General features: G+C 57.7%; 58 protein-coding genes and 1 pseudogene (2 of these 59 cut by a window edge). 22 read left to right on the top strand and 37 right to left on the bottom strand.

The features are described from left to right. From pabB to U5K31_12975, 32 genes are all read right to left on the bottom strand, one after another. Window positions 1-559 carry the beginning of an aminodeoxychorismate synthase component I gene (pabB, locus tag U5K31_13130; GenBank protein ID MDZ7773664.1) on the bottom strand. The gene continues 677 nt to the left of window position 1, outside the view, so the window shows 559 of its 1,236 coding nt (coding positions 1-559); the start codon lies at window positions 557-559; its stop codon lies beyond the left edge, outside the window. Further along, on the bottom strand, window positions 556-1,443 hold the full coding sequence (locus tag U5K31_13125; GenBank protein ID MDZ7773663.1) for an aminotransferase class IV: 888 nt from the start codon (window positions 1,441-1,443) through the stop codon (window positions 556-558). Before U5K31_13125 ends, pabB begins: the two co-directional genes overlap by 4 nt. Then, entirely contained in the window at window positions 1,421-1,963 is a 543-nt protein-coding gene (locus tag U5K31_13120; protein MDZ7773662.1) for a TlpA disulfide reductase family protein, read from the bottom strand. Before U5K31_13120 ends, U5K31_13125 begins: the two co-directional genes overlap by 23 nt. A 95-nt stretch (window positions 1,964-2,058) precedes the next feature. Continuing rightward, a complete protein-coding gene (locus U5K31_13115; GenBank protein MDZ7773661.1) occupies window positions 2,059-2,814 on the bottom strand; it encodes a hypothetical protein in 756 nt (251 codons plus the stop codon). 156 nt (window positions 2,815-2,970) lie between these two features. After that, window positions 2,971-3,507, bottom strand: a complete 537-nt coding sequence (locus U5K31_13110; GenBank protein MDZ7773660.1) for a hypothetical protein — start codon at window positions 3,505-3,507, stop codon at window positions 2,971-2,973. Between the two features lie 278 nt (window positions 3,508-3,785). Next, entirely contained in the window at window positions 3,786-6,971 is a 3,186-nt protein-coding gene (locus U5K31_13105; GenBank protein MDZ7773659.1) for an efflux RND transporter permease subunit, read from the bottom strand. Window positions 6,972-7,061: 90 nt separating this feature from the next. After that, window positions 7,062-8,063 (bottom strand): hypothetical protein, encoded by a 1,002-nt coding sequence (locus U5K31_13100; protein MDZ7773658.1) that lies wholly within the window; start codon window positions 8,061-8,063, stop codon window positions 7,062-7,064. A 286-nt stretch (window positions 8,064-8,349) separates the two neighbouring features. Continuing rightward, window positions 8,350-8,733, bottom strand: a complete 384-nt coding sequence (locus tag U5K31_13095; GenBank protein ID MDZ7773657.1) for a hypothetical protein — start codon at window positions 8,731-8,733, stop codon at window positions 8,350-8,352. A gap of 121 nt (window positions 8,734-8,854) precedes the next feature. Further along, window positions 8,855-9,301, bottom strand: coding sequence for an IS30 family transposase (locus U5K31_13090; GenBank protein ID MDZ7773656.1), 447 nt, complete (start codon window positions 9,299-9,301; stop codon window positions 8,855-8,857). Next, entirely contained in the window at window positions 9,219-9,857 is a 639-nt protein-coding gene (locus U5K31_13085; GenBank protein MDZ7773655.1) for an IS30 family transposase, read from the bottom strand. The genes U5K31_13090 and U5K31_13085 overlap by 83 nt, the downstream gene beginning before the upstream one ends. A 1,555-nt stretch (window positions 9,858-11,412) precedes the next feature. Then, window positions 11,413-12,366 (bottom strand): hypothetical protein, encoded by a 954-nt coding sequence (locus U5K31_13080; GenBank protein ID MDZ7773654.1) that lies wholly within the window; start codon window positions 12,364-12,366, stop codon window positions 11,413-11,415. Between the two features lie 404 nt (window positions 12,367-12,770). After that, the gene (locus U5K31_13075; protein MDZ7773653.1) at window positions 12,771-13,196 is read right to left on the bottom strand and encodes a helix-turn-helix domain-containing protein; all 426 of its coding nucleotides are present in this window, start codon (window positions 13,194-13,196) and stop codon (window positions 12,771-12,773) included. 93 nt (window positions 13,197-13,289) lie between these two features. Next, entirely contained in the window at window positions 13,290-14,414 is a 1,125-nt protein-coding gene (locus U5K31_13070) for an efflux RND transporter periplasmic adaptor subunit (protein MDZ7773652.1), read from the bottom strand. 44 nt (window positions 14,415-14,458) lie between these two features. Next, window positions 14,459-15,103: an efflux RND transporter permease subunit gene (locus U5K31_13065; protein MDZ7773651.1), complete on the bottom strand. Its 645-nt coding sequence runs from the start codon at window positions 15,101-15,103 to the stop codon at window positions 14,459-14,461. Further along, window positions 15,079-17,529, bottom strand: coding sequence for an efflux RND transporter permease subunit (locus U5K31_13060; GenBank protein MDZ7773650.1), 2,451 nt, complete (start codon window positions 17,527-17,529; stop codon window positions 15,079-15,081). The genes U5K31_13065 and U5K31_13060 overlap by 25 nt, the downstream gene beginning before the upstream one ends. Before the next feature lie 77 nt (window positions 17,530-17,606). Continuing rightward, window positions 17,607-18,275, bottom strand: coding sequence for a hypothetical protein (locus tag U5K31_13055; GenBank protein MDZ7773649.1), 669 nt, complete (start codon window positions 18,273-18,275; stop codon window positions 17,607-17,609). Beyond that, window positions 18,217-18,678 (bottom strand): hypothetical protein, encoded by a 462-nt coding sequence (locus tag U5K31_13050; GenBank protein ID MDZ7773648.1) that lies wholly within the window; start codon window positions 18,676-18,678, stop codon window positions 18,217-18,219. Before U5K31_13050 ends, U5K31_13055 begins: the two co-directional genes overlap by 59 nt. 172 nt (window positions 18,679-18,850) lie before the next feature. Beyond that, window positions 18,851-19,132 (bottom strand): flavodoxin-dependent (E)-4-hydroxy-3-methylbut-2-enyl-diphosphate synthase, encoded by a 282-nt coding sequence (locus U5K31_13045; protein MDZ7773647.1) that lies wholly within the window; start codon window positions 19,130-19,132, stop codon window positions 18,851-18,853. After that, window positions 19,129-20,097, bottom strand: a complete 969-nt coding sequence (ispG, locus tag U5K31_13040) for a flavodoxin-dependent (E)-4-hydroxy-3-methylbut-2-enyl-diphosphate synthase (GenBank protein MDZ7773646.1) — start codon at window positions 20,095-20,097, stop codon at window positions 19,129-19,131. The genes U5K31_13045 and ispG overlap by 4 nt, the downstream gene beginning before the upstream one ends. Before the next feature lie 58 nt (window positions 20,098-20,155). Beyond that, a complete protein-coding gene (locus U5K31_13035) occupies window positions 20,156-20,824 on the bottom strand; it encodes a rhomboid family intramembrane serine protease (protein ID MDZ7773645.1) in 669 nt (222 codons plus the stop codon). Then, window positions 20,821-21,021 carry a hypothetical protein gene (locus tag U5K31_13030; protein MDZ7773644.1) on the bottom strand — a complete coding sequence of 67 codons (201 nt, stop codon included), beginning with the start codon at window positions 21,019-21,021 and terminating at the stop codon, window positions 20,821-20,823. Before U5K31_13030 ends, U5K31_13035 begins: the two co-directional genes overlap by 4 nt. A 116-nt stretch (window positions 21,022-21,137) precedes the next feature. Continuing rightward, complete coding sequence (locus tag U5K31_13025) at window positions 21,138-21,245, bottom strand: hypothetical protein (protein MDZ7773643.1); 108 nt, start codon at window positions 21,243-21,245, stop codon at window positions 21,138-21,140. Window positions 21,246-21,280: 35 nt separating this feature from the next. Then, complete coding sequence (locus tag U5K31_13020; protein ID MDZ7773642.1) at window positions 21,281-21,766, bottom strand: rhomboid family intramembrane serine protease; 486 nt, start codon at window positions 21,764-21,766, stop codon at window positions 21,281-21,283. Window positions 21,767-22,001: 235 nt separating this feature from the next. Next, complete coding sequence (locus U5K31_13015; protein MDZ7773641.1) at window positions 22,002-22,748, bottom strand: ABC transporter ATP-binding protein; 747 nt, start codon at window positions 22,746-22,748, stop codon at window positions 22,002-22,004. A gap of 56 nt (window positions 22,749-22,804) precedes the next feature. Next, a complete protein-coding gene (locus U5K31_13010; protein MDZ7773640.1) occupies window positions 22,805-23,770 on the bottom strand; it encodes an efflux RND transporter periplasmic adaptor subunit in 966 nt (321 codons plus the stop codon). 52 nt (window positions 23,771-23,822) lie between these two features. Beyond that, complete coding sequence (locus U5K31_13005) at window positions 23,823-23,897, bottom strand: hypothetical protein (GenBank protein MDZ7773639.1); 75 nt, start codon at window positions 23,895-23,897, stop codon at window positions 23,823-23,825. 275 nt (window positions 23,898-24,172) lie between these two features. Next, the gene (locus tag U5K31_13000) at window positions 24,173-25,135 is read right to left on the bottom strand and encodes a TolC family protein (protein MDZ7773638.1); all 963 of its coding nucleotides are present in this window, start codon (window positions 25,133-25,135) and stop codon (window positions 24,173-24,175) included. After that, window positions 25,044-25,454 carry a TolC family protein gene (locus U5K31_12995; protein ID MDZ7773637.1) on the bottom strand — a complete coding sequence of 137 codons (411 nt, stop codon included), beginning with the start codon at window positions 25,452-25,454 and terminating at the stop codon, window positions 25,044-25,046. Before U5K31_12995 ends, U5K31_13000 begins: the two co-directional genes overlap by 92 nt. A 271-nt stretch (window positions 25,455-25,725) precedes the next feature. Continuing rightward, window positions 25,726-26,118 (bottom strand): hypothetical protein, encoded by a 393-nt coding sequence (locus U5K31_12990; protein ID MDZ7773636.1) that lies wholly within the window; start codon window positions 26,116-26,118, stop codon window positions 25,726-25,728. A gap of 502 nt (window positions 26,119-26,620) precedes the next feature. After that, entirely contained in the window at window positions 26,621-26,854 is a 234-nt protein-coding gene (locus tag U5K31_12985) for a hypothetical protein (GenBank protein ID MDZ7773635.1), read from the bottom strand. Between the two features lie 90 nt (window positions 26,855-26,944). After that, window positions 26,945-28,171, bottom strand: a complete 1,227-nt coding sequence (locus tag U5K31_12980; protein ID MDZ7773634.1) for an ABC transporter permease — start codon at window positions 28,169-28,171, stop codon at window positions 26,945-26,947. A 6-nt stretch (window positions 28,172-28,177) separates the two neighbouring features. Then, window positions 28,178-29,419, bottom strand: a complete 1,242-nt coding sequence (locus U5K31_12975) for an ABC transporter permease (protein ID MDZ7773633.1) — start codon at window positions 29,417-29,419, stop codon at window positions 28,178-28,180. A 117-nt stretch (window positions 29,420-29,536) separates the two neighbouring features. Between U5K31_12975 and bshB1 the strand changes: the two genes are divergently transcribed. Further along, window positions 29,537-30,283 (top strand): bacillithiol biosynthesis deacetylase BshB1, encoded by a 747-nt coding sequence (gene bshB1 / locus U5K31_12970; protein MDZ7773632.1) that lies wholly within the window; start codon window positions 29,537-29,539, stop codon window positions 30,281-30,283. Between the two features lie 236 nt (window positions 30,284-30,519). Here bshB1 and U5K31_12965 read toward each other — a convergent pair whose 3' ends face one another. Both U5K31_12965 and dnaG read right to left on the bottom strand, forming a co-directional pair. Continuing rightward, complete coding sequence (locus U5K31_12965) at window positions 30,520-31,332, bottom strand: inositol monophosphatase family protein (protein MDZ7773631.1); 813 nt, start codon at window positions 31,330-31,332, stop codon at window positions 30,520-30,522. After that, window positions 31,329-33,353: a DNA primase gene (dnaG, locus tag U5K31_12960; protein ID MDZ7773630.1), complete on the bottom strand. Its 2,025-nt coding sequence runs from the start codon at window positions 33,351-33,353 to the stop codon at window positions 31,329-31,331. The genes U5K31_12965 and dnaG overlap by 4 nt, the downstream gene beginning before the upstream one ends. A gap of 225 nt (window positions 33,354-33,578) precedes the next feature. Here dnaG and sucD point away from each other — a divergent pair, with 225 nt between their 5' ends. Both sucD and U5K31_12950 read left to right on the top strand, forming a co-directional pair. Beyond that, complete coding sequence (gene sucD, locus U5K31_12955; protein MDZ7773629.1) at window positions 33,579-34,448, top strand: succinate--CoA ligase subunit alpha; 870 nt, start codon at window positions 33,579-33,581, stop codon at window positions 34,446-34,448. A 1-nt stretch (window position 34,449) separates the two neighbouring features. Then, the gene (locus U5K31_12950) at window positions 34,450-34,608 is read left to right on the top strand and encodes a hypothetical protein (GenBank protein MDZ7773628.1); all 159 of its coding nucleotides are present in this window, start codon (window positions 34,450-34,452) and stop codon (window positions 34,606-34,608) included. A 447-nt stretch (window positions 34,609-35,055) separates the two neighbouring features. On the opposite strand, the gene U5K31_12945 is transcribed toward U5K31_12950, so the two are convergent. Then, a complete protein-coding gene (locus tag U5K31_12945) occupies window positions 35,056-36,540 on the bottom strand; it encodes an NAD(P)/FAD-dependent oxidoreductase (GenBank protein MDZ7773627.1) in 1,485 nt (494 codons plus the stop codon). 73 nt (window positions 36,541-36,613) lie between these two features. On the opposite strand from U5K31_12945, the gene U5K31_12940 reads away from it, so the two are divergent. The 14 genes and pseudogenes from U5K31_12940 (at window position 36,614) to U5K31_12875 (ending at window position 51,133) form a co-directional block, all read left to right on the top strand. Next, window positions 36,614-36,850: a hypothetical protein gene (locus tag U5K31_12940; GenBank protein MDZ7773626.1), complete on the top strand. Its 237-nt coding sequence runs from the start codon at window positions 36,614-36,616 to the stop codon at window positions 36,848-36,850. Between the two features lie 68 nt (window positions 36,851-36,918). Continuing rightward, window positions 36,919-37,245, top strand: a complete 327-nt coding sequence (locus tag U5K31_12935) for a hypothetical protein (protein ID MDZ7773625.1) — start codon at window positions 36,919-36,921, stop codon at window positions 37,243-37,245. Window positions 37,246-37,348: 103 nt separating this feature from the next. After that, window positions 37,349-37,804, top strand: a complete 456-nt coding sequence (locus U5K31_12930; protein MDZ7773624.1) for a hypothetical protein — start codon at window positions 37,349-37,351, stop codon at window positions 37,802-37,804. Between the two features lie 80 nt (window positions 37,805-37,884). After that, window positions 37,885-40,149, top strand: coding sequence for a TonB-dependent receptor (locus tag U5K31_12925; GenBank protein MDZ7773623.1), 2,265 nt, complete (start codon window positions 37,885-37,887; stop codon window positions 40,147-40,149). A gap of 478 nt (window positions 40,150-40,627) precedes the next feature. After that, the gene (locus U5K31_12920; GenBank protein ID MDZ7773622.1) at window positions 40,628-41,812 is read left to right on the top strand and encodes a hypothetical protein; all 1,185 of its coding nucleotides are present in this window, start codon (window positions 40,628-40,630) and stop codon (window positions 41,810-41,812) included. Between the two features lie 78 nt (window positions 41,813-41,890). Further along, window positions 41,891-42,823, top strand: a complete 933-nt coding sequence (locus tag U5K31_12915; protein MDZ7773621.1) for a metal ABC transporter substrate-binding protein — start codon at window positions 41,891-41,893, stop codon at window positions 42,821-42,823. A 48-nt stretch (window positions 42,824-42,871) separates the two neighbouring features. After that, complete coding sequence (locus U5K31_12910) at window positions 42,872-43,720, top strand: metal ABC transporter permease (protein MDZ7773620.1); 849 nt, start codon at window positions 42,872-42,874, stop codon at window positions 43,718-43,720. Further along, a complete protein-coding gene (locus tag U5K31_12905) occupies window positions 43,650-44,888 on the top strand; it encodes an MFS transporter (GenBank protein MDZ7773619.1) in 1,239 nt (412 codons plus the stop codon). The genes U5K31_12910 and U5K31_12905 overlap by 71 nt, the downstream gene beginning before the upstream one ends. Window positions 44,889-45,136: 248 nt before the next feature. Further along, window positions 45,137-45,646, top strand: coding sequence for a methylated-DNA--[protein]-cysteine S-methyltransferase (locus U5K31_12900; protein MDZ7773618.1), 510 nt, complete (start codon window positions 45,137-45,139; stop codon window positions 45,644-45,646). A 120-nt stretch (window positions 45,647-45,766) separates the two neighbouring features. Next, on the top strand, window positions 45,767-47,359 hold the full coding sequence (locus tag U5K31_12895) for an amidohydrolase family protein (protein ID MDZ7773617.1): 1,593 nt from the start codon (window positions 45,767-45,769) through the stop codon (window positions 47,357-47,359). An 83-nt stretch (window positions 47,360-47,442) separates the two neighbouring features. Next, window positions 47,443-48,885: a hypothetical protein gene (locus tag U5K31_12890; GenBank protein ID MDZ7773616.1), complete on the top strand. Its 1,443-nt coding sequence runs from the start codon at window positions 47,443-47,445 to the stop codon at window positions 48,883-48,885. Between the two features lie 14 nt (window positions 48,886-48,899). Further along, window positions 48,900-49,253, top strand: a pseudogene (locus U5K31_12885) (pyridoxal-phosphate dependent enzyme). A gap of 67 nt (window positions 49,254-49,320) precedes the next feature. Then, window positions 49,321-49,860, top strand: a complete 540-nt coding sequence (locus U5K31_12880; protein MDZ7773615.1) for a pyridoxal-phosphate dependent enzyme — start codon at window positions 49,321-49,323, stop codon at window positions 49,858-49,860. Between the two features lie 46 nt (window positions 49,861-49,906). Then, on the top strand, window positions 49,907-51,133 hold the full coding sequence (locus tag U5K31_12875; protein MDZ7773614.1) for an FAD-dependent oxidoreductase: 1,227 nt from the start codon (window positions 49,907-49,909) through the stop codon (window positions 51,131-51,133). Window positions 51,134-51,151: 18 nt separating this feature from the next. On the opposite strand, the gene U5K31_12870 is transcribed toward U5K31_12875, so the two are convergent. Then, a complete protein-coding gene (locus U5K31_12870) occupies window positions 51,152-51,529 on the bottom strand; it encodes a MerC domain-containing protein (protein MDZ7773613.1) in 378 nt (125 codons plus the stop codon). A gap of 93 nt (window positions 51,530-51,622) precedes the next feature. After that, window positions 51,623-53,587 (bottom strand): aconitate hydratase, encoded by a 1,965-nt coding sequence (locus U5K31_12865; GenBank protein MDZ7773612.1) that lies wholly within the window; start codon window positions 53,585-53,587, stop codon window positions 51,623-51,625. 208 nt (window positions 53,588-53,795) lie between these two features. On the opposite strand from U5K31_12865, the gene U5K31_12860 reads away from it, so the two are divergent. The 5 genes from U5K31_12860 to U5K31_12840 form a co-directional block, all read left to right on the top strand. Then, a complete protein-coding gene (locus U5K31_12860; protein ID MDZ7773611.1) occupies window positions 53,796-54,086 on the top strand; it encodes an HU family DNA-binding protein in 291 nt (96 codons plus the stop codon). Beyond that, window positions 54,083-55,261 carry an HU family DNA-binding protein gene (locus U5K31_12855; GenBank protein MDZ7773610.1) on the top strand — a complete coding sequence of 393 codons (1,179 nt, stop codon included), beginning with the start codon at window positions 54,083-54,085 and terminating at the stop codon, window positions 55,259-55,261. The genes U5K31_12860 and U5K31_12855 overlap by 4 nt, the downstream gene beginning before the upstream one ends. A gap of 112 nt (window positions 55,262-55,373) precedes the next feature. Next, the gene (locus U5K31_12850; protein MDZ7773609.1) at window positions 55,374-55,700 is read left to right on the top strand and encodes a Dabb family protein; all 327 of its coding nucleotides are present in this window, start codon (window positions 55,374-55,376) and stop codon (window positions 55,698-55,700) included. Between the two features lie 78 nt (window positions 55,701-55,778). Beyond that, entirely contained in the window at window positions 55,779-57,074 is a 1,296-nt protein-coding gene (locus U5K31_12845) for an amidohydrolase family protein (protein ID MDZ7773608.1), read from the top strand. Window positions 57,075-57,113: 39 nt separating this feature from the next. Further along, window positions 57,114-57,671 carry the start of an amidohydrolase family protein gene (locus U5K31_12840; protein MDZ7773607.1) on the top strand. It continues 669 nt past the right edge of the window, so the window shows 558 of its 1,227 coding nt (coding positions 1-558); it begins with the start codon at window positions 57,114-57,116; the stop codon falls past the right edge of the window.

Below are 57,671 nucleotides of genomic sequence, written 5' to 3'. Positions count from 1 at the left end.
AAGGATCGCCCGTAAATTGACCGCTCATCTGGTGCGATAGGTTGATTTCGTAAAAGTCGCCCTCGCGTATACGCTCCTGGGCCTCCCGAATGCGGTTCAGGTAATCAAAACGACTGGTCGAGGAGGTAAAATCGCTGACTTCGAGAACGGCGCTCCCCTCCTTCGGGTCCTGCGATACCTCCTCGGCCGGCACTTCCCCCTTCAGCGCACGAACGTCGCCGTCCCCGTGACGGTATTCCAGCAGCACGCCCGGCTGCATAAACCAGAGGTCCGGGGCCCCCACGGGATCGGGATTGGCCGATTGGAGATCCTCCAGGTGATTTTTCAAATCATAGCCCAGGAAGCCGAACAGCCAGTCCTGTCGTTGCGCGTAGCATTCACGCAGTATGTCCCACGGGTTGTCCTTTCCCCCGCCGGGCGGCATGTGCAGGACGTATTCAGGCTCGCCCGCCAGGTAGGAAACCCTGCCCTCCGGGTGGTCGGGAGACTGCGACTCAAGCAGGACCACCGGTCCCCGGTTGCGCAGCGCCTGTAAATAGGTATCCAACTTGCCGCTCATCGCTGCAGGGGCTCAAGATTTCGTTCTACATAAGCATCGAAGGCTTCGTCCAGCCTGCGATGAATGGGATGAGCCATATCGTAGCTCACGTCGTCCAGTCGGGAAACGGGCTGAATTTCGCGCAGAGAATTGCACACCCAGGCCGCATCCGCCTCTTGCAGCTCCTCCAGCCCGAATGCGCCCTCTTTCACCTGCAGATCGCCCATACGGCGTAGCAATTTCAGTACGATACCCCTTGTGATGCCCGGCAACAGGTCACAATGCTCCGAAGGGGTGCTTACAGAGTTTCCCTTCAGCCAGAAAACATTGGCAATGGTCGTCTCCGACACCATGCCGTCTGTCGTCAGCATCAGGGCGTCATCCGCCCCCATATCCGCTGCCTCCGTGGCTGCCCTGATATAATTGGTGCCCCCGCTCAACTTAAAACGCGAAGCCAGCGAAGCTTCGGGAATACGTCGTGTGGATACCGTGGCCAGCGTAAGGTCGGACGTTTTTTGGGGCAGCTGACCACAAGTCAGCACATAGCCGGTCCGGGCGTCTTCCTCCGGTCTGTATCCCCTGCCCCCTTCCCGCCACACCTGCAGGCGGACCATCGCCTCCCTATCCGCTCGTCCATTCTCATTCAATAATTTATGAACAAAAGATTGAAATTTACTGTCTTGCAATACTTTAGGAATATTAATATCAAGATACTCCAACCCATGAATCATGCGCTCTAGATGGTCCGCGAAATGCAGCATTGATCCGCTGTAGGATCGGAAGGTTTCGAAGCAGCCGTCCCCGTATAAAACCGGGCGCGCGCCGGCGGGAAACAAGGTTTCATCCGCCAACCGAAGTTCGCCGTTATATACTATCCAGCGATCAGGATCCATGGGAAATAACACGGTTCAGGCTGTCTATTTGGGCCTCCCCTTCAAAGCCCACAAACACCGTTCTTATCCTGCCATCCGGTCCATAGAGAATCATGGTGGGAATACCCGGCACCCGGTACTTGGTGAAGATGCGCGTGCCGTCCACATAGGTGAAGGGAAAGCCGTGCTGCTCGCGGTATTCCCGCACCTCTTCCAGCGGATTCCGAACCGATGCCGCCAGTACTGTCAGGATTTCGGGATGTTCTTCGAGAAGCCGATGAAGGTGCCGGTGACGCTCATCACCGTATACCGACCAGGTAGCCCAGAAATCTACCAGTACAAATCGACTATCAAGTTCCTCAATGCTGAGGGTGTCGTTTGAAAAAGCCTCGTTCCAGTACTCGAGGCCCAGAGAATCCGATGAGGTGATAAATTCCCTGAACTTACGCTGGTTGCTTCGGTCAGTGGACACCGAGTAAAACACAATAAGGGCGGCCGCAACTATGGCCAGAATAAAAATAAAGACGTTGAAGTATTTCGGGTCGATGCGCATGGCTACGTAGGATGGTCCACGGTTCCGGACCGGGAAAGGTAAGCTAAATTCGGGCTACGCAAAAGCGTACGGGGCTTTCTACGGCGAAGGCAGGGCTACTGCAGGTCCTCGATAAGCTCCCGGCATTTCCGCTTGTTCTCGTCGTCATCCGGCAACCGGGATGGCATTTTCAGGGCCGTCTGACAGGTCTCAATAGCCTGCTCATCCATTCCCATCTCCCGGTAGACCGTAGCCAGGTCGAAGTAGTAGAGCAGGACATCGCCATCGATGCTGATAGCTTTTTCGGTAAGTTCGACCGCCCGTTCATTGCTGGCTGGACCCGGGACGCCCCCGAATAGTGTATTGGCTGCCAGGCGTTCTACGAAGCTGAGGTTGGCAATCCTGAAATTCCAGCGACCCATTACGTGCAGGGCACCGGCATGATCGGGATCTATCTCCAGGGCTTTCTGAGCATATCTCTTGATGTCACGGGAAGCCGCAACCCGGTCACGAGCGCCCGATATCAGCGCCATGCGTCCCATGGCCACCGCCATCACAAAATTTGATTCGGCATCTGTGGAGTCCACCTGAAGTGCTCTATCAGCCAGATCACGAGCCCGGCTGAAATACTCCCGCTGCTCGGCACTCCCCTCCTGCCGGTTGCCCACGCGCGCATTTAGGAGGCTGCTGCGCCAGAGTGCCCGGTAGTGATCGGGGGCTTGCTCCAGTACACGGTCATAAGCCTCAAGCGCCTTCTGTTCTTCGTGCAGGTCATAAAGCGAATCCGCCTGCTGCACCAGAGCGTCAACCTGGGCGAAAGCCAGCATGGGAAAAAGCGTAAGCAGGAGGACAGGAAGTATGCGTCGTGTCATGGCAGGTGCGAAAGACAGTTTCCAATAGTTCAGGTGTAGATTACTCAACCTGTGAGGCTAATGCAATACCATATAGGGGCAGGGGGTGAAAGAGTTTTCATCCTGCATTCTACAACACATGGGAACGAGAAGTAATTCATGGCTTGCTCCGAGCCGCTAATCCTCAAAGGGGGGTTCTATGATGCGTCCGTCTGCGCGCACATGAAAATCACGGTATTCCACAGAAGCGCTTGCAACTACGTCGTTCCCCGTATCGTGTATGCGGCTTACGATGCGCAAGTCCTTACTGACCTCGACCTCGCTGTTAATCCTTTTGCCAGTAACAGCACGCTGAAAAGGCGCCACAGATCTTGCGGATCGGACACCTCCGTCACGTCCCACAGTCGCCACCATCAGGTCCACTTCGATATCCGGTGTGCTGTTTTTTCGAAGTAGAAAAAACAGAACGGTGATGTCCCCTTTCCGGGTCTTTCCCACTGAATAGTAGCTGTAGCGGCCGAATTCGGACCCGCTCAGCTCGCTGGTTTTCAGGAGGATGCGGTCGCTGCTGTCGGTGTAGGCCGCGAGGGAACTCGTCGTGTAGTACACCGGCAGGCTCAGGGTCGTATGGGTACGCGAAAGCACCTCGGCTATGACATTGTTGATCAGCTCTCTCTCACTCGTGCTGCGTGACTGTTCCCTCTTGAGGCTCATCTGAAAACGCTGGAAGGCATCGGAGTCCAGGTAGGCCGCGCCCAGTTTAAGGGGAGGCGGCTCCTGATTCTTATCATTGCACCCATTGAACCACAGGAGACCTGTAATTATGATAACACTACATACAAAAGAAGCTCGTGTCATCAGCTCATCTCATGCTTGGATTTTACCTGTTCAAACTGGGTGGCGAGACAGCTCGGGGCGAGGACAAGGAACAGGCAAGTGAACGTTATTTGTCCCGCTGTAGGATGGTAACGGTTCATGAGAAGCGGGTAGTGCTAATCGTTTGCGCTTCTCAGGTTTGTCTTCTCCCAGAGGCCCATCAATAACAGGATGAGCACCGTACTGATGCCCAGTCCCCAAGTTACGATGGTGGCGAGCGGCTGCCAAATATCGTGGTCGCTCAGAATAAGGATGGGGAGAAGTCCTCCGATGGTCGTAAGTGTCGTCACCATCACCGCCCGCATCTTGTTGCGGTATACATACAGCCAGCTTCGTATGCCGTGAATGCCCTTACCGCGCAGATACTGCTTTTCGTGCATAAGGAGGATGGAGTTATTGACCACTACACCAACACAGAGCAGGGTGCCTGCAATAGCTCCCTGGTCGAAGGCCAGATCGTGATACAGGGAGCCGATCATCACGCCAATAAGACTGAGGGGCACGGCGGAAATCACGATCAGCGGATCCACCCACGATTCCAGCAAGGCCGAGACGATCATCCATACGCTCAGGACGGTCATAGCCAGGATGAACAGCAAGTTTCGGGTCTGCTCGGAACTTCCAAAATTCCATGTGCCGCTTCGGCTGGTGCTGATGGTCACGCCAACCGGTGTGGGCGTCTCCTCCACCACGCCATCGATGTAATCGGTGGCCAGGCGATGTGGACCAAGGAAATCCACACCTACCGTGCGTGAGTATGACTGGTTTTCCCGATTGATGGTTGACTGGGTTTTCTCCCGGCTCACCTCCGCCACCTGCTCCAGGGTAAACATGGTGCTATCGGGTCCGCTGATGCGCTTTTTGTTCAGCAGCTGTTCGGGGCGGTCGGCAGGCGTAATGTTTCTGGTGATAACCTGCATGCTCTGCCCATTCATCTCAATACTGCCGGCCGTATTGCTGGTGTTGACGTCCATGGATATGGCCTGACTGAGTTCCTGCCAATCTATACCACGCATGGCCATTTCTTCCTTCCTTGGATCCAAGAAATAGTGAAAGGTTTCTTCGTTGCCATATCCCCCCGATCCATGAATATCGACGTTATTCACCCTCCGGCTGCGTGTTAGCCTGCGTTCCAGGTCCCGGGCAACATCCAGCAGACCATCATAGGAGTAGCCCGTCAGATAGATGCTCCTGTTGATGGACATGCTTCCCAGCCCCGTGGAGATGCCGTCACCCAGCCCACCTACCGAAATACCCGAATTGCCCGTGCGTGCGGCCAGATACTGAGCTTCTGCGTAGAATATGTAGGGCTCAGGACGGGTAAGATATTCGTCTTTGATATAGAAGCGGAGGTTGGCCGTTTCATTGCGGCTGTTTACCTGTGCCTGGTAGTATGTAAAGGCGTCCGCATAAGGTTGCACAATGCGCTCGAAATTAAGCGCCATCTTGTTGATTTCTTCGTAGGGCGTTCCCTGCGGGGTTCTAATACTGACATAGATACTCTGCTGGGTTGAGTAGCCTCCCCAGGGACTTCCAAAATAAATATCATTGAAGAACCGGTACGACAACCCTCCTACCCAGGGATCGATATCGGAGCGGTTATCAAAGTAGACCCGGGTAAATTCAGGCCACCAGGTTTGTGTTTCCTCGTCATCGAAGGCCGGCGTCTCAATAGCCCAGATGGGAATTCCGAATACGGCTATAAGAGCCACGTAAAAAAACCAACGGGCACGATGGCGAAAGGCAAAAAGCCAAAGAAGTCCCCTGCGAAACTTCTTGAAGAATCCACGCGCTTCTCTGGCAATCTCCTTGCTGTCCGATTTGGGAGGAACAAGCCAGATCAGTGAATAGGGAATCCAGGATAAGGCGATAAACACTGAGGAAACCAAAGTGGATGAGAGAGCTACAGCGAGGGGCACCAGGAACAGCTGGAGCTCTTCCATCGCAAAAAACAGAGGTATGAAAATGCCCACCGTGGTTAGGGTTGCACCCAATACAGGTACCACCGACCGTGGAAGCTGCTCAACTACATGCTGGATACGGCTCTCTCGATCGTCCGGCAGTCCTGGATTCACCTGCTCAAAAACTACTACGGCGTTGTCAATAATCATGCCCAGGGCCACGGTAAGGCCGGCGAGGGTCAGTACATTCAGCGTATAGCCAATGAAGTAGAGAATGGCCAAACTAAGCAGCAGTGAAAAGATGATGCTACCAAGAATCACAAATGGGGCCCGGAAACGCCGTATGAAGGCCAGGAGTATTAGAAATACGACCGCCAGACTGGCCAGTGCCTGATTCTGCAAACTGTCGAATTGCTCCCTTAGATCCTCCGTATAATCATTCACCAGCCGCAATGTAAATTCTTCCGGCATCTCACTGCGAATTTCGTCCATTCTGCCGCGGAGCAATTCCGCCAGCCGGATGGCATCCGCACCGCTTTTTTTGATGAATTGTATGGTCAGAGACGGCGTGCCGTTAATACGGTAAGCATAGGTGGTAGGCGCATCCTGTATAGAAACATTGGCAACGGTTGAAAGACGCAGACGACGCTCGGATCCTGGTACGGAGATCCACATGCTGCGGATATCGTCAAGATTCTCATACTGTGGCGGCACCAACATGCTGTAACGATTCCCGGAAGTTTCTATAAATCCAGATGATCGCCACTGAAAATTGGTAGTTATCTGATATCCGATGGCGTTGGGATTGATGTTGTACCTGTCAACCATCTGGGGATTAAACTCCAACACTAGTGCCGGTCGTGCCGCCCCTTGAACGGATATATCGGATACTCCGTCTACACCCAGCAGAGGCAATCGAATGTTTTGGTCCACATAGTCCAGCAATTCGTTTACCTGCCGTTCTCCACTGATGGTATAGTGGAGCAGATTCTGTGTATCCTGGAGCTCCTCCGGCACCCTGTGCGTGATGCTGGGATTCCGCACGTTGGGAGGCAGCGATTCCTGCATGCCGATCAGATACTCCTGCAACTCCACTTTGCGGAAATCCACAGGAGCATTGTTACTGAAATAGATGGTAACGCTTGAACTGCCCTCACTTGTTGAAGAGACAATCCGCTCTACATCCCGCAGCCTGTTGGCGGCAGACTCAACCTTGCGGGTAATTTCTTTTTCGACGATCTCCGGCGAAGTGGTGCCCCAACTATAGCTGATGGAGATAGAGGGTTGATTAAGCTCAGGCGCCTCCTCCAACGAAATGGATTGCCAGGCAGCAATACCAACGACGACTACGATCATGTAGGTAAGCGAGATCAGATATCGTCGTCGGAACAGGTTTTCCATGGGGCAACGAAATGGTGGAATATTTACTATCTAAGTAAGAAAGGATTGATAAAGTTGCAAGGAGGAATAATCACAGTAATTGTGCCATTTCTAAGTAAATACCAATCTGAATTCATCAACATAATTACTCAGCTGTGCGTCCTGGGAAAGTAAAAATATACTATCTCCTACAACTTCAAGCGCTATCACATTCCTTTTAGTAATTTTATTCAATGCGATACTCCCAATGGGTTCCCCATTATTCTTATTGTAAACATCTATATATCTCCCTGCTAACTTCTTTGATCCTGAAAAGAGAGTAATGATATACTTATCGTTCACATCTATATCCAAAATTGAGTTTGTTGCATCATTATAACGTGAAGTGATAGTAGTTCTAGCAATTCTTCCAAATAGCGATATGCGGGTATTATGTCGAACTTCCTGAGTTGGTTTGTGTTCAATCGAACGTATAGTTGGGATGGCATAAATTAGCATGCCGCTCAAGTTATATCGGCTGATTAAACCAAAATTGTTTTGTCCTAAATATATACTGGATTGATCAGCTGCAATGGGGCTATTTCTTATAAATCCAACATTTGAAAGTTCATTGGGAAATCGTGCAAAATAAACTTCATTACTTCCGTATGTTAATTTCATACATGAATTTTGTGCAAAGCATTTGCCGTGAAGGTTAACAACAAAATCACCCATTATCACCCGCCTGTAAGAAGTAGTACCACTATCATTCAATAATATTTTCACGACACCATTATCCTGCCAAATAAATTCCCTATCTGTTTCTGGTGATAAAGAAATGATATCCCCAGTTTGGTTAAATAACAGATCAGTAGGTCTTAATTGGCCAACTTTTATATGAGTTATTTGTTCTTTGTAATTGTTATGTGATATTCTAGCTATTTTACTAGATGTTATAGAATATATGGCTATATCAAGCTTGGATTTATCAACACTAAATAGGATTTCGGATCCCGCCAACTCTTTGCTAAGTGATATTCCCCCAATCCTGGTCAACTCTACTCCAGAATTAGGGAGACACCACAGACAAAGCAAAACCGTGGAGAGAAATATTGATTTAGAAATCCAATTCATTAGATGGAAATGAAGGCTCAAAACATGGATAACGATAATCTAATCCAGGCGTACTTGAGGGTACACTTATAATACTGCATAATCGTGATCCTCCATTACATAAAGAAGCAGAACATATTAATTGATAAAACCCAGGATCCTCTTGTTGATATTCACTCTTTATTGGTAGTGCATCAACTTGAATTGGCCCGGTTATTAGGGTCAAAATTATGGCCATTACCATTAACGCTAATAGCGTTAGTTTCGAAGTTTGATTATTCGTAGTCATATATTTCCTCTCTTGTAGTTAATTGACAGAATATGTGATTGATAATAGACTTAACACTTTTTCAAAGAATGTCTTATGATTCTCAACATTTCCAAAAACTGACTGATATTTCAAAATTATTTGCCCATTGAAATCAACCAAGTAAATAATAGGAAGATCTACTTGAAGAACTCGTTCTGAAATGCCGGTATTTGAAAAGCTTACTAGTGATACGTTTTCGCTATTTTCATCTATCAATGAAATCATATTGTAATCAATACCATTATCAGCAACATTTATAACTGAAGGGTACATCTTTGATATTTCCTTTAATATAGGAAGATCCAAATCGATACATGCCCCACAATAAGATTTTGGATATATAAGCACTAAATTTAGAGGATTTGTGAATTTCTTAGGCAAAAAGCGTAGCGTGTCAGAGTTAGCCTTCGTGGTATTGTCTCTGATGCTATTTTCAATAGTAGGAAAATCTGAAAGTTCTCCTATTACTATATTCTTTCGATAATTTGTATAGATGCCGTGTTCAAGTGATTAATGCAACACAGCGGTGTTTTAGGGTTTGTTGAATCGGGTTAAGGTAATCAAATTTACGAATCGGTCGAAAGTTCAGGTACTGCTCGACGGTTTTGATGCGCTGGACGGAGATCTCTCGCAGGTCCGTACCCTTCGGAAAGAACCGTCGAATGACCCAGATGCGGTTTTCTACCGTTCCTTTATCCTGAGAGGTATACGGACGGGTGAAGTAGGTATCGGCATCCAGCTGTTCGGCGATGTCCTGGTGACGGGCAAACGCCTTGTCATTGTCAAAGGTCAGGGTTTTGATGAAGGCCGATGGAAGCCGGCCCAGCCGCTGGGTGATCCGGTCGGCAATACCATCGGCCTTCCGGCTAGTTACCTTCTCCAGGGCTGTCAGCAGGGTGGCCCGATCGGTCAGCACCAGCAGGGCTGATTTGTGGGCCTTGCCCACCATCAGATCGACTTCGATGTCGCCGAGGCGGGTCGCGCTCTTCGACGACCTCGGGACGTTCGGTAATGGATACCCGGCCTTTGATGTGACCTCTGCTGTCTTTCCTGTTGCCCCGCTTGGCCTTGCGAGCCCCGTGTTTGAGGTGTTTGTAGAGATCCTTGTCGGTGGGATCTGCCGTGCGTTTGGCCGCCCAGATCCACTGGTAGAGGGTCTCATGGGAAACCCCCTCGATGCCCAACACCCCCCAGCGGCCGCTGATCAGCTCCGGGGAAAGCTTCTCTTCGGTGAGCCACTGGCGGGCCTGGGCTTTGAGGGCGTCGGTAAACCGGCGATGTTTGGGCTTGTCCCGGTGACGCCGGTCGGTCATCTTCTGGGCGGCCTCCGGGCAGTAGTCCTTGCTCTCCGCGCCCTCGTTGGCTACATTGCGTTTAAGCTCCCGGCTGATGGTAGATTTATCCACGCCGATGGTTCGGGCAACCTCGCTTTGATTATGGCCCGCATCCAGCAGAGCTTTGATCTGATGACGATTTTCTACGCTGAGTTGGGTGTATTTTTGCATGACAACACGAATATAACCCGCTTGGCGGAAGACCTCAGGGGATGTCCCCTGAGGTCTTTCTTCGTGTTGCACTTATGACTTGAACGGACATGGGCCCCTAATATTGGACCACCTACAGTACTAATTGGTGCAGGTCAGATGGATGATGCCGGTTGTTATCGTTATGGTTCGTGAGTAGCTCCATTGGGATCTGGTAATCTAGCGACTGGTGTCGTCGCTGAGTTCGGTAATAGTCCACATATTCATTTATGATCTGCCGCACTTCCGTTTATGCAGGACGCCTGGTAAAGCCTGCTCGCCGATCTCCTCCTTCAAGCGACTCCACAGGGATTCGATCCACGGATTGTCGGTAGCTCCCCGCTCGCTGTAAGAAACCTCTACCTGATCCTCGTGGAGCAGTGTTCCCAGCCAGCGGTAACTTTTGAACACCGAATCCTGATCGGTATGCACCACTGTTTCCTGCAGGGGCTTCCCGTGCCCCTTGAACCACTGGCGTACCATTCCGCCAGGCCTCAAGGGCCAGATCCGTGTTGGCCGACTTCCCGAGGGCCCATCCACAGGGCAGGCATCCGGCGGGATCATAAAACGCCCCCAGCCATCCCTTGCGATGTACCCGGGCCCACTGCAGCTCGGTAAAGTCCCCCGACAGCAGCTCGAAGGGCCCAAAACGGCGACCGGCCAGCCGATTTAAATGCCCTTTGTGGGCTCCCAAGACCTGCTGAGGACCGCTGGGGCCCGGCCGAGGCAGCCATCGCAGCAGCCGCAGGTCCGTCTGGCGAAGCACGCGTTTGAGGCGTTTGTGATTGACAACCTGGCCGCGATCGGTCAGCTCGGCCTGCAGTTTGCGCCAGCCATATCCGGGATGCTCCCGGATGATGGCCCGAGCTGTTCCCGCAGCTGCTACTTCCTCCCCGGAGACCTTCCTCAGAGGCCTTCTGGCGGGCATACCACGTACTTTTGGGCAGGCCCACGAGCCGCAGGCATCGGTTTAACCCTTGGCGGTCTTTCCAGGTCTGAATCAGTTGCATTTTCTGGGGGCGCGTCAAGTTTTTTTAAAAAGTTCTTGGCCAGCGACAGCTCGACCTCGGTGCGTTCCAGCTTCTGCTCGAGCTGGCGGATTTTGTTCTTCCGCTCGTTTTTCCGGGTCCGCCGGGCGTCAGACCTGGTGCCCCTCCTCCAGCAGTTGGCTCTTCCAATCGCTCAAGGTGACCGGATGGGACCCCGTACTTGTCGGCCACCTCCTTGTCTGAAATCATCCCCCCTCAGAGCTTCCATTACTACCGCAAACTTGAACTCCGGGGAGTATCTTTTGCCTGCGAATATCAGCCATGATATCTTCGGTTTCTACCAACAGGAGCTCATCCATATCTCTTAGCCACAATTAGCACCGGGGGTGGTACAACTTATGGGGCCCACCTCAAACTCAGGATAAGAAAAGCATTTAGTATCATCATTATCACTATGAGAATTGTGAATCTGCTATTTCTTGATGAGCTCATAACTTTCAATTCTGTAATTATATGATTTATCTATAGTCTGCAGGTGTAGTATTGATTTAATGGACTTCAATACCTATGACATAATTATCGGTCACCTTTTCCAAATTTACTGATCCAAGATATATTCCAGATATTTTATCATATATATCAATAAAATGACCTACCCCCTTCGAGGTACCATCAAATAATGAGATCAGATATGATTCATTGATATCATGATCAAGAACTGCACGCACAGTTTCTTCTGGCAATTTATATGCTTCAAGTTTATTGAGGCCAGCAACATTATTTATTTCAATTAGTTTGAGTTCAGCAATTTTAACCGGTTCAATAGTTGATATTTCATATAAACTATCTCCATTTCTATCAAAACAGTATATCAACCCAGCATTAAGCATTGTAACGTAAACTCTTTCTGAATCAGAACTAATCATTGAGTCCATTAATAATGCAGACTCAGTCAGTTTAGCTGGTAATTTTGCAAATCTTATATGCTCTTTTGTATTTGAATTATATAATCTAAGTAAACCATGGGTTGGAGAGTAAGTTTGATCCTTGAGTACATAGAATTCTTCAGATACTGAGATTTTTTCTGGAACAGCAAATTGATGATTAATGGTCCCTATTAAGCCTGAATCTGGTGACCACATACTGATTCTGGCAAGATGTGGATCAGCAATCCAAAAGTTACCACTTTTATCAAATTTTATATCTGTAGGATTTCTAAACTCTTCAGGACCTCCTCCTTGTCCTTTTCCGTAAATCTTAACTGATTTTGAATCATTGAATATAATGTATGCTCTATGATCTGCGTAAGAGTAAACCGCCATATTTCCAGAATTATCATCTACACTAAATAGATAAGGACGATAAATATCCAAATCTGTAATATTTAAGTCATTCTTTAAGATCAAATCATAGCTAAAATTTCGGTCTACAGTTCCTAAATTAATAGGAACTGTAGACCAAATAATGAATACAATTATTGCTATATATTTATAAGTATTCATAGTTCTACCTCTATATTTAGCCTTCCTCAACTGTTACGCGAGGCACCTGATAGCATTTGTATGTAACTTCAAGGGTGAGGCCAGCCCCCTTGTATTCGATATCTATCGAACCCTTAGCATCGGAACACAATTGCAGCCCTCCCATACAGCCAAGAGTATTGCATATTGCTGCTGGTCCAAGTTCTATCGATGAAATACTGTTGCTAAGCTCAACGCTCTCTTGGGTCGTCAACGAGCTGTTCCCAACCCACAAGTTTCCTACTAGTAATAGGATGAAAAATGTATAGTTAAGTAGATTTGTCATAGCGATTACCCATATTTGATGTATAGTTGTAGTGTACTTGGCAATCTACCCCCTCCCTTCCCTCCATGCTTGAAATGGCTCTTGAAAAGAGTCTTGAAATTCAGGTGCGGGTATGGGATTTCACCTGACTTGAGATATGCTTGGATGGTGCCACCCCTTCCCTGCTGCGATATGCCTTGGTAAAACTGGAGTGGCTTCGGAAGCCCAAGGACAATGCCAACTCCATCAGGTTGCTGCCGTTATAGGTATCGGAGGTGAGCACTCGTTTGGCGGCCGCTATTCGGTGCCTGATGAGAAAATCCTTGGGATATTCGCCGGTATAGTAGCGGAACCGGGCGGAGAAGTTACGGGACTGTATACCGCAGAGTTCCTTGAGCTCAGTAACATTCAGAGATTCGTCATACAGGCGTTTGTTCAGGCAACGAGAGGCAAGCTGGACATCAAAGGGCCAGTCCTCCTCCGGTGGAGCAAGGGACTTCCTGTACTCCTGGAGGATATTGTCAATATTCCTGTGACCGTATGGCATTCCCACTCTCCGGTTAATACGGGTATTGAGTCGTTGAAGACACAACTCCTAACCACAAGAGAGAAAACCAACCCATTTGTTACATAAATTATATCAGTTTCCGCCAATTTCTTCGGCATCCTGCTGCTCAAGAGACTGCATCATGGGCGTAACAAGCTGCAGATGACTCAACGAGAAATGCTGGTCGACGGCGATGGTATCGCCAGGTGCTATGTCTTCGTGATTGACGATCACCCATTCTCGGTTCTGGAATTGCGGGGTGACGTAAATCCATTCCACCTCCGAATTGGAGGGATTGTACTTGAAAACCAGGGTGCGTCCACCGTCACGACTAAGCACCGCCGAACGTGGAAAGCGTACCTGACCGGTGTGTCGTTCGACCAAAACACGGCCTTCAACGGTCATACCTTTCTTGATGCGGCCTCCAGGATTGTCAATGCTGATGATCACTTCTCCCGTCTTGGTATCGCTGTTGACGACCGGCGAAACAGCATCCACCTCCCCCGTCGTCTGAACGCCGCCCGGCGCATTTATTTCCGCCTGCATGCCAGGTTCAATGCGGGTTACTTCGGCTTCCAGCACGTCAAAACGTACGCGTAGGGTGCGGTCATCAATAAGCGTGGCGATTTCGGTTCCGGCCGACAGGTAGGCTCCCGGCGTGATCCTGTTTTCGGTCGCCAGGGTACCCGTAAAGGGCGCGGTAATCGTGGTATTTTCCATTTGCATTTGGATGCGCTCCAGATTCAGCTCGGCCTGGGCAAGTCCTGTTGAAATGCGCAGCGCCTCATCGTCACGCTGAGTGCCGGTCCAGCCTTCCGATTCTTTCTGAAGATCATACTCCTGACGGGCGTCCGCCAGGTTGTTCCGGGCCTCTTGAAGATCCAGTGCCAGCTCTCTCTCTGCAAACTGCAGAAGGGTGTCGCCTTCCTGAACGCGCCGACCCTCCACGATATTAGTAGTGGTCACATATCCACTCATACGGGGTGAAATGGTGATTTCCCGGTCAGCCTCCACCAGGCCCTGGCTCTCCACATAGGTATAAATAGGCTCGTCGTCTGCCACGGCAAAGGTAACTTCGGGACGCACCTCCACGGACTCTTCCTCCTCATCGGATAGCGGTGATTCCTGTTCCTCACTGCCGTCTCCCTGGCACCCGGCCAGCATGCCGGCCGCCAGAAGCGCAACTAAAACCGACTTTCTCAGGTTGGTGTAATCCATGATGATCTCGTAGAATGTTATCGATTTATACAGTATACCTTCGCTTAGCGGTCCGTCGCCGGCTGTTCTTGCACCTTGCCGGCATTCCGTTCCACCCAGTGAAAAATGATCGGTACCAGGTACAGGGTGAGTACCGTGCTGGTCACCATGCCTCCCATCAATGCGATGGCCAGTGACTGCCGGAAGGCAAATCCGTCCCCGAAAGGAATTAGCATGGGCACAAGTCCAAAAATAGTCGTCAGGCTGGTCATGACCACAGGACGGAAACGGTGCAGGCCCGCCTGCGTGACGGCCTGGTCGAGATCGCCCGTGTCGTTGAGGTAGCGCCGCATGAAGTCCACCTTCAGGATAGAGTCGTTGACTGCAATACCGGTCAGAATCAGTACGCCCATGAAGGAAAGGGCATTCAGACTTACGCCTGTAGCCCAAAGCACAAGAATAGAGCCGATCCACGCAAAGGGCACGGCCACGAGTATAATGACAGGATATTTCAGACTTTCAAACTGTATAGCCAGGATGAGGTAGATAATGATCACACTTACCAGCAGTAACTGCCCCATACTTCTCAGGAGTTCGGCGATGCTGCGCGCTGATCCGCCTACTTCCACGTCCAGTCCAGTACGCTGCGTAAATACCGCCATCGCCTCATTGATAGCACTGCTGTTCAGCCACCACCCGCTAAAATCCATATCGGCCACGTAGCTGAGCACCGGGTCTGGTTTACCCGCTCCAGCTGCTCAGGCTCGGATGACCTGCTCACCTCCAACAGATTCGTAAGCGGAATGCTGAGTCCTTCCATGTTCATGACGATATCGGTAGGCGCAAATACGTTACGGTCCATGCCCACCAGTCGCACGGCCACGCTCTCGTCCTGCCGGTCCCATTCCGTTACCATATTACCCCGTGTGAGGCTTTCCAGGTAATCCATCACCTGCGATTGGGATATGCCCAGCCGCATCATGGGATCCTGCCGGAATCGCAGGTGGTAGGTATCCACTTCCTGTTCGTACTGCTTGGCTAAATCGAGGGAGAGCCCTCTCTCCTGGAGTTCCTCCTCCAGAACACCCACAAGCTGCTCACTCTGCGAACGGTCGTTGCCGATGAGCCGGAAGATCACCGGCGGTTGGTCGGTGCTCTGAAGCGCAATCATCTCTCCTCCCGAGCTCTCCTCCTGGGCGGACCAGCCCGGTCTCCCCTCGAGGTAGGATTCCATCCGGCTGCGTACGGTATCGGCCTGTGCATAGCCGTTCACCGGAATGGTAATGCGAAATTTATTGGGTCCCTCACTGGAGAGATTGGACAGATTGGTCTGGTCGGTGTGTCCCCCGAGGACCTGCAGAGGCCTATCCTGATCGCTATAGGGCGTGATATAGTCGGTCATGGCCGAAGCGGCCTGCTGGGAGGTAGACAACGCCGTGTTGCCGGGCAGTCGGACACGGTAGGTCACCTCTTCGGGCTCGGTGATGGGCAGTATGCTTTTCTGCACGTAGTAAAACAGATAGGCGGAAGTTCCCAGCAGGAGCACCATCACCAGCACAAACCAGATTTTGCGGTCCAGTGCCCACTGCAGGCTCTGCTCGTAGCGGTCACGTATGCGGTTAAATCGCCCCTTGAAACCAAGGATGCTCTTCTGCTCCCCGTCTTTTTGAAACTGTACCACCAGCACGGGCAGGATCATCAGCGCGACCAGCAGGGAGGCCAGCAGACTAATGGAGAGCGTCCACGCCTGGTCCTTGAAAAAAGCTCCTTCAAAACCGCCTAGGAAGACGAGCGGCAGAAAGACCGAGATGGTCGTAAAGGTAGAGGCTGATACAGCCAGGGCGATTTCACGGGTTCCCCTGGAGGCCGCCTCCAGAACGCTTTTTACATCCTCCCTGTGCCGGTTAATATTCTCCAGTACAATAATGGCATTGTCCACCAGCAGACCGATGCCCAACGTAAGACCGCTCAGGGATACAATGTTGAGCTGAATGTCCGACAGGTACATCACAAAGAATGTGAGAAAAATACTTACCGGAATGGCTACACCAATGGTAAAGGGCGTGCGCAGGTCGTCCAGGAAAAGAAAGAGGATCACAAAGGCAAGCAGCGCCCCGTACAGCAGGGTCTGCAGCAGGTTGTTGATGGCGTTACTGATGAAAGTGGCATTCTCCTGCAACACCGAGATCTCCACGTTTGGAGTCTGGGAGCGTAGCTCGTCCAGCAATGGTAGCAGGGTTTCGTAGGCCTCCACCGTGTTGGAGCCGTACTCCTTTTTCACCAGCACGCTGAGAGTCTGCGTGCCGTCTACAAGCGAAAACGAGGACGGATCGGCCTCTGCCATTTCCACCTCGGCCACATCATCCAGGGTCAGTACCCGTCCGGTGCCCAACCGGGTAAGGGGCACCTCCCGGATATCCTGCATGGAAGATATTTGGGTCTGGAACTTGAGGCTGTAGCGGTACCACCCGTCTCTCAGCTCCCCGGCGGGCACAAACACATTGGCGTCATTAATGCTGCTGCGCACCTGGGATATGCTGATGTTGTAACGGTTGAGAGCTTCCGTATCGTAGCGGATGCGTACCTCGGGTACCACGGCGCCCACCAGCAGTGCCTGGGCAATGCCGTCGGCCTGTTCAAGCCGTCGCGTAAGAACCGACTCGGCCCAGCGCTTGAGCTCCATCTGGGTCTCGAAATCGGGATTGGGATTGTTCGTGCTTCCTATACCCAGCACGGCTATGGGCTCGTCGGAAGCGGTATTCTGTACCAATTGGGGACGGCCGGCCAGGTCAGGCAGCCCAAAACCCGCACGGTCCAGTCCCTCCCGGACATTCAGGAAGGCAAGATCCATGTTGGTGCCCCACTGAAAGGTCACCGATATCACGCTCTGTCCCTGGCGCGCAAATCCTGTGATGTTTTCCATGCCCTGCAGGGAACTGAGACGGGCTTCGAGGGGCTGGTTGATCTGCTGCTCTACCTCACGGGGAGATGCGCCGCTCCAGTCAGTCCGGATGAGCATGGTGGGGGAATCCACCTCCGGCAACAGGTTGACGGACAGGTTGGTCAAGGCGATGGTCCCGAAAATCAGGGTCGCCAGGATCAACATGAAGGCGGTAATGGGGCGTTTTAGCAGCAAGTATCGGCGTCCGAATACATTAGAATGTACGATTAGTGTAGTATAAATTTGCCAGAGGTACAAGCTTTTCAGGCAATTTAATTCAAGCCCTCAACAATGGCATATCTACGTATAACGGGCCTTCGGTCCCCGTCCATATGCAGCGTGTGGATTTTCCCGTTTCGAACCAGGGCAACACTACCCGTCACGTTGTGATCGATAATGTTAACAATCGATCCGTCATGTTCAAATGCCCATAGATTGCGGTATTGGCCGTCACCGGCCCGAAAATGCACCCAGATGCGGTTCTGATCATCTACCAGGAACTGCTCAAGAGCGGGCCAATGGGTATGAAAAGTGGTATCGAAGGATTCCAGAAAATCAGGATTCGGGTACGAGTTCCGCACCGAATCAAACTGCGCTTCGGTAACCGGTGACGGCTTGAATTCCTGCTCAATGATGCTCTCGGAGGTCCCGCTTCGCGGATGATGCCGGCGGATACGGAACTCACCGGTCCAGGCAGAATAGACAAAGCTGTCGGGTCCCCTCCTAAAGAGCGACTCGCGGCCGAAAGGACGCGGGGTAATGCGGAGGCCGCCCGTGGAAGTGCGTCTTGCCATCAATTCGGACCCCGGGCCGGTCAGCAGCGGATTGACCTGCACCTCTCCCTCGCGGTCATAGGTAACGAGAAACGACGGGCGCTCTGTTTCAAGGTTTGCACCCTGCACTGGGGTTGAGAAGACGACACCGACCAGGCTGTCGCCCAACGCCCATGACCTGGTAGGGAGTCCCGTTGCTTCCGCGCACGTCTTGCGGGCGGAAGGTGAACTCATCCAGCAGCTCCTCGGTGCGGGCGTCCAGCCAGCTCACCCGGTGGGCTGTGCGGTCAAGTGCCAGGAGCTCTCCTTTCCAGAAGTCTGTTGATACCAGGTCCTGAAATTCCCCCGGTCCCCTGCCCTCCCGCCCGATGGCGCGCAGCAGCTCACCCCCGGGTCCCAATACCTTGATGTGCCCGTAATAACGGTCGCTGACATAAATGTTGCCGGAAGTGTCAGCGAGGATATCTCCCACCTCGCCAAATTGCCATTCGCCATGCTCCCGAATTACCAGTTCCTCTTCAAGCGTATGGTAAATTGCCGGGTTCTGGGCTGCCGCCAATCCGAACGGCATGACAAGGATCGTCAGGAATAGGCCCCATGCAAGCCGTAGCGAATGTATTCTCTTCCATGACAGGTCTATTGGTTGGAGATTCCCTCTGTGTTCAAGTACCGCGGAGAGCGGTGTCCTTACAGTTGGGAGAGAGAGGCCGGGTGCATGTGCCTGCAGGTCACGAAGAGACAGCCTACGCCGGCTCGGCCTCCTGTTTGCTGGGCTCCTTGCCGTAGTTGCGCACCACGTAGTCGTCGAGGATATCGCGGAAGCGCTTGCCTATGCCCTCGCCGCGCAGCGTAGTAAAATGCTCGCCGTCCATGTACACCGGGGCTTTGGGCTCCTCGAAGGTGCCGGGCAGGGAAATGCCGATGTTGGCGTTGCGCGACTCGCCCGGCCCGTTGACCACGCAGCCCATGACGGCCACGTTCATCTCCTCGACGCCGGGATAGACGTCCCGCCAGATGGGCATCATTTCGCGGAGGTAGTCCTGGATCTCCTGGGCCAGCTCCTGGAAATAGGTGCTGTTCCGGTGCGGCCGCAGCCTGGGCAGGCGGTGACCTGCGGGATAAAGCTGCGAATGCCGAGGGACTGCAGGATCTGCTGGCAGACGCGCACCTCTTTGGCGCGGTCGCCGCCGGGTTGGGGAGTGAGGGATACCCGGATGGTGTCGCCAATGCCCTGCTGCAGAAGCACCGACAGGGCCGAGGTGCTGGCAACGATGCCTTTCATGCCCATGCCGGCCTCGGTAAGTCCCACATGCAGGGGATACTCCAACAGCTCGGCGATGCGCTCATAGACTTCCACCACGTCCTGCACGTGCGACATCTTGCAGGAGATGACGATCTTGTCGGAGGGAAGTCCCACGCTCTCGGCCAGTTCGGCTGAGCGGCGGGCGCTCTCCACCATGGTGTCCAGCATTACCTGCTTGGACGACTTGGGTTTTTCCCGCTTGCTGTTGGCGTCCATCTTGTCAGCCAGCAGCTGCTGGTCGAGCGAACCCCAGTTTACGCCTATGCGCACCGGCTTGTCGTGCTCTATGGCCTGCTCTACGATGGTGCAGAAGTTTTCGTCGCGGGTCTTGGTGCCCGTGTTGCCGGGGTTGATGCGGAATTTGGACAGCGCGGCGGCGGCCTCGGGGTACTTGGTTAGCAGCTTGTGGCCGTTGTAGTGGAAATCGCCCACAATGGGCACGTTTACATCGTCCTCCAGCAGCCGCTCCTTGATATGGGGGACCGCCTTCGCCGCATCGTCGTTGTTGACGGTAATACGGACGATCTCCGATCCCGCCGCATGCAGGTGCTTGATCTGCTCGACAGTGGCGTCCACGTCGGAGGTATCGGTGTTGGTCATCGACTGCACGACGATGGGCGCGCCTCCCCCGACGGGTACGTCGCCCACCATCACCTGGATGGATTCTCTTCGCTGGATATCTGGCATGGAATGCTGGGTGTTGCGTGAATTCAGAAATTACCGCGGGGCCGGTCCGTCCCGAACCTCATTGCCTCTTGCTCAGTTCAAAAAGTTTTCTCTTCTCCTCCTTGGTAAGTCCGTCGTAGCCCTCCCGGGAAATCTTCTCCAGGATGGTGTCCAGTTCCGTCTCATCCTCCTCTTCCAAAACCTCTACGTCGCTTACCGAGTACATGTTCTTGTTGCGGGACCCGCTCCCCCCTCCCGCCTTCGAATAGATGCCCTTCAGGCGGTACCAGAATCGTTCAATGGGTTCCACAAGGCCGCCCAGGTGAAGTCCCTGACGCTGGTATTTCATCAGCAGGTAGCCGGTGGCGGCCCCGCCCAGGTGGACGGCCTGCGCGGTGTTGTCGTTACCTCCCAAGAGCAGAATATTCAGCGCGATCATTCCCGCCACAATGTAGCGCGCCTCCACGGGCGGCAGCAGGAAGAGATGGATGGGCATGCGGGGATAGATCATGGCGAAGGCCACCATCACACCGAAAACCGCGCCCGAGGCGCCGATGACATAGACAATGCCGAAAATCTGCGCCAGCAGCACGTCCAGCAGAGCACCGCCGATACCCGCGCCGAAATAGATGACTGTAAGCGAGCGCGGACCCAGGGTTTCCTCCACCGCGCGCCCCATCCACCAGAGCCAGAGCATATTGAAGATCAGGTGCCAGCCTCCGGCGTGGAGAAAGGTATAGGTAATCATCCGCCAGGGCTGAAAAAGGCGGTCTGCCACTCCGGGTAGAAGGCGAAGGCGCCCACCAGGTAGCTCTGAACGGCCGAGCCTCCGAGTACCTCCAGCAGGAAGACCACCACGTTGATGGTGATCAGCAGGCGGATGGCTACGGGCATGTTATAGTAGCCCCGCTTCAGGGAGTCTCCGAAAGATTCGTTCTGGTACATGAATGAAATTCTGGTTCGTCCTTCAAAACACCGGAGATACAGCTATAATTTCCTTGCTGAACCGTACAATAGCAACTGCCGGCGGGCTTCCGGTAGCGTGTATCCGGAAGGGCTAGTCAGTAATAGGAGTCCTCGCTTTTGAGTCCCCAGTACCGAATAAGAATATATCCGAACAGCATGCCGCCAAGGTGGGCGAAATGGGCGATACCCGAATTGGTGCGCATCACGCCGCTGATCAGCTCAATGGCCCCGAAAATCGCTACGAAATATTTGGCCTTGATCGGAATGGGCGGAAGAGCAGCATGATCCGGCGTTCGGGGAACATCATACCGAAGGCCAGCAGAATGCCGTAGACCGCGCCCGAAGCGCCCAGGGTGGGAGCGCCTCCCCCGCCGATGGCCATATGGGTAATCGCCGCACCTATGCCGGTAATAAAGTAGTAGACCGTAAACCGCCGGGTCCCCCAGAAGTTCTCGATGGACTGCCCGAACATCCAAAGGGCGAAGAGGTTGAAAATGATATGCCCGAATCCGGCATGCAGAAACATATAGGAGACCAGCTGCCAAAACTCGAAGCGTCCCGATCCCAGGGGCCAGAGGGCGCCGTAGTAGAAGAGGTACTCCTGGATCATGGGAGTGCTCAGCCCCACGAATACCAGTACGTTGACAATGAGAAGATGCTTTACAGCCGGGGGAAAAACCGAAAAAGAGGTGTTCGGGCTGTAGTTATTGGCTTGGTAGCTCAATGCTCTGCGGACTTGATTGGGTTTGGGTCACCTGTACAGGTATATACGGTATTTACTCAAATTGTTGCGCCGAGTCCCTGCGGGCGTCATTGGGTCGGCACCGGCCTGCGGTTTGCCCAGGCATGCTATGCCCGGAGCAACCGGTTGGCTGCCGTGAAAATACAGGATATCTCCATTTTTTCCGAAAGGATCGGACATCGGGGGGGCGAAGAGGAAGGCGATCGGCAGAACTCGGTCAGGCGGTAGCGGCCGTGGTGTCCGGAATGGTGAACTCCACGCCCTCCAGCACGGGATCCTCGATAGGCTCATCGCTCTCGATCACCCCGTCACGAAGCCGGATGATGCGCCGCGCATGTTTTGATATTTCATCCTCATGGGTCACCAGCAGAATGGTGTTGCCCAGGCGGTAAAGCTCCTCGAGCAGCTTCATGATCTCCTCCCCGGTCTTGGAGTCCAGGTTTCCGGTGGGCTCGTCGGCCAGTATGATGGAGGGATTATTGACCAGGGCGCGGGCGATGGCAACGCGCTGGCGCTGTCCACCGGAAAGTTCGTTGGGCTTGTGGTCAAGACGGTCGCCCAGACCCACTTTGCGAAGGGTTTCGGCGGCCCTTTCCTTGCGCTCCGAACTGGATACGCCCGAATAGATGAGCGGGAGCTCCACATTGGCCATGCAGTCCGTGCGGGGCAGCAGATTGAAGGTCTGGAATATGAAACCGATCTCCCGGTTCCGTACTTCGGCGAGTTCGGCGTCTTCCAGACTGCTCACATCCTGACCGTTAAGGATGTAGGTTCCCGATGTAGCCGTATCGAGACATCCGATAAGATTCATAAGGGTGGACTTACCCGAGCCGGAAGGCCCCATGATGGCAATGTACTCGTTTTCCATCACATCGAAGGAGACGCCGTCCAGCGCCCGCACTTCTGTGTTGCCCATCATGTAGAAGCGTTCGAGGTCGCGTACCTGGATCATTGCGTTGGACATGGGCTGCCTTTAGTTGCTTGCCACTATAGTTTGAATGCCGCCGGTATTGCGGACGGTCACGTTGTCACCGTCCTCCAGCTCCTAGAGAGTACCCGGTAGCTTCCGATGACGATTTCCTCGCCAGCTTCCACGCCAGATAGAATTTGAATATGAGTGTTGTCGCTGATGCCGGTTTCCACCGGCTTGCGAACCGTGCGTCCGTCCACCACGGCGAAGACCACCTTGCGCAGGTCCTCGTCGGGAATGACCATGCCGCTGTCCACCGAACTGCTGTCAGAAGAAACGGCTGGGCCGCTCGAGTTCCCATTTGCAGCGAAATCCCGGACTGTAACAGCCTGGATGGGAACCGAAACCACATTATACACCGTATTGGTCTCAACATCCACCGTGGCCGACATGCCCGGCTTAAAGTCGGGCGTGACGCCACTTTCGGGAACTTCTGGGGTGGTCTGCTGGACCATCTCACTGCTGCCCGTCATGTCAAGGTTGTGGGGGGTGATCACGCGGATCTTCACTTCGTAGTTGGTGACCTGCTCGGCCGTGCCGGTGCCCGTGACCTCGGCGGAGTTGGCGATTTCAGTGACGATGCCCTTAAATACCCGCTCGGGATAGGCGTCCACTTCGATGTTGGCGGTGTCGCCCACCGTTACCGTAACAATATCGTTTTCGTTCACCTGAACCTGCACTTCCATCTGGTCCATTTTGGCAATGCGCATCAGCTCGGTGCCCACCGATTGCGTGTTGCCCAATACGCGCTCACCCTCCTCCACGGCCAGCCTGCTGATGGTACCGTCACGCGGGGAACGGATAATGGTTTTCTGAAGCTCCTCCTTGGCCTGTTCCAGCTGGGCCTCGATACTCTGTACCTGATACTGGGAGGCCTGGAAATTAGCTTGCTGGGCCTCGTAGGCCGTCTTGGCCTGCACATACTCAGTTTCTGAAATGGCATCCTGTTTATAGAGCTGGCTCTTCTGCCTGTGCACCAGTTCCGCCTCTAAAAGACCGGACCGCGCCTGCTCCAGGCGGGCTTTCTGCGTCAGCAGGGAGGCGTTGATCTCGTCGATGCGTGCCTGGTCAGATGTCGGGCTTGATCCGCATCAGCAGGTCGTCCCTGCGCACGTAGTCACCCTCCTTGACCGGAAGCTCGATGATCTCCCCGGAGACTTCCGGTCGCCAGGATTACCTCCACCTCGGGCTGGATCTTTCCGGAAGCGGACACCTGCTGGGTTATGGTTTTTAATTTGGCTTCGGCCGTCTCAACAGGGACACCAACTTCTCCCCCGCCTATCCAGCCCATGGAACGTGCCAGCACGGCACCGGCCCCGAATACCACAATGATTATCACCGTAAATATAATCAGCTTACGGGTGCCCGATTTTTCTTTGTCATATCTTGCCCTCGTTGTTTGCCCTAATCGTTTCCGATCAGTTCTGAAGTTGAATGTCGGTGTCCATCTGTCCCAGGTAGTACTCTAGAAGCTGTTCCTGGAAGATAAGACGATAAAGTGCATTGGCATGGTCCGCCTGTGCCTGAGTGTAGCTTTGTTGCGCGCTGCTCAGTTCGATAAGGGTACCGGCCCCCACGTTGTAGCGCTGCTGCTGGGTCTCAAAGGAGCGCTGCGCAGCGCGCAGGGCAACCGATGAGGATTGAAGCTGTTTCCGGTAAGAAGTGTAGTCGCTGTAGGCCTGACGAACCTCCTCCATTACACCGTAGCGTTGGTTCTCCAGGCTAAGCTGGGAATTCTTATAGGTGACCTGCGCCTGCTGCACGCTCAACCGCGTGTTCCAGTTGCTGAAAATGGGAATGTTGACGCTGAAGCCCACGGAACGGCCCACACGCTGATCGAAGAACTGGTCGCCGAAACCGACGATAATTTGCCGGGGCTGTCCGTTAATCACCTCCAGGCCCCGGTAGAGATCCTGGTAGGAACTCCCGAGTGAAAAACTGGCCGAAATACTAGGGTAAAGCGACCAGCGGGCCATCTGCAGGTTGTATCTGTTGGACTCGATAGTCTGGCGCTGGGCCTCCAGATCGGAGCGTGATGCCAGGGCCTGCTCGGTAAGCTCCTGCAGGTTATACTGCCGCGGTGTTACATTCTCCTCGTTGATGTCGGGTATCTGGAATTCAAAGGAGCCCGTGGGATCGAGCTGAAGTGTGCGGATCAGGGTAAGCTTGCTCTGCTCCAGGGTGTTCTCCCGCTGGATAACCGTAAGTTCGTTGGTGGCCACCGTCGCCTCCTGGTTGTACTGGTCGACCTGGGGAACGGATCCCACCTCCACCTGGGCCGCAACCTGTTCAAGCTGTTTCTGGGAAGTTTCCAGGGTCTGGCGCGCGATCTCCAGCAGCTCCTTGTTTTGCCAGCACCTGCAGGTATTGCGAGGCTGCATTGAAGATAATGGTCTGCTTGATACGCTCCAGGTTGGCTTCCTGGCTCTCCCGGCTCGATTCGCTTTGTCGAAGGCTCAGAATGTTGTTAAAGCCCTGGAAGATGGGCATACTGGCGCTGATCGACCCGTTGATGGAATTCGACATGCGCTCCTCGTACCTGAGGGTAATGTTGTTGAAGGTCTGGCCCACACTGCGGTTCCCGCTGAAACGCGCGCTGATACTAGGCAGAAAGTCGGCCTTCTCACCGAATACACGCTGATCAGCCAGGTCCAGGTTGTTGCGGGCCTGCTTGAGCTGATAGTTGTTTTCGACGGCGATGTCGACGGCCTCCTGGAGGGTGATAATCTCCTGAGCCTTGGCGGAGGTTGCCCACGACCAGGCAGACGAAGAGCAGTAGTATCCCTTTTCGCATAAATCAGTAATCCTATTCCGGGGTTTGAATTCGTGCTCTTACACGAATTAAGAATTCAATAGTTACGGGATCTGCACGAAAAGAAATGTAAATTGACGTAAGTGCAGGTAAAGGTAGAGAAGTCCTTCTGAAGAAGGTGCAGGTAGGTCAACAGGCCTGCGTTCAGCTACTGCGGCGCTACTCCTCCTCGGAGTCGGATGCGCCCTCCATCCCGCCCAGGGCCTTATCCTCGAGAAGTTCCTCCAGGTAGTCGCCGGCGAATCGGATGGCCTTCTTGGTAGCCAACCTCCTCAGTTCATCAAGCAAGGCGTCGGAAATGCCGCGGCCGGATGATCCGCTGCGGCCGCCTTCCCGGCTTCTCCTGCCCTCATGGCCCAGCAGGAAGCCGAGTAGCACCGACGCTCCCAGTGCAGGGAGTGGATATTTACCGATGAGACGGTCGGGAGAGAAGGAACGGGATACCTCAGAGCGTACGCCGTCTACATTTTGGTCCAGTTCGTGCTGGATCTGTTCGATCTCAGCCTCCAGCTCCTTCTTCTTCTGTTCCAGTTTGTCGAGTTTTTCAGCCATTTAAAGTCTTTAAAGTCTAAAAGTCTGTAAAGTCTAAAAGTCGGGGAGTCGGGGAGTCGGGAAGTCAGGTGTCGGGGTTGTTTTCGGCGGGAAGCCTCTGCTGATGTTCGCCCTTCTCCTCCGGGCGGTCGTACAGGGCACGCAGAAGTTCGTTTTCAAACTGCTGACGGAATTGTGCGCTTCAAAAGAGAACGCGGTTGAAAGTACAGGATCAGTCCCCCGAGCGCAAGCAGCGGTAGAGAAACCGGCGCGTATAGCCCAGGCTGGGATTTCCCCAGTAGACTGCCCAGCCAGATAGCCAGGGCGATAAGCAGAAAAACCACACCCCCGATAAGCAGCATGATGCCGGGGTCATCGCGTTCGCATGCCGCCAGGCAATCCGAGATCGCCCATATGCTCGCCCGCATTTAACATGAGATAGCTCCACGCGCTTCTCCACATCAGCGCCTTCATGTCCGAAGCAAGCGACCTGAGCCGCTCGGAAAGACGGCGAGATATCTCTTCACGCGGCATGGGCTGAGTCTTCTGGGCTAAAGAGTTTGCCAATCACATAGCCGGCGAGCAGGCCGATAGCTATGCTGCGGAAGGGATGTTTGCGTATACTGTTTTTCGGCAACGCATGCCAAGCTCGTCCAGTCGCCGGGCGAACTCCTCGTCTTCGACCAGGGCTTCGAGCCCCATCGAAGGCATCGCTCGAGGCGGTCGTTTTACGTTTTCCAAGTATCTCGTCGTTCATCAGGTTATTTCCTTGTTATCTGCAGGAGTGCGCTCTCTTAATTACGCTCTTAATAATAAGGAAATAAAACCAAAACTTATGCACAAGACCTCATTCGTAGCGCAGGCTCTCGATGGGATCAAGACGCGAGGCCTTGTAGGCGGGATAGACCCCGAAGACTACGCCGATAAGAAGCATCCCGAAAAAGCCCATGCTCACGGCCCAGAGCGGGACCACCGGCTCGGTCTCAATCCACAGGGCCATACCGTTGCCGGCAAGTATGCCCACAGCCATGCCGATGATGCCCCCGATCTGGCAGATAAAGACCGCTTCCAGCAGGAATTGGGAGACGATGGCGCTGCGGGTGGCCCCCACCGCCTTTCGTATTCCGATTTCTCGGGTGCGCTCGGTAACCGACACCAGCATGATGTTCATCACGCCGATACCCGCCCCGAAAAGGGTGATGCCGCCGATTACAAAACCGATAATGTAGAGAATGGCTGTGAACTGATCGAAGGTGCCTGCCAGGGAATCATTGGTTTCGATCTCGAAACTGTTCGGTTCCCCGGCACCAACCTTGCGGATCACCCGCAGCGCCCCGGTGATTTCGTCGATCGCATCAGGTATCAGGTCCATGCTGGGTGCTTTTACCTGAATATTGATGTTCCGGTTTCCCCCATACATAGCGATACCGGTGGTGTAGGGAATGATCACCAGTCCATCCATGGAACTCCCCATTACGCTACCCTTGGATTCCAGCACCCCGATCACCCGGAACTCCTGTCCCTCCACTCGCACTGATTTGTCTACCGCCCCCTCCACCGGAAACAGTTCATCCCTGATTTCACTGCCAAGCAGTACCACCTTGCGACGGTTTTGGATCTCCTCTCTGGTGAAATTCCTTCCGAATTCTAATTCGTAGGCGTTGTTGTTCAGGTAATTCTCATTGCTTCCCACGACCTGCATTGTGGGATCGGTCTCCCGATCGCCGTAAGAGATCACGGCAATACCGGTAAAGAACTCCTCCGGACTCACATCTCCAGCCAACCGGAGCCGTTCTTCCAACTCCTCCGAATCCTCAAACGTCACATAGGCGCGGTTGCGGACACTCTCGTCTATCTCTCCCAACTGAATAGAGGGAGTACGGGTAATGTTGATCGCATTTCCGCCCATCATACTCATGGTGTTCTGGAAGAAATTGTCCAGCACCGCGACGGCGGTTGTGGAGACGATCACGGCGAACACGCCCACCACCAGCGCAAGCAGCGTAAGCGAAGAGCGCAGCTTGTTGGCCTTCAGGGAGTCATAGGCCTGCAGAAATGCCTCTTTCAAATTCATGGGAGCCTACTCGTATCTCAGGGATTCAATGGGGTCCGATTTGGCGGCGCGGTACGCGGGGATAAACCCGAAGGTTAGTCCCACCAGCGAACAGAGCACAAAGGCGAAGAGCACCACGCTCAGGTCGATAGTGGCCACAAAGATCTGGTTCAGCACCAGGCTGATAGGCCAGGCCAGCAAGAGTCCTACCAATCCTCCGAGCAGGCACATGACGATGGCCTCGATGAGAAATTGGTAGAGAATCTCCCAAGACTTGGCCCCCACGGCCTTGCGAATACCAATCTCCTTGGTACGTTCGCGCACGGAGACGAACATGATGTTCATCACACCAATTCCTCCGATGACCAGTGAGAGGGCTGTCAGCGCTCCACCAACCAGGTAAAGCCCGTTCTTGAAGGCGGCCAGCTGTTCTTCGAAGGCGGCTGGTTCGTTAATGCTAAAATCATTCGGCTCGGTGGCGTCCAGCTGGCGGACGCGCCGCATGATCCCTTCCACTTCGTACTTGCCCTCCTCCATAGCAGCCTCACTTGGGAATTTAACGCCGATTTGCAAGCCGCTGCGCAATCCAAAAATCTGCCCGTAGGCCGAAATGGGAACCGTGGCCCGGCGGTCCATGTCGGCCAGTCCCAGGAACATGCCCTGCTTTTCAATTACCCCGATCACCAGGAATTTTTGTCCCCCCACGCGAATCTCCTTGCCCAGGGCCACTTCGGTCTCAAAAAGGCTCTCCTTGAGACTGGCCCCCAGTACGGCCACCTTCGCACCCCTGCGCACCTCTTCGGCCGTAAACAGTCGTCCCTCGGCCACGTCCAGACCGGCCGTGTTGAAATAACTCTCGGTGACGCCGGCCAGGAAAACCCCTTCGGCGCTTCGTTCACGGAAACGTATGCTGGTACCCCGCGCCGCTGCCGCGGAGACGTAGCTGGCGTAGCGGCTGGCCTCGTCGATCTCCTCCACATAGTCCAGTCGCATGTCCCGGCGGTTCGTATACTCCCACCACTTGTAATCAGGGCCCTGGTTCCACGGCTGCTTTTCTACATAGACGACGTTATGTCCCAACATGGCCATGCTGCGGTCGAACTCCATGTCCATACCGTTGCTGATGGCATTCATAAGCGTAACCATCACGATGCCGATGATAATACAGAGAGTCGTCAGCACCGAACGCGTCTTGTTGATGCCCAGAGCGCGAAAGGAGATCTTCATCCCCTCCCAAGTACTGTTGAATACGCGTGCAAATTTCGACATGCCCGATAATTTTTTAGTAAACTAATGGCCCTGTTACGTAAGATTCCAACCTGCGTTGCAGAATAATTTGAGCATTTACGGTTTTTCACATTCACGGAAGTACCAAAACGCCCGGCTATGACCTCATTGGACATTCTCGCGTTCGCCGCCCATCCCGACGATACGGAACTCTGTTGCGGAGGCACCCTGGCCAAAGCCTGCCGGCAGGGCCTAGCAGTGGGGGTGGTGGATTTCACCCGGGGCGAGATGGCCACCCGCGGCACGCCGGAGCAGCGAATGAAGGAGGCCGAAAAGGCGGCCGGCATCACCGGCCTGAGCCTGAGAGAAAATCTGGGACTGCCCGACACCGCTTTTGAAAACAGCCCGCAGAACAGGGAGAAGATCATCCGCATCGTACGCGCCACGCGACCGCATGTCTGCCTGGCAGGTGCGCCGGAGGACCGCCACCCTGACCACGGACGGGCCACCCGAATGGTGCTGGACGCGCTCTTTCTTGCAGGACTCACCAAGATGGAGACGCGTGAGGCGGACGGAGAGACGCAGGAGCGCTGGCGCCCCTCCCATGTGCTGCACTACATGCAAGACCGCCCCTTCGAGCCTGACCTGGTGGTGGACATCTCCGACACCTTTGAGGTGAAGCGCGAGGCGCTGCTGGCTTTCGAAACGCAGTTCAACGTAAGCGATCAGGACGGGGATCCCGGCTCCTATATCTCCAGCGAGCGCTTCTTCAAAGGCGTGGAGGCGCGGGCCCGTCACTACGGGCATCTCATCGGGGTTACCTACGGGGAGCCATTCAAGTACCACAACGGACCGGTGGCCCTCGATTCCCTCACCCCCTTCATGGAAATTTCTAGCGAGAGATAGCCGGTTCCATGCCTGTGATGCCATTGTGAATGGCTGGAATCGTTGCCATCCAACCATTTTCCAGGCATTTCTCTCACCCATTCGAGATGGCATCACAGGCATGGATACCGAACGTAGGAAGCCGCAGGCCTGTCCGGAGATTTCCATCTTAGGCGGGTGGGGAATCAAGTTTAAAAATGAATAGGCAGGCAACACACCAGCCGCCACAAATGGAAATCCCGGACAGGCCAGAGGCGTCAACCCCGGAGTTCCTCATCAGTAAAATGCCCCCGGATCCCTTCCAGCAGAAAAGCGTGCACGGAGGGATTGCCCGCCACGATGCGCTCGCTGAAGAGCCAGCCGTCCCCTCCCTCCCAGTCGGTGACCACCCCGCCGGCCTCCTGCACGATGAGCGCACCTGCGCCCACGTCCCACGGGTTCAGGGCATACTCGTAAAAACCGTCAAAACGGCCCGCCGCCACGCAGCAGAGGTCCCACGACGCGGCGCCCGGCCGACGGATGCCCTGGGTGCGGTGCACCAGCCACTCGAAAAGGCGCAGGTAATTGGAGAAAAGGCTCATGTCGTTGTAGGGAAAGCCCGTGCCCACCAGCGCATTTCGCGGCTCTTTCACCGCAGATACGCAGATCTCCTCCCCATCCAGACGGGCCCCCTCCCCGCGCACCGCGCTGAAACACTCGCCGCTGTTGATTTCAAGGACCAGGCCGAGCTGTGGCTGCTCGTTTTCCCAGAGGGCCACCGAGACGCAGGAAACTGGAAAGCCATGCGTGAAGTTGGTCGTGCCGTCGATGGGATCGATGAGCCATGTGCGCCTGTCGGGAAGCACGGCATCCCCGGAGGTCTCCTCCGCCATGACCTGGTCGTCGGGATAGGCCTCACGCAGGATCTCCAGAATCTTCTTCTCGGAGGCCAGGTCGGCGTCGGTGACAAGGTCGTTGCGCCCCTTGAAATCCACCTCGTAGTGGCGCCCGTCCCGGTAGGAACGCACGATGCCGGCCGCCTCCCCTGCGGCCTTTTTTGCGATTTCCAGGTCCCGTGAATAGTTGCTCATTCCTCGCGCTCGTGTTTCATCTTGTATTCAAAAACCTTGTCGGATGACGCCTTCACGGCATCGCTGTCCGGGTCTTCGAAGAGTTCGTCGGGATGGGAGCGCATATAGAAGGTTCGCTTGTTCTGCAGCTCCATTTTGGTATTAAGCACCGCCTGGCGGTCCTCCACCTCCTCGTCGGCCAGCTTATCGGTGAGCTCATTGATGGATCGCACAAAAAAGTCCAGGTGAAAAAGCCGAAGGGTGGACTTGGCCACCCGGTAGGGATGGCGGTTGGGATCGATCTTTACGCCGGTCTTCTCGTGGTGACGCTCGCTGATGGAGTGGCGCTCCATGACTACCTCACCCAGGAGTTTGGGATAGGGTTGCTCGCGATTGGAGTAGGCTTCCACGGAGATCTCCTCCTCCTCCTTGTACCGCTCGATGATGTCATCGTAAAAAGCCCGCAACTCCTCGTCCTGGAACTGCTTCTCGTTGCAGTAGGATCCGATGTACGCCACCATTTCCCTCCCCTCGCTCAGCATGAGCCGGATGAGGGTCTTCTCGTAGTTGGGGCGCCTGGGCGGGGGCGCAGGGCGCCCTTCCCGGGGCGGCGCCGACGAGCGACGTTCCTCAAACGCACGGGTGTGACGGTCAGGCAGTTCGCTGCCGGTATCGGGAGCGGAGGACTCGCGTCGGGCACGCATTTTTTCGCGGCGCCGGGCGCGCGCCTCCTGCTCGGCCAGTTCCTGGCGGACCTTCCCGAGCTCCTCAAAGAGGGCGCGGTCGCCCACCTTCACCAGCTTGTTCAGGTGCTGAACAAAGGTCTCCCTTCCCACGGGATCGGGCATATGGGCGATGCTGCGGAGCGCCTCCGAGATCACCTTCTTCTTGGCGGAAGGGTCCTCCCACTTCCCCTCGGCCTGGGCCTTGTGCACCAGGTAGGAGACAAAATCCTCGGCCCCCTCCTTTTTTAACTCGTGGAAGGCTTCCTCTCCGAACTGCCGTACGAAGGAATCGGGATCCTCGCCTTCGGGCAGCTCCAGCAGCTTTACGTCCAGCCCCTCAGACAGGGCGATGTTGATGCCCCTCTTCATGGCGGCTACACCCGCCGAGTCGGAGTCGTAAATCATGGTGATGGCCTCCCCGTAGCGGTGCAGCAGTTTTACCTGCTGGGGAGTGAGTGAGGTACCGCTGGAGGCGACCACGGGAATAACGCCGTGCTGCTGAAGGGAAATGACATCAGTGTATCCCTCCACCAGCAGCACCTCGCCGGTCTTGCGGATCTCGTTGCGGGCGAAGTTCACCCCGTAGAGCACCTCGCTCTTGTTGTAGACGCGGGTCTGCGGGGAGTTGATGTATTTGGCGGCCTTCTGGTTGCCCAGCACGCGTCCCGCGAAGGCGATGACCTTGCCGGAGGGATTGAATATGGGGAACATCAGGCGTCCGCGAAAGGTATCGTAGAAGCCCTCTCCCCTCTTGGACGGCTTGATGAGACCGGCCTCACGCAGGTACTCTTCGTTGATGTTGGAGCCGCGGGCTGACTCCAGCAGGCTGTCGCCTCCGGCAGGCGCGTAACCCAGGCCGTAGGTTTTCATGATCTGGCGGTTGTAGCCGCGCTGGTGCAGGTACTGCCGGGCCTGCTCGGCCTCCTCCGATTCCAGCAGCTGCCGGTAGTAGTAGACCCCAGCGAAGCGCAGGGCGTGGTAGATGCCCTCGCGCAGGTGGTGCTCTTCATCGTGCTCGGGTTCCTCCTGCTTGGGGAGGGAGACCCCGTATCGGTCGGCCAGGGTGCGAAGGGCTTCGGTAAAACCCACCCCCTCCATTTCCATCACGAAGTTGAATACGTCGCCGGACTCCCCGCAGCCAAAGCATTTGTAGATTCCCATATCGGGTGTGACGTGAAAAGAGGCCGTCTTCTCGTCGTGGAAGGGACAGAGTCCCTTCCAGCTTCGTCCCGAACGCTTCAGCTTGACGTAGTCGCCCACCACCTCCACCAGGTCGGACGCCTCACGAACCTCCTCTTTCTTGTCGTCGGGAATCATAGGTTAATGATACTATATCTTCGGCTTTAACACGAATGGGGCGTATGTTTTTTTGACCGTGCCCGGACCGGACAACCGCCCACCATTCCGGTGCCCCGCCCATCCCTTCGGACTGCAGCCCTGAAGAGCGTTTCCCACCCTGCCCCCCTTTTGGCAAATCATCCTGTTGTCGGTATATTCCGACCGACATTTTTTAATGGCAATGCGTAACAGAGGAAAGGGTTCATGAGCGTTCTTGTAGGAAACAATACCAGGCTGGTAGTTCAGGGCATTACCGGAAGCGAAGGAAGCTTTCACGCCGGACAGATGATTGAATACGGCACTAACGTGGTGGCCGGCGTGACTCCTGGCAAGGGGGGACAATCCCACCACGACCTGCCCGTCTATAACACGGTGGCCGACGCCGTCCAGAACGAGAACGCCAATACCTCCGTCATCTTCGTGCCCCCCGCCTTCGCCGGCGATGCCATCTCCGAGGCGGCCTTTGCCGGCATTGAGGTCATCATATGCATCACCGAAGGCATTCCGGTCAGGGACATGATCGTGGCCAAACAGATTGTGAACAGCCATGGAGCCACCCTTATAGGTCCCAACTGTCCCGGCGTGATCACTCCGGACGAAGCCAAGATCGGCATCATGCCCGGCAGCATCTTCACCCCGGGCCGGGTGGGACTCATTTCGCGCTCGGGTACCCTCACCTACGAGGCGGTCGACCAGCTTACCAAGGCGGGACTGGGACAGAGCACGGCCATCGGCATCGGAGGCGACCCGGTCATCGGCACCACCCACACCGACGCTGTGAAACTTTTCCAGGAGGATCCCGACACCGACGCCATCGTGCTCATCGGCGAGATCGGGGGATCGGCCGAGGAGGAGGCCGCCGCCTACATACAGGAGCACGTGGACAAGCCCGTGGTGGCCTTCATCGCAGGAAGCACCGCCCCTCCCGGCCGCCGTATGGGACACGCCGGCGCCATCATTTCCGGGGGACAGGGTTCGGCCGCAGACAAGAAAAAAGCCCTGCGCAGCGCGGGCGTGACGGTGGTGGACAGTCCCGCCGAGATCGGCATCACCCTCAAGGAGATGATCAGCTGAGATGGCCTCCTTCCTGCTCGGCTTCGGGGTAGGCTCCGCCCTTGCGGCCTTGGTGTACTATTTCTACCCTTCCGAGCGCTCCCTCGTGCCGCCCAAATACCTTTGGGCGCTCTCGGTTACCTGCCTGCTGGCCGCCCTGGTGGTCTACCTGTTGGACTGACCCTTCCGTCACCTGCCCGGCCGAATTTTAGGGAGTCAGGCGCATTCAGCCAGGGAAGCCCATTCCTGAGCAGAGGTGCGCGCAGCACCGGCATGTTGTAATGCCGCCTGGGATAACGGTAATAGAGAAGTAAAGGGCCTCCTCCGGACACGTGTATACCCGGCTCCAGGCCAGGGCGAATGAGCTCCGCCCCATACGGGTCTCTCTGACCCGGTACCTCGGTAGAATCGGCCGCGCCCGTCAGCCGCCAGGAGGCTGCCGTGTCCGGCAGCCTGTCCAATTTGGCGTAGGAAGTGCCGTCCTGCGCCGCAATCTCCGGCGTGATGCACAAGAGCATGGACAGGAACAAGGAGAGTGCGAGTATTGAAGTCCGTTTATACATGGTCGTTTCTATTTCTATTCGTATTACCCGCTGATACAACGGCATTTCCCCTCCACTATTATTACCTAGACGATCCGGTCCGGATCGCTGAAGTCGGGTACCTCGCCGCGGTAGCCGAAAAGCTTTTTTAGCAACTTTACCTGCCACTCCGACTGGTTGCGAATGTACCACTGGTCGGCCGCCCGACGCGCGCCCAGGCCGTAGGTGGGATAGGGATGGATGGTGTCGGCCATCTGACGGAGGGAAATTCCGTTTTTCTTGGCCAGGGCGTACTCCGAGACAATCTCCCCTGCGGCGACTCCCGCGGCCCCCGCGCCCAGGATGGTGCCGCTCCACTCCTTGGCGCAGACCTTGATCAGGCCCTCCCCGGCCGATTCGGTGAGGGCGCGGTCTACTTTCGAGTAGGGGAATCGGTAGACTTCAAAGGTCTCGCCCCGGCGCAGCAGCTCCGCCTCGGTGGGACCCACCTGTCCCACCTCCGGCTCGGTGAAGGTTACATGCGGCACGTGCTTGCGATCCATCTTCATGGGCAGTTTCAGCAGCGCATGGGTCACCGCCACCTTGGCCATATGCTCCGACATGTGGGTAAACTGGTACTCCCCGGTCACATCCCCGCAGGCGTAGATATGGGATATGCTCGTGCGGCAGCGCTCGCCTACCTTTATGCCCTTCGGTCCGTAGTCCACCCCCGCGGCCTCCAGGTTGAGGGTCTTCGTGCGGGCACTACGGCCCGCCGCCACAAGCAGGCGGTCGGCCTTCAGCTCCCCGCCTCCCTCGAGCCGCAGGAGGACCTCCCCTTCACGGCCGGGCGCCACGCCTTCCACCGCAGCGCCCCGGCGAAGGTCCACCCCTTCGGATGCCAGCCTGCGGGCCAGTACCGAGGAGAACTCCGGGTCGTCCCCGGCAAGGATATCATCCTGCTGTTCCAGCAGACTTACCTCCGAGCCCAGGCGTCGGAAGGCCTGGGCCATCTCGCAGCCGACGGGACCGCCCCCGATTACCGCCAGGCGCCCCGGCAACTCCCGCGATTCAAAAAGGGTGTCGCTGGTAAGTGGATCCACCGCCTCCAGTCCTTCCACGGGCGGGAGCAGGGGCTCCGACCCGGTGCAGATAAAGATGTAGCGCGCGCTCAGGCAGCGCACCTCCCCTTCCGGGGTGCGTATCTCCACAGCATACGGACCCGTAAAGGCCGCCTCTCCCCGGATCACCTCGATGCCCAGGGCCTCAAAATGCCGGGGGTGGTCGGCCTCCTCGTAGATCTCCTCGCGCACCCGGTGCACGTGGTCCACGATCTTTCCAAAACGCACCTGCGGCTCGTCCTGCAGCTCGATCCAGCCGCTGCGGACAGCCTCACGCATGCGCTCGATGCTCCGGGCGGCATGAAGCAGGGTCTTGCTGGGCACGCAGCCTGTCCAGGTGCAGTCTCCCCCCAGCCGGCCCGCCTCCACCAGGGCCGTGCGTGCCCCGAAATTGGCGGCGATGCCGGCAGCGGTAAGGCCAGCGGCTCCCCCGCCGATGACCAGTGCGTCCACGTCGTATGTCGATGTCATAGGATAGCCGGTTGATAATGAATCTGGCGAAGCTATATTATAAGGCAGAATGCCGTCCAAGAGAAATAACACCATGAAACGTTTCCTGTACCCCTCCCTTGTGCTCCTTTTGCTCATCAAGCTGGTCACGAAGCTCTCGCACGGCATGGGTATCCCGGCCCAGGCGGGCGAAACGGCCGCCTATCAGGCCGGATTTGCGACCGGCTACCTGGCAAGCTTGGTGCTGATTGCCCTGGCGGCGGCTGGCCTGGTCTGGGAGAGCTGGCGCCTCTGGAGCGACGCCGCCGGTACGGCCTCCACCGACGGCTGATGAGGGTCATTCGCACACTTGCGCATGCCCGGCAAATCAGCTAGCTTGGGGTTGCTCCGAACGGACCCATGATCAAACAGCATTCCGCCATATCCCTTCTTTTCATCGGGCTGATAAGCCTCAGTCTCAGCCTGTCCACGGTCCACTCGCACAGCGCCATACAGGCCAGCGTGCACGAGAGCAACCACCCGGGCATCGAGCACAGTGTCGAGAAGGATTTTTCGCACTGCCCTATTTGCGCCTATATTCAGAAGGTCCAGCTCCCCCCTTCTGTTTCGGTTCCCTTCCCCGGGAGCGACAACCAGCACACGCTGCTGGCTGATTCCCACCAGCTCAGCGGACCTTTCCAGCTTATCCTGAGAGGACGCTCCCCTCCATTCGGCTCAGGTCAATAGCATTTCCCACTACCCCCTGCCGGGTTTCATTGACAATCCTCTATGCCCGTTCATCCGGCCAGAAGGCCAGGGCTGCCCGGCGTAATCTCTATATAGTTGAGCCATGAAATTCTCTACCAATAACCGCATTACCCTTACTGTACTTGTGCTGCTTACCACCGTTGCCGCCTGTTCCAATCCTGCCGACAGCGAGGAAGAGCACCACGAAGAACCCGTGGGCGCCGTGCTCATGCTGAACGGCGAGGAAATCGCACGCTACGAAAACGGCCAGGTGACCGGCGGCATTACGCTGAACGAAGGCGAGGAAACGGCCCTCATATCCATCTTTTTCCTGTCGGAAGACGGGGACCAGTTCCAGCCCGATGAGCCCGAATACTCCCTGAACTTCGATGTGGAGGATCCCACAGTGGCTGAGGTCGAGCAGCATGACGAGGACGGCAAATGGCGCTTCCACGTGCACGGAGAAGCGGCCGGCACCACCTCCATTGTGTTCAGTCTCTACCACAACAATCACTCCGATTTCGACACCGACGACATTCCGGTCGAAGTCAACTCCTGAGACACATCTTCACGGGGGAGGGTCAAGCCCTCCCCCATTATTTACCCGGAGTTCCCATTACTCCTTACCGAAGATCTCCCATGATATACCGATCGCTTACCCTTGCTCTGCTGATATGCTTTTTTGCATGGCCGGCCGCAGGCCAGCATACCGCCGTTTCTGAATCTCAGACTGCCGGCCACATCCGGGGGATTGTATTCGACCGCGACACGGGTGAACCCCTGGGATTCGTCTACCTGCACCTTGAGGAGGCCAGCAGGACCGCTACAGCCCGCGCCGACGGCACCTTCCGCATTCTGAACGTACCTCCCGGAAGCTATACCCTCACCGCCTACCGCATCGGCTACCGTACCCAGAGCCGGCAGGTGGACATCCCAGATTCCGATACGCTCCGAATAGAGCTTACCCTGCAGGTATCCCCCCTGAGTGCCGGTTCGGTAGAGGTCACCGGGGACCGGGGCCGGGCGGAGGGTTCCGGTATTGCCCATGCCTCCCGCCGGCTCTACGGCAGCGAGCTCCGCAAGAACCTGGGCGCCACGCTCGCTGAGACGATGGAGGACCTGCCCGGGCTCAGCTCCCGTTCCATGGGCTCCGCCCCCTCGCGTCCCGTACTCCGGGGGCTCGGCGGAGAACGCCTGCTTATCCTGCAGGACGGGGAACGGACGGGCGACGTTTCTTCCCAGTCGGCCGACCATGCGGTGACGGTCGACCCCATGGCCGCCGAGCAGATCGAAATCGCCAGGGGACCCTCAGCTCTCGCCTACGGGTCCAACGCCATCGGCGGGGTGGTCAATGTGGTCCGCAACCAGATCAGTCCCGAGCTGCCGGACGGTTTTTTCGGTACCCTGAGTCTACAAGGGGAGACCGTCAACCGGGGCCGGGCCAGCGGACTGGAAGCAAGTTTCCCGCTGGGCAACTTCTCCGTGCAGGTCGACGCCAACCTGCGGGGCACAAGCAACGTGCGCACGCCGGAGGGCACGCTGTCCAATTCCGGGCTGCTGACCTCCAGTAATGCGCTGGGTGTCAGCCTGGTCCGCCCCTGGGGCTATGCGGGAGGGGCGGGCAGCGTCTACCTCTCCCGTTACGGCATACCTCCGGATCCCAATGGCGGACACCCCGACGGTGTACATATAGAGATGCACAAGATGCAGCTGGACGGACGCGGAGAACGGTTCATGGATGAGCGCTTCTTCCATACGCTGGAATGGAACGTATCCCATAAGAACTATTACCACCGGGAAATCGAATCGGGTGGCGGCATCGGTACGGAGTTCGGGCTGCTGACCACGAACTTCTCGGGCGAGCTTCGCCATGGCAGCCACGGACTTCTGGAGGAGGGCAGCATCGGCCTGTGGGGAGAGCAGCGGGACTACGCAGTTAACGGGACCAATACTCCCAATTCCGTCTCCTCCGCACTGTCGGCCTACTGGATCGAAACAGCCCGGACCGGTTCCCTGCACTGGGACGCCGGCCTGAGGGCCGATTACGTGCACACCTATCCCGAAGAGGAGAATACCGGTTCTGCCATTGGACACATCCGTTCGAGAAGCTTTGCCGCGCTGGCCAGCTCGCTATCGCTCACCTGGCATGCCGCCGACCACTGGCAGCTTGGCGGCGTATTCATGCACTCCTTCCGGGCCCCGTCCCAGGAAGAGCTCTACTCCGAAGGCCCGCACCTGGCCTCTTATTCCTTCGAAGTCGGGAATCCGGACCTGGAGGCGGAACGGGGGATGGGAAGTGAGCTCTTCCTGCGTTACGAGATGAATGCGACAAGCGCTGACCTTAGCCTCTACCATAACCGCTTTCCCAACTATATCTACCCACGCAACACCGGCAGGCAAAGCAGTCGCTTCCCCACGCTTGACGTCTATCAGTTTACGGGGGTTCCTGCACGCTTTACCGGTGCCGAGTTTGGTTTTGAAACCCCCCTCTCACCTCGGCTGGCCTTGAGAGCCTCTGCCGGCTATACCTTCGCCCGCAGGGAGGCGGACGCGGCCGGGGAACCGCACGGGGGAAACGAGCATTGGACCCCCCTGCCCATGATCCCCCCCCTGAAGGGATCGCTGGAGCTGAGGTATGCTGCGGGTGGTTTCCAGGCAGCACTGCGCACGGATGTGGCAAACCGGCAGGACCGGACGGGAGAATTTGAAACAGCGACGGACGGCTACTTGCTCGTCGGAGGCTCGCTTCAGTACCTGTTTGATACCAGCGGTCTGCTGCATGCCCTTTCTTTAGATGTGGACAACCTGCTCAACACCGCCTACCATAGCCACCTTTCGCGCATCAAGGAGCTGGTGCCTGAGCCTGGCCGGAACGTTTCCCTGCTCTATCGCGTCTATTTTTAAAAGGAGACTGCATTTCCGAACCTGCAGCCTTCTTGCGGTCCAGGTCTAAGACCAATACCTTGGAGCAGGTGGTTTCATGTTTAATGACGGTCTACGAACATATGTCGTACCGATCTTCATACTTTCCATGGGGATTCTGCTGTCCGCCTCCACGCTCCACTCCCATGACCACCTGAGCTGGCACCACCCTTCCAAGGGCGTCGATACGGGACAATGCCTGACCGTAGACACCGACCTCTGCCCCATTTGCGCCAAGATTTCCAAGATGGACCGGCCATCGGTCGGATCTACCCCAATCCCCTTCGCCGTTTCCGCGTGGCAGCCGCCCGCCATTGATCGCTCAGCTGTCGTATCCCCGGTTTGCCTCCCGCCTGCCAGGTCTCCGCCTGTCACCGTCTAGACAAACGGCCCATCATCCCCCGTCCCCGATTCCATCCGTATGTCCATTGCCCTTTCACTAACTTTACACGCCTATACGATGTTATCCAACCGTTTTTTATCCGTATGCACCGCAGGAATTCTTCTTTTCTGCCTCGCCCAGCCTGTTCAAGCCCAGGACTCCACCCAAACCGACACCCTGCTGCAGTCCATTCAGCAGCAGATGAACAGCCAGGAAAATGACACGCAGGCCTCCGGTCAGTCGGGCCAGTCAGGGCGCAGTGCCACCGCCACCACCAACCCCGATATCAGCGTTATCGGCGATTTCCAGACCCGCTATCACAGCGAGGGTGAGCGGAACTGGGACGCCTACGTCAACAGCATGGAAATCAACTTCAGCTCGGTCATCGATCCCTACGCACGGGCCGAATTCTTCCCGGTGCTGGAGGGCGAAGGAGGCGACCTACACCTGCACCTGGAGGAGGCCTACCTGCGCACACTCAGCCTGCCTCTCAACCTGCAACTCAAAGTGGGCAAATTCCGCCAGCAGTTCGGCCGCATGAACCTCACACACCGCCACGCCCTTCCTGTCATTGACGTGCCCGTGGCCTATGAGTCTTTTATGGGCGAGGCGATGATCGACCAGGGCGCCTCGCTGAGCTGGCTTATTCCCAATCAGAGCTTCTACCAGGAGCTGATTGTAGACGTGACGCGGGGCCCCGGGAATTCCCCCCTTTTCGCCTACAGCGAGGAGAACGACCCCAAGCTGACGGCCCACCTGAAAAACTTCTGGTCTCTAACCGAAAACGCCACCTTTGAGCTGGGTTTCTCGGGCGCGGTTGGCGATAACGAGTTCGGGGGGCGATCCCGGCTTGGCGGGGTCAACCTGACCTACATCTGGAAACCGGTGCGCATGAACACCTACAAATCCTTCGAGTGGCAGGCCGAATTCTTCTTCAGCCGCCTGGAGCGCCCGCAGCCGGACAACGACCTGGTCGTTGAGCCGGACCTCAACGAGAACGCCTGGGGCATGTACACCTGGATCAGGTACCAGCTGGGACGCCGATGGCATCTGACCGGCATGTACAGCTACGGGGAGAATCCGCAGAACCCGGCCATGGCCGAGCAGGCCGTCTCGGCCTACCTGGGATGGTACGCCACCGAATTCCAGAAGCTGGAAATTGGGCCCCGTATCTCCACAGAAAACAACTTCGGCGACACTGCCTTCTCCGGACTCTTCCGCTGGGTCTTTGTCATAGGTTCCCACGGGGCCCATGAATACTAGCGGCCGTTCAGTTGCCTACAACGGGTAGCATACCACATCCCGTCGTAAACCCTTTTTCAGTACAACCAGGATCCTCTTATGAAACTTCGCAATCTCCTCAGAAACAGCCTGATCACCCTGCTACTCTTCCTGACGGCAGGCGCCGGACTCACGCAGGCGCAGCTGCGCGTGGTCACCACCCTTCCCGACCTTGCCAGCATCACACGCCATGTGGGAGGCGAGCATGTGGATGTCTTCTCCATCGGCAAGGGCTACCAAAACCCCCACTTCGTCGATCCAAAGCCCAGCTTTATCGTGCGTCTCACGCGGGCGGACATGTTCGTGCAGGTGGGACTCGACCTGGAGGTCGGCTGGGCTCCATCCCTGCTGGAGAGCTCCCGTAATGCCGATATCCAGCGCGGAAGCGCCGGCTACCTGGACGCCTCCGAGGGTATCGAGCTCAAGCAGGTGCCCGACCAGGTGAGCCGCGACGAGGGCGACATCCACATCTATGGAAATCCTCACTATTGGCTTGACCCCATCCGCGGCAAGCAGGTGGCCGAGAACATCTACAATACCCTGGCGGAGATCGACCCGGACAACGAGGCTGACTACGCCGCCAACCTGGAGGATTTCAAGCAGCGCATAGACGAGAAAATGAAGGAGTGGCAGTCCATGATGGCGCCCTACCAGGGCACCGAGATCATCGCCTATCACAACGAGTGGGTCTACTTCGAGGAGCGCTTCGGACTGGAGATCGCGGGCTTCCTGGAACCCAAGCCCGGCATTCCGCCCACCCCCTCCCAGCTGGTCAAGATCATTGAGCTGGTCAACTCCCGCAACATCAACGTGATCATCAACTCCCCCTATTTCAGCAACGACTCGCCCCAGGTGGTGATGCGCAACACCGACACGCAGCTGGTCCAGCTCTCGACCATGACGGGCGGCTACGAGGAGATAGAAGACTACTTCGACCTCTTCGACTACAATATCGGGAAGCTGGTGGAGGCCCTCGAACAGGCGCAGCAGTGATTCCAAAAGAAGCGCACCCTTTATTCAACCAAGTACGAGGTATACCCCATGTTTGAGATGTTCAGTTTGACCTTCATGACCTATGCTTTCATCGCGGCCGTCATCACCGGACTTCTGCTTGCCTACTTCGGGGTGCACGTGGTCCGGCGCGGTATTGTATTTGTGGATCTGGCGCTGGGACAGATCTCCTCGCTGGGTGTGGCCGTGGCAGCCTTTGCGGGTCTGGGCGAGACCTGGATTCCCATTGCGGCCACCATTGTGGGAGCCTTCCTGCTGTCACTTATCAAGATCAGGGACCACCGCCTGAAACAGGAGGCCATCATCGGCATTATTTACGCCATCGCCTCAGCCGTGACGGTGCTGCTCATTTCCAAGGCGGCCCACGGCGACTCGGCCGTGCAGGAGGTGCTCTTCGGAAATATCCTGGCTGTAAACCTGGAAGAGATCTACACGCTGCTGGGCGTCTTCGGGGTACTTGGAATCCTCCAGGCGGTCTTCCGCAAACAGTTTTTCCGCCTGACCGAGCGTTTCGAACGGGAGGAGGACGAGGAGGTGGGCATTTTTAACCTCTGGAATTTCCTCTTCTACATCTCCATTGGACTGGCCATAGTATTCGCTGTGGAAATCGGCGGCGTCATTCCCGTCTTCGCCTACCTGATCATCCCCTCGGTCTGCGGCATGATGCTCACCCGCAACACCACATGGGTGATCGTCAACGCCCTGCTGATCAGCGTGCTGGGAGGCTTCCTGGGACTAAATTTCTCCTACAACTTCGACTTTCCGGCCGGTTCCTCCATTGTGGCCATGCTTGGAATGATCTTCGCGGTTGTTTCGGTTATCAACCTGGCGCGCAACAAGAAATCCGAAGATCCGCAGTCCGCCTCCGCTGAAGCCTGAGCCTGGCCAAAAACCGTCCCTCCTACAGGACCTCAACCTCTATCTCATCTTCGGCATTACCCTGTCGGCGGTGATGGGGGTGGCCAGCATCGCGCCGGCCCTACCCAAGATGGCGCGTGTGCTTGAAGTCTCCAATGAGCAGATCGGGCTGCTGATCACCGCTTTCACCCTTCCGGGCATCGTGCTCACGCCGGTGCTCGGGGTGCTGGCCGACCGCTGGGGACGCAAACCCATCCTGGTGCCCTCCCTGCTGCTCTTCGGAATGGCAGGCACCGCATGCGCCTTCGCTGCCGACTTCACCACGCTACTGGCTCTACGCTTCCTGCAGGGCGTAGGCGGAGCCACCCTTGGCGCTCTCAACGTGACGCTCATCGGCGACCTCTACGAGGGCAATCGCCGGGCTACCGCCATGGGCTACAACGGCAGCGTTCTGAGCCTGGGCACCGCCTCCTACCCGGCCATCGGCGGTGGACTCGCCCTGCTGGGTTGGTATTTCCCCTTCTTCCTGCCCCTGCTGGCCATTCCTGTGGGACTGGTCGTGCTCCGCTACCTGGACAATCCCGAGCCGAGCAACGGGGAACGGATGGGAGACTACCTGTCAGAGGTATGGCGCAGCCTGCAGTCGACAAAGGTACTGGGACTCTTCTCGGCCAACTTTCTTACCTTCATCATGCTCTACGGGGGCTACCTTACCTTCCTGCCCATCCTGCTCGACGAGCGGTTCGGGCTCTCCTCCCTTGCTATTGGACTCTTCCTATCGGGCTCCTCCGTGGTCACAGCCGTCACCTCCTCGCAGCTGGGCCGCCTGACCCGGCGCTTCGCCGAAGACCGGCTCATACTGGCAGCCGCCGTAATCTACCTGGGGGTCTTCCTCTCCATTCCCTTCATGGAGGAAGCCTGGATGCTGACACTTCCCATCATGTTTTTTGGACTGGCCCAGGGTATCAACATTCCAAGCATACTCAACCTGCTGACCCACCAGGCCCCCACCCGGTATCGTGCCGCCTTCCTGTCGGTGAACTGGATGGTGCTACGCGGGGGTCAGGCCCTCGGTCCCTTTCTGCTGGGACTGATCTACGGGCTCTTCAGCCTGGAAGGCACTTTTTACGCCTCGGCGGGCGCCGCCCTGCTCTTTGTTTTTGTGGCGATGCTGTTGATACGGGAGTAAGGGACGGGCGATTCTTCAGGAGGATAGGCAATGGAGAAGACTCTAAAAAAAATGCCGGGATTATCCATCCCGGCATTTTAATGCTTTAGGTTTCAGCATTTAGGAGTGACTAGTTGACTAACTAGGTTGTTAGGATCTAGAGAGAAGTTGGTTGAGTTCTTCTCTGTGTATTATCAAGAGTGTTTCGTTGGCCCATTGTTACAAAAAAATTTATTTTCTTTTGAAGTACCAACATAACAATACCCTAAATGGATGTTTACCATATAGATAGCCCACTTGGAAAATTAACCCTGGAGTCCCGTGACGGCCGGCTTGCCGCCATTCGCTACCCCGGCGGCGAAGCCGATAATGTGCGAGATGTGCGCGGCGCCGGCGTTGAGCAAAGCCGGGAAGATCGGGCCGGGGATCCTGCGCCGGTGCTCCGCAGGGCGGCCGGACAGCTGGAGGAGTATTTCGAAGGCAGGCGCACCGCATTCAATCTGCCCCTTCATCTCGCCGGCACCGATTTCCAGCGTCAGGTATGGCAGCTACTGCTCGACATACCCTTCGGCTGGACCGTCTCCTACGGCGAGCTGGCATCTCGTATGGGCGACCTCGCCAAGGTACGCGCCGTAGGGGCGGCCAACGGCAGCAACTCCCTCCCCATCGTGGTGCCCTGCCACCGGGTTATCGGTACCGGCAACCGGCTGACTGGTTATGTCGGTGGGGTGGAACGCAAACGATGGCTTCTGCAGCACGAGGGCGTCCTCCTCTTGTAAACGCGGCCCCGCAAGCGGTGCAGCCTGCGTTGGCTATTTCCCCAAGCGTTTACGATTTTCAGGGCGATGCCGGGAACCGGTCCCGGACGCCTCCACTTTTTATCCTAATCTCCCTTATCCATGCGCACCTTTATCGCCTCCCTCGCCCTGCTGCTCTGCACCGGACTATTCACCGCAGCCCAGGCCCAGGTACCCGATGCCCCCGACCGCCAGCGCGGCGAGGGTCCCTACGACCGCCTGATCATTCGCGGCGTCACCCTCGTCGACGGCACGGGCTCTCCGCCTATGGGACCCGTAGACGTGGTGGTGGAGGGCAACCGCATCGCCGCCGTACAGTCGGTGGGCTACCCCGGCGTGCCCATTGATGAGAGCGGCCGGCCCGAGGCGGGTCCCGACACCCGCGAAATCGACGCCTCCGGCATGTACCTGCTGCCGGGCTTCATTGACATGCACGCCCACACCGGCGGTTCGGCGCAGGGCACCCCGGCCGAGTACGTCTACAAGCTCTGGATGGCGCACGGCATCACTACCATCCGCGAGCCTGCCTCCGGCAACGGCATGGAGTGGACCCTGCGCCACAAGGAGCGCAGTGCCGCCAACGAAATCACCGCCCCGCACATCTACGCCTACATTGCCTTCGGCATGGGACACGACGGACCCATCACCACCGCCGAGGGCGCGCGCCGGTGGGTGAACATGATCCACGACCGGGGCGCCGACGGCATCAAGTTCTTCGGAGCGCCGCGCGAGGTCTACGCCGCCGCCATTGACGAGGCAAACCGGCTGGGACTCGAAACGATGACCCATCACGCGCAGACCCGCGTGGTGACCACCAACGCCCTGGAATCGGCCCGGCTGGGACTCACCAGCATGACCCACTGGTACGGGCTGCCCGAGTCCATGTTCACCGACCATATCATCCAGGACTACCCGCTGGACTACAACTACAACAACGAACAGCACCGCTTCGAGGAGGCAGGACGCCTCTGGAAGCAGGCCGCCGAACCCTACAGCGACCGTTGGAACGAGGTGATGAACGAAATGCTGGAGCTCGATTTCTCCATCAATCCCACCTTTACCATCTACGAGGCGAGCCGTGACCTGTCGGCCCAGCGCCGCGCCGAGTGGCACGAAAAATATACCCTTCCCTCGCTCTGGGAGTTCTTCAAGCCCAGTCGCATCTCCCACGGCTCCTACTGGCTCAACTGGGGCACCGAGCAGGAGGTGGCCTGGAAAAAGAACTACGAACTCTGGATGGAATTCATCAACGAGTACAAGAACCGCGGCGGGCGGGTCACCCTCGGCTCCGACGCCGGCTACATCTACAAGCTCTACGGCTTCGGCTACATCCAGGAGATGGAGCTCTTCCGCGAGGCGGGCTTCCACCCGCTGGAGATCTTCCAGTCGGCCTCCATCAAGGGCGCGGAGTCGCTGGGCATTGCCGACCGAACGGGCACCATTGAGGTGGGCAAGCTGGCCGACATGGTGCTGGTGGACGCTAACCCGCTGCAGAACCTGAAGGTGCTCTACGGCACGGGCGCCATCATGGTGAACGACCAGAACGAGCCCGTGCGCCACGGGGGCGTCAAATACACCATCAAGGACGGCATCGTCTACGATGCGAAGCAGCTGCTGGAGGATGTGGCGCGCATGGTCGAACAGGCCAAGCAGGAGAAAAACTACGAGATCACCCAGCCCGGCCTCGACTGGTAGGGCCACGGGCCGCGGACCGGGCGCATGCTCTTGCATGCAACTTATTTGGTATTGATTCCCAAACTGCGGTAATTTCGTGCACCATGACGCCATCCGACAACCCAAAAAAATCCACCGCCGGCCGCATTCGTACCTGGCTGGGCGGACTGCTCGCTCTCCTTCTCTTCCTGGCGCTGGCCGCCTGGGTGGTAAATACCGCGGTGGTCGAGCCCATGCTCCGGGAGCGCCTGGCCGACGAGCTGGATGCGTTGCTGGGTGAGGGCACGACGGTAGACCGCGAGGCCCTGCGCGTGGAGGTGGACCTGGCAGGGGGTGCGGTGGAAATCCGCAACCTCTCCCTGCGCCCCGACACGGCGGCCGCCCCTTCCACCTCCGACGCGGAGGACTCCGCGCGCATGTTGCCCGACTTCTCCGCCTTCACGGACGATCCGCTGCGGCAGCTCTGGCTGCACTGTGGACGCATTCGCCTGGCGGGCATCGGCCCGGCCGATCTGGCGGGCGCCGCCTCCGCCTCCCCGGCCGACCTGCTGAAGGGACGCACGCTCACTCTCTCCTGCACTTCCCTGCGCTGGGAGCCGCCCGGACAGCCCTACCGGCTGGCGGCAGCCTCCCTGCGCTACGCCACCTCCGAAGGCGTCTTCCGCGCCGACTCCCTGCGACTGGTGCCCCGCTTCGACGAAGGGGAGTTCGCCCGGCGCGTGGGTGTTGAAACCGACCGTATTGACCTGCTGCTTCCCCGCCTGGAATTGCAGGAGGTGGACCAGCCCGCGCTTGTTTCGGGCGAAGGCCTGCGCGCCCGCATCCTGCGCATCGACGGCATGCGCCTGGAGGTGCTTCGCGACAAGCGCCTGCCGGGCGGGCAGCCCCGGGTGAAACCCCTTCCGGCCACGCGTCTTCGCCACCTGGGAATTCCCCTGGAGGTGGATTCCCTCTACGTCAGCGCCGAAGAGATCTCCTATGCCGAGCACAGGAACCTGGTGGACGTGCCGGGCCGCATCCGATTTACGCAGGTGGAGGCGCGGGGTGGAGCCCTCTCCACCCTCTCGCCGGCCGACCTGGTCCTCGACCTCAGCGCACGATTCATGGGGGTCGCCCCCGTTGAGGCGAGCGCCCACTTCCCCGTCGATTCGGAGCAGGCTTCGCACCGCCTGCACGGCAGCGTCGGCGCCCTGGCTATGGAAGCCTTCAATCCCCAGATGCAGCGCCTGGCCTTTGTGCGGGTGCACTCCGGCACCCTGCACCGCCTGGACTTCAACATGACGCTCGACCGGCAGCGGTCTTCCGGGGAGGTGGTCATGGACTACGAGGGACTTTCGGTGGAGGTGATGGACCGGGCCCATCCCGATGCCGCGGAGGGCCGGGCGCTGAAATCCCTGCTGGTCAACACACTGCTCGTCCGAGCAAACAACCACGAGGCGCCCCTGCGGCGCGGCGAAGTGAATTTCGAGCGCCTGGAGGAGAAGTCCGTATTCAACTACTGGTGGAAATCCCTGCTAAGCGGTATACTCGACTCCATTGGCCTTTGAATTCAGACACGACCATGACCGATCCCCATTCGCAGTCCGTACCGGATCTTGAGGACATCCACAGGGCGCACAGCCTGATCGCACCCTACCTCCACCGCACGCCCCTGCTCAGCAGCAGCCAGCTGGACGAGCGGACCGGCGCACGTGTGCTGCTCAAATGCGAGAACTTCCAGAAGGTGGGAGCCTTCAAGTTCCGCGGGGCCTCCAACGCCATCTTCTCCATGGAAGAGGGGCAGGCCCGCGGGGGCGTGGCCACCCACTCCTCAGGCAATCACGCCCAGGCGGTAGCCCTGGCTGCGCGCATGAAAGGCATTTCCGCCCACATTGTCATGCCAGAAAATGCCCCGGGCGTGAAGAGGCGCGCCGTGGAGGGCTACGGGGCCCGGATCACCCTCTGCGAGTCCACCCAGCAGGGACGCGAGGACGCCCTTCAAAGTGGTGGAGCAGACCGGGGCCGCCTTCATCCATCCCTACAACGACCCGCGCATTATTGCCGGACAAGGCACGTCCGCTCTGGAAATGGTGGAGGACGCCCCTCCCCTGGATCTTATCCTGGCCCCCGTGGGGGGCGGGGGACTGATAAGCGGGACGGCCGTCACCGCGGCCGGCATGGCCCCCTCGGCCCGCGTGGTCGGATGCGAGCCCGAGCGGGCAGACGACGCCTTCCGTTCGTTCCGCGACGGGCGGCTTCAGCCCGTGGAAAACCCCGACACCATCGCCGACGGGCTGCGCACCTCCCTGGGCGAGCTGCCCTTCGCCTGCATGCAGCGCCACCTGCACGACATGGTCACCGTCTCCGAGGAGGAGATCCGAGAGGCCATGCGATATGTCTGGGAACGCATGAAAATCATCATCGAGCCCTCCTCGGCCGTCCCTGTGGCGGCCTTGCTGGGCGGCCATGTGGAGGCGGAGGGCGCCACGGTGGGAATTATCATCTCCGGGGGAAATGTGGACCTGGACCACCTGCCCTGGTGAGTCCGGACGGCGCCTCGCCGGAACGCTGAAAGCCCGCAACTCATTGATGCAGCCCATGTTCAACAAGCAGATAGCCGTAGTGGGCGGGGGCGTCACCGGACTCACCACCGCCCTTACCTTGCAGCTGCTGGGCTTTCCCACCACCTGCTACACCCGCGACCTGGTGCCGGGATGCGGGGAGCATGCCGGCGAAACGCCCGGCGATCCCCGTTTTGCCAGCCTCTATCCCGCCGCCTCGGCTATTCCCCACTCCATCAAGGCGGGGGGACGGCTGAAGCCGCTGTTCACCGCCACGCAGAAGATATTTGCACGACTGGCCGGCCGCGGCTTCCCCGGGGTGGTCCGCCACCGACACTACGAGATATTTGAAGAACCCCGGGAGATGCCCGGCTATGTCTCCCTGCTCGACCGGCCGGAAACAGTGGAAGCCGACGATCCCCGCCTGCCGCGACGCAAAGGTGCCGGCGGACTGCACGGCTGGGTCTTCGACTGCTGGTTCACCGAATGGCCGCGCTATATGCCCGCCCTCTGCCGCGCCTACCGGCAGTCCGGCGGCAGGCTGGTCCGCCGCGAGCTCGATCGCCGGAGGCTGCGTGACCTCCCCCAGGACACCCTGGTCAACGCCACGGGCGTCTGGAGTCCGGGACTTTTCGGCCGCCCCGCCCACGCTTCCGGGGAGCGGGGCCGTCCCGTAATACTGGGGCACCTGCTCACCCTTCCCGGTGCGCCGCTGCACCGCGACGCCGAGGGACGCATCCTCTCCTACAACTACACTCCGGCGCCCGACATCTATGCCGATCCCACCGGCGAAGCCTGCGACGTCTATTTCTATCCCCGCCGCGACGGGTGGGTGATCGGGGGCAGTCGCATCGAAGGCCGACTAGCCGGGGATGGCACCTTTGAGGGGCCTTCCACCGAAGATACGGTGGAGGTGGACGGGCTGCAGGTGCCGCGTTCCATCCTGGAACTGAACGGCGATATTCTGGGGGGATGGGGACTCGATCTGGACCGCTTTCCCGAGCGCTCCGCCCGCATGGGCTACCGCTACCTGGGGCACCCGGAAAGCGGGGGACTGGAGCTATCCTCGCGACGTCAGCTGGGCCACAAGGTTATCCACAACTACGGCCACGGGGGTGCGGGTGTGACCCTATCATGGGGCTGTGCGCTGGCCTCCGCCATCATGACACGCAGGGAGGCAGGGAGCGGCTGGCAGGAGGGCCTCAATGAGGTCTGCCTGCAGCTGGCCGACGCCCTGCAGCGCCTGCCCGAATAACACGGCGGGCGGCAGCGCTCATCCGTGACGTTCGCGGGCCCGGTGGCCCCTGTAGTTAAGCCAGTGTCCCCGTATCAGCAGCGCACTGCCCGCCAGAGTGATTATCGCCTCGCCCCACATGCCCACCACGTCGTGCAGAAACCAGGCTAGGGCGATGACCGCCAGTCCGCTGCACAGCAGCAGGGCGATGGGACGGCGCCCGGGACGCTTCTCACGGAGAGCCAGCCATACGGTGGGTGCGATCAGCAGGAAAAGCACCGGGTGGGTCCACGCATGCACGGATTCTGCCCAAGGCACCAGCGGCAGCAGGGCCACCAGTACGGGAAAGAGGAGGCAGTGAATGGCGCAAAGGCCGGACAGGCCTATACCGAGACGGTCCCAGAAGGTTTTTTGCAAGGCGGAGCTCCAGGCGGGTTAGCAGTGGCGGTGCGGGACCGAATATACGCACTTCGCCCCCAAGGGAAAACCGCCGGCAGGTGAAGCGGCCGATCAGGCGCCGTTTTTCCTGAGCTTGTAACGGTTGATCACGCCGCCGGCCAGCACCGCCTCTTTCTGGCGGTCGCTGAGGGTGTGGGCCAGTTCGTAGGAGTTGCCCTTGGTCTCGTTGACCAGGGTCACCGTGTCGCCCTCCTCGATGGCCTCGCGGATGCCGCTCACCGACAGCACGTCACCCTGGTCGATGTCCTCGTAGTCTTCATCGCGGGTGAACTCAAGCGGGGGAATGCCGAAGTTGACCAGGTTCTGCCAGCCGATGCGGGCGTAGCTCTTGGCAATGACCGCCCGCTGGCCCAGGTAGCGGGGCGCAATGGCGGCGTGCTCACGGCTGGAGCCCTGGGCGTAGTTCTCGCCGGCCACCACCACGTGTCCCCCGTGCTCATCACGCGATTTCATGGCGCGGTCGTAGAAGTTCTTGTCCACCACGTCGAGGGTGAACTTGCTGATCTCGGGGATGTTGCTGCGGAAGGGCAGCACCTCGGCGCCCGCGCGCAGAATCTCGTCCGTGGAGATGTCGTCGCCCATCTTGAGCAGCACAGGCACCTTGAAGTCCTCCAGCTGGTCGAAATCGGGCATGGTGGAGATGTTGGGCCCCTTCTTGATCTCCCCGCGCTCCTCTTTGGGTTTGGGCGCCTGCAGCATGTCCATGTTGACAATGGGATGGTCCAGCGGCTGAAATTTCGGATAGCTCATGCCGTAGAGCTCCTCCAGATCACGCGGGTCGGTGATCTTGCCCGTAAGGGCGGAAGCGGCCGCGGTTTCGGGACTCACCAGGAAGACGGAGTCCTCGGGCGTGCCCGAACGGTCGGGGAAATTGCGGGGCACCGTACGCAGGCTGTTCTGCCCGCTCGCCGGGGCCTGTCCCATGCCGATGCAGCCGTTGCAGCCGGCCTGGTGAATGCGGGCGCCCGACTGCACCAGGTGCAGCATGACGCCGTTGCTGACCATATTCTCAATAATCTGCCGTGAGGTGGGATTGACATCCCAGGAGACGTCCTCGTGCACCGTCCGGCCCTTGACAATTTCCGAGGCCATCCAGAAGTCGCGGTAGCCCGGGTTGGCGGAGGAGCCCACATAGGACTGGTAGATGGGTTTGCCTTCCACCTCGCGCACGGGAACCACGTTGCCGGGACTGCTGGGCAGGGCAATCAGCGGCTCCACCTCGTCCAGCACCAGCTCCTCGTAGGCGTCGTATTCGGCGCCCTCGTCGGCCAGAAGCTCCACGAATTCCTCCTCGCGGCGCTGTCCCCGCATGAAGCGGCGGATCTCCTCGTCGGCCGGGAAGACCGTGGTGGTGGCCCCCATTTCGGTGCCCATGTTGGCGATGACGTGGCGGTCCATGGTGTCCAGGTTCTTCAGGCCCTCCCCGAAATACTCGATCACGTAGCCTGTGGCGCCGTCCACGTCGTAGCGGCGCAGCATCTCCAGCACCACGTCCTTGGCGCTGGTCCAGTCGGGCAGCTCGCCCTTCAGCTCCACGCCCAGCACCTTGGGCATCTTGATGAACATGGGCTCGCCGGCAATGGCGAAGGCCACGTCGAGTCCCCCCGCGCCGATGGCCAGCATGCCCATGCAGCCGGAGGCGGGGGTGTGGCTGTCGGAACCCGCCAGGGTCTTGCCGGGAATGGCGAAGCGTTCGGTTTCGATGGGATGGCTTACCCCGTTGCCCGGTCGGCTGAACCACATGCCGAACCGTTCGGCCGCCGAACGCAGGAAGACGTGATCGTCAGGATTCTTGAAATCGGTCTGCAGAAGGTTGTGGTCCACATACTGGCAGGACATCTCGGTCTGCGCCTCATCCAGCTCCATGGCTTCCAGCTCGAGCATCACCATGGTGCCCGTAGCGTCCTGGGTAAGGGTCTGGTCGATTTTCAGGCCGATCTCCTCACCCGGCTCCATGGTTCCTTCCACCAGGTGGCTCTTGATCAGTTTCTGGGTTACGTTCAGCGGTTGACTCATAAGTTCTTTGACAGCATTAGGTTAGTGATTGAAGGGTTCCATCCACTACACTCAATAGTATTACGGTGGCTTATCGTTTCAACTGCGCGGGAAGAGGCGCTAATTTATATCGAATCCGCACAAGAGGCTTTCCAATTCCCGCTTAGCTTTTTACCGTTTTTTTCTTAAATAGTATGATCCCTGCCCATTGGAACCCAAACCTTCGGTTATGAACACCCGTGACGTGGTAGAAGCCCTGGCGGAAAGCCGGGACCTGAGCAAGGCCGAAACGCGACGTCTGCTGGATACCGCCGTGGAGACCCTGAAAAGGAATCTCTCCGAAGGCCGGGGCTACAGCATACCCGAACTGGGAACCTTCGAGACGCACACGCGGGATGCCCGCCGCTCCTACAATCCCCATCACGAATCCTACATGAGGCTCCCGCCCAAGCGGGTGGTCAGATTTTCGCCCAGCAAAGGCCTCAAGGAGGAAATGAAAGAGCTGGAGGAGACGTCATGAGCGAAAAAGTAACATTCCAGGAGCTGATCGACGCCATGTCCGAGGAGACCGACCGCTCCAAGCAGTTCACGCACGACTTCATGAAGGGACTGGTGTCGGTGATCCACCGGGGACTGGAGGAGGACCGCAAGGTGAATATTGCGGGCTTGGGCAAATTCGGGCTCAGGGAAGTGGACGAGCGCGAGGGCTACAATCCCCAGACCGGGGAGCCCATGACCATTCCGGCCCACAACCGCGTGACCTTCACAGCCTACAAGGAGCTGCGAGAGCGTGTCAACGCACCCTACGCCCACCGCGAGCCGGAGCTGCTGGACGATGATGAGCCGGAGGAGGATACCACCTCCCGGCAGTCCGACTTTATTCCCACCGCCCCTCCCACCCGGTCCGGCGGCCGGGGACCGGACGGCGGGAGCGGCGATGAGGCCCGTCCCGCGCCAAGCTCGGTGGTGGAATATGCGCCTGAAATGAACGATACTGACCAGTCTAAAGACTCTGGCGGCCAGGGAGATAGCAGCAAGAAACAAGAAGATTTTGATCCTCCGGCCTCTTCCTCTCGAATAGAGAAGGACGGCGAAGCAGAAGAAGACCGCTTCGGCTTCCGCAAGAGCCGCCGGCACAGGCGCTCCGACGCCAACTGGCCCCTGATCGTTGCGGCCGCCTTTGTGCTTATGGTGATCGTGGCGGCCACCTGGATGCTCAGCTCGGAGGTATTCGACCAGGTTTTCGAGGAGCCCGCCTCCCCCTCCGTGACCCAGGTGGAAGAGACCGGCGAATCCCCCGCCCCCGCCGGCAAATCGGAAGAGGCCCTCAATGAGATCACAGGCGACAACGAGACCGTCAGCCGGCAGGTAGGACGATGGACAGACCCTCTGGAGCATGGCCCGCCGGGAATACGGCGATCCCTACCTGTGGCCCTGGATCTACGGCACCAATACGGGAGGCATCGACCATCCCGACCTCATCTATGCGGGCACCTCTCTCACGGTGCCCCTGCCGGAGGGAGCCGGGGAAACGCTCTCGCGATCGGACTCCCTCTCGGTGGCCATGGGCTACGTGGATTCCTACCGCTGGTACAAGGACCGCGACCGGGAGGAGGCCAAATACTTTCTCTATGCCGCAAGGCAGTACCACGGGGAGGTGCTGGACCACACCGGCGTCGAAATCGACCGGGATGACCTGGCCTTCGCCACCCGGCCCCGGTAGCACGCGGGGCGGCTTGCAAAATCCCCTGCCAATCGACAGATTACCAGACGTCCTACAAACGAACCTCAAAACCAGGAGTGTAGCATGATTCGGCACGTTGTAATGTGGAAACTGAAGGAGGAGGCGGAAGGCGCCTCCCGGCAAAAGAACGCGGAAAAAATGAAACTCATCCTGGAGGGACTGAAGACCACCATCGACGAGATCAAAAACGTGGAGGTGGGCATCAACATCACCGAAAACGAGGAGGACGAAGAGCCCGGTACCGCCTTTGACGTCGTGCTGATCTCCGATTTTGAGACCGAGCTGGATTACACCATGTACACCCGCAACGCCCACCACAAGAAGGCGGTGGATTTTATCAACTCCGTCATTGAGGAGCGGTATTTTGTGGACTACAAGGTGGATACCTAGGCCGGCACAGGTACGCCGGGCGGCCTCCACTGTCTTCGAAGGTTCATACATGCAATCGCCAACACAATCGGCATTACTATGAAAAAACTACTCGTATTCAGCCTGGCGCTGCTCACGGGACTCCTTTTGGTCCCGGGCGAGGCCTCCTCGCAGCAGCAGGCCCAGGTCTTCCAGGGCGCGCGCATCATTCCCATCGCCGGGGAGGTCATCCCCAGCGGCACCCTGGTCGTGCAGGACGGCGCCATCGTGGCCGTGGGCGCGGAGGGCTCCGTATCGGTGCCCTCCGGCGCACAGGTGCACGACATGAGCGGCAAGGTGATCATGCCCGGACTGGTCGACACCCATTCGCACATCGGCGAGGGGGACGGCGGAGACGGTTCGGCCTCCCTGCATCCCGACGTGCGCATCCTGGACGCCATCGATCCCAACTCCGACAGCTTCTACAAGGCGCTGGCCGGCGGCATCACCTCCGTGAACGTGATGCCCGGTTCGGGCCACCTGATGAGCGGGCGCACCGTCTACCTGAAACTTCGGAAATCGGACACCATTGAGGGCATGCTTTTCGTGGATGATCCCATGACCGAGGTGGCCGGGGGACTCAAAATGGCCAACGGCACCAATCCGCTGGGCGGCAGCGGTCCGGGTACGCGGGCCAAATCGGCCGCCATGGTGCGCGAGCTCTTCCTGCAGGCGCAGGAGTACAAGCGCAAGAAGGAGGCCGCCGAAAGCCCCGAGGACATGCCCACGCGCGACCTGGGCATGGAGACCCTCCTGGAGGTGCTCAACGGCGAGCGTATTGTGCACAACCACACCCACCGCCACGACGACATCCTCACCGCCATCCGCCTCTCCCAGGAGTTCGGCTACCGCCTGGTGCTGCAGCACGTCAGCGAGGCGTGGAAGGTGGCCGACGAAATTGCCGAGGCGGGTGTGCCCGCTTCCATCATCACCCTGGACTCTCCCGGCGGAAAGCTGGAGGCGGTGGATATCTCCTACGACAACGGACCCGCCCTCGAGAACGCAGGCGTGCTGACGGCCTACCACACCGACGACGGCATCACCGACTCGCGCCTCTTCCTGCGCTCGGCCGCTTTCGGCGTGCGCGCCGGCATGAGCCGCGATAAAGCCCTGGAGGCCATGACCATCGCCGGGGCGAAGATGATGGACATCGACCGGCGCACCGGCACCCTGGAAGCCGGCAAAGACGCCGACTTCATCGTGCTTTCGGGCGATCCCCTCAGCGTCTACACCCATGTGGAGCAGACCTGGGTGGAGGGCGTCAAGCGCTTCGACCGCTCCGACCCCGACCAGCGCGGCTACGCCACGGGAGGCTACGACGTCTTCCGCGGGCATGTCTACTCCCACGGACACTGACCCCTATCCATGCACACTCTACCATCAATTTCCGACGCCATGAAACGTTTAAAACAACTCATTAGCCTGTCGCTGCTGGTCCTGCTGGCCGGCGGACAGGCCCTGCAGGCCCAGACCGCCGTCCGCGCCGGCACGCTCTACACCATGGATGGCGACCCCATCGAGGACGGGGTGGTGCTGATCCGTGACGGCCTGATCGAGGAGGTGGGACCCGCCTCCTCCGTAAACATTCCCTCAGGCTGGACCGTCCACGAGGCCGAAGTGGTCACCCCCGGACTCATCGACGCCCACACCGTGGTGGGACTGGCGGGAATCTTCAACGTAGACGCCGACCAGGACCAGCTGGAGACCTCCTCCCCTCTGCAGCCCGAGCTGCGGGCCCTGGACGCCTACAACGCCAGGGAGGACCTGGTCAAGTACGTCCTCGACATGGGCGTGACCACCGTGCATACCGGCCACGGGCCGGGTGCGCTGGCCAGCGGCCAGACCATGATCGCCAAGACCCCCTACAACACCGTAGAGGAGGCGGTGGTTGACTCAATCACCATGGTGGCCTTCACACTGGGATCCGACATCTCGGGGGCTTTCAGCTCGCCC

It is taken from the genome of Balneolaceae bacterium (genome assembly GCA_034521445.1).
GTDB lineage: Bacteria > Bacteroidota > Rhodothermia > Balneolales > Balneolaceae > JAXHMM01.
The sequence above is the reverse complement of the archived record's forward strand: the minus strand, read 5'-3'. Positions and strand labels throughout refer to the sequence as shown.

Coding starts and splice junctions, on each gene's coding strand:
- U5K31_13120 (MDZ7773662.1), bottom strand. CDS start 1,963: ATGCGCATCGACCCGAAATACTTCAACGTCTTTATTTTTATTCTGGCC.
- U5K31_13115 (MDZ7773661.1), bottom strand. CDS start 2,814: ATGACACGACGCATACTTCCTGTCCTCCTGCTTACGCTTTTTCCCATG.
- U5K31_13110 (MDZ7773660.1), bottom strand. CDS start 3,507: ATGAGCCTCAAGAGGGAACAGTCACGCAGCACGAGTGAGAGAGAGCTG.
- U5K31_13105 (MDZ7773659.1), bottom strand. CDS start 6,971: ATGGAAAACCTGTTCCGACGACGATATCTGATCTCGCTTACCTACATG.
- U5K31_13100 (MDZ7773658.1), bottom strand. CDS start 8,063: ATGAATTGGATTTCTAAATCAATATTTCTCTCCACGGTTTTGCTTTGT.
- U5K31_13090 (MDZ7773656.1), bottom strand. CDS start 9,301: ATGGTGGGCAAGGCCCACAAATCAGCCCTGCTGGTGCTGACCGATCGG.
- U5K31_13085 (MDZ7773655.1), bottom strand. CDS start 9,857: ATGCAAAAATACACCCAACTCAGCGTAGAAAATCGTCATCAGATCAAA.
- U5K31_13080 (MDZ7773654.1), bottom strand. CDS start 12,366: ATGAATACTTATAAATATATAGCAATAATTGTATTCATTATTTGGTCT.
- U5K31_13075 (MDZ7773653.1), bottom strand. CDS start 13,196: ATGCCATACGGTCACAGGAATATTGACAATATCCTCCAGGAGTACAGG.
- U5K31_13070 (MDZ7773652.1), bottom strand. CDS start 14,414: ATGGATTACACCAACCTGAGAAAGTCGGTTTTAGTTGCGCTTCTGGCG.
- U5K31_13065 (MDZ7773651.1), bottom strand. CDS start 15,103: ATGGATTTTAGCGGGTGGTGGCTGAACAGCAGTGCTATCAATGAGGCG.
- U5K31_13050 (MDZ7773648.1), bottom strand. CDS start 18,678: ATGCCGTTCGGATTGGCGGCAGCCCAGAACCCGGCAATTTACCATACG.
- U5K31_13045 (MDZ7773647.1), bottom strand. CDS start 19,132: ATGATGCCCATCTGGCGGGACGTCTATCCCGGCGTCGAGGAGATGAAC.
- ispG (MDZ7773646.1), bottom strand. CDS start 20,097: ATGCCAGATATCCAGCGAAGAGAATCCATCCAGGTGATGGTGGGCGAC.
- U5K31_13035 (MDZ7773645.1), bottom strand. CDS start 20,824: ATGATTACCTATACCTTTCTCCACGCCGGAGGCTGGCACCTGATCTTC.
- U5K31_13030 (MDZ7773644.1), bottom strand. CDS start 21,021: ATGTACCAGAACGAATCTTTCGGAGACTCCCTGAAGCGGGGCTACTAT.
- U5K31_13025 (MDZ7773643.1), bottom strand. CDS start 21,245: ATGCGCACCAATTCGGGTATCGCCCATTTCGCCCACCTTGGCGGCATG.
- U5K31_13015 (MDZ7773641.1), bottom strand. CDS start 22,748: ATGTCCAACGCAATGATCCAGGTACGCGACCTCGAACGCTTCTACATG.
- U5K31_13000 (MDZ7773638.1), bottom strand. CDS start 25,135: ATGCAGCCTCGCAATACCTGCAGGTGCTGGCAAAACAAGGAGCTGCTG.
- U5K31_12990 (MDZ7773636.1), bottom strand. CDS start 26,118: ATGGCTGAAAAACTCGACAAACTGGAACAGAAGAAGAAGGAGCTGGAG.
- U5K31_12985 (MDZ7773635.1), bottom strand. CDS start 26,854: ATGAACGACGAGATACTTGGAAAACGTAAAACGACCGCCTCGAGCGAT.
- U5K31_12980 (MDZ7773634.1), bottom strand. CDS start 28,171: ATGAATTTGAAAGAGGCATTTCTGCAGGCCTATGACTCCCTGAAGGCC.
- U5K31_12975 (MDZ7773633.1), bottom strand. CDS start 29,419: ATGTCGAAATTTGCACGCGTATTCAACAGTACTTGGGAGGGGATGAAG.
- bshB1 (MDZ7773632.1), top strand. CDS start 29,537: ATGACCTCATTGGACATTCTCGCGTTCGCCGCCCATCCCGACGATACG.
- U5K31_12965 (MDZ7773631.1), bottom strand. CDS start 31,332: ATGAGCAACTATTCACGGGACCTGGAAATCGCAAAAAAGGCCGCAGGG.
- dnaG (MDZ7773630.1), bottom strand. CDS start 33,353: ATGATTCCCGACGACAAGAAAGAGGAGGTTCGTGAGGCGTCCGACCTG.
- sucD (MDZ7773629.1), top strand. CDS start 33,579: ATGAGCGTTCTTGTAGGAAACAATACCAGGCTGGTAGTTCAGGGCATT.
- U5K31_12950 (MDZ7773628.1), top strand. CDS start 34,450: ATGGCCTCCTTCCTGCTCGGCTTCGGGGTAGGCTCCGCCCTTGCGGCC.
- U5K31_12945 (MDZ7773627.1), bottom strand. CDS start 36,540: ATGACATCGACATACGACGTGGACGCACTGGTCATCGGCGGGGGAGCC.
- U5K31_12940 (MDZ7773626.1), top strand. CDS start 36,614: ATGAAACGTTTCCTGTACCCCTCCCTTGTGCTCCTTTTGCTCATCAAG.
- U5K31_12935 (MDZ7773625.1), top strand. CDS start 36,919: ATGATCAAACAGCATTCCGCCATATCCCTTCTTTTCATCGGGCTGATA.
- U5K31_12930 (MDZ7773624.1), top strand. CDS start 37,349: ATGAAATTCTCTACCAATAACCGCATTACCCTTACTGTACTTGTGCTG.
- U5K31_12925 (MDZ7773623.1), top strand. CDS start 37,885: ATGATATACCGATCGCTTACCCTTGCTCTGCTGATATGCTTTTTTGCA.
- U5K31_12920 (MDZ7773622.1), top strand. CDS start 40,628: ATGTTATCCAACCGTTTTTTATCCGTATGCACCGCAGGAATTCTTCTT.
- U5K31_12915 (MDZ7773621.1), top strand. CDS start 41,891: ATGAAACTTCGCAATCTCCTCAGAAACAGCCTGATCACCCTGCTACTC.
- U5K31_12910 (MDZ7773620.1), top strand. CDS start 42,872: ATGTTTGAGATGTTCAGTTTGACCTTCATGACCTATGCTTTCATCGCG.
- U5K31_12900 (MDZ7773618.1), top strand. CDS start 45,137: ATGGATGTTTACCATATAGATAGCCCACTTGGAAAATTAACCCTGGAG.
- U5K31_12895 (MDZ7773617.1), top strand. CDS start 45,767: ATGCGCACCTTTATCGCCTCCCTCGCCCTGCTGCTCTGCACCGGACTA.
- U5K31_12890 (MDZ7773616.1), top strand. CDS start 47,443: ATGACGCCATCCGACAACCCAAAAAAATCCACCGCCGGCCGCATTCGT.
- U5K31_12875 (MDZ7773614.1), top strand. CDS start 49,907: ATGCAGCCCATGTTCAACAAGCAGATAGCCGTAGTGGGCGGGGGCGTC.
- U5K31_12865 (MDZ7773612.1), bottom strand. CDS start 53,587: ATGAGTCAACCGCTGAACGTAACCCAGAAACTGATCAAGAGCCACCTG.
- U5K31_12860 (MDZ7773611.1), top strand. CDS start 53,796: ATGAACACCCGTGACGTGGTAGAAGCCCTGGCGGAAAGCCGGGACCTG.
- U5K31_12855 (MDZ7773610.1), top strand. CDS start 54,083: ATGAGCGAAAAAGTAACATTCCAGGAGCTGATCGACGCCATGTCCGAG.
- U5K31_12850 (MDZ7773609.1), top strand. CDS start 55,374: ATGATTCGGCACGTTGTAATGTGGAAACTGAAGGAGGAGGCGGAAGGC.
- U5K31_12845 (MDZ7773608.1), top strand. CDS start 55,779: ATGAAAAAACTACTCGTATTCAGCCTGGCGCTGCTCACGGGACTCCTT.